Source organism: Paenibacillus senegalimassiliensis (assembly GCF_001486585.1).
In the GTDB taxonomy this organism is placed as follows: Bacteria; Bacillota; Bacilli; order Paenibacillales; family Paenibacillaceae; genus Fontibacillus; species Fontibacillus senegalimassiliensis.
Genome location: NZ_LN909045.1, coordinates 692,058 through 749,728 on the forward strand (window position 1 = coordinate 692,058; position 57,671 = coordinate 749,728).

Below are 57,671 nucleotides of genomic sequence, written 5' to 3' on the forward strand. Positions count from 1 at the left end.
TCCTCAATGACCAATGAACTGAAGTTGTCTGCTGCTAATTGGGTTGGGGGAGTGAGCACAGAACGTAATGTCTCAATTCGCAGTCAGCTTGTTGAGAAGTCACACACGATCCCACAAGCAGGCACACTTCATTGGACTGTGGATTACAATCCGTATAAACTCCAGGATATTGGCGAGACCATTGAGGATACGTTGCCAACAGGCCTGGATTTGCGTACAGATGCTCAAGGGAACTTGCTGGTTGATGGGAATATTACAGCCAAGGAAATGACCTTAAAGCCAGATGGTACGCTGGAGGAAGGTGCGGTCATCCCGCTAATCGTGGGAACGAACGTAACGTACGATAATCAGAGCCGCGTATTAAGCTTTATTCTGGAAGATACCAGTAAGGCGTATCGCTTCACCTATCTGACTGACATCACGGGTGAATCAGGTACAGTAACTAACCATGTTCGCTTGTCGAACGGTAATGTAGATACGGCTGTAAATGCGGTGAATTATGCCATCAGCAGTGCAGATGCGGCAGCCACGCTGCAAAGAAACGGCTGGCTTGAAATCACCAAGACAGATGGGACTACAGGGCTGTCAGGAGCAGAATTCACATTGTTCTCCGAAGATGGGAACACGGTCATTCGCCAAGGAATCACGACAGCGAACGGTACGCTTAGACTAAAGGTCATTCCGGATGGGAAATATGTACTCCGGGAAACGGTTGCCCCTGTTGGATATACTTTAGACAGCACAGAGCATGAGGTTATCGTTTCAACTTCTGGAAGTCAAATCACCACCTCCATTGATGGCAAGACAGGAACAGGTTCGAACCTGTTGACTGTGGCCAACTTTGTGACAGGTACGGCCGGTAATCTGGCCATCGTCAAGACCGTCGCTGGAAATGACGGGGATTTAAACAAGAAGTTTGATTTTACCGTTACCTTTAATGGAGCGAACGGGACTTATTCCTACACGGGTTCAGGTGGGGCAGGGAACGGAATCCTGCAAAGTGGAGATACAGTTTCTCTAGCCCATGGTGAAGGTATCGAGATTAAGGGCTTACCTAAGGATGCAACGTATACCGTAACTGAAGCTGACTATTCAATTGAGGGTTATGCTACGGTCAGCAGCGGTGCTACTGGACAAATCGTTGCAGATGATACACAGACCGTCTCGTATACCAATACCAAAGATAAACCAGGCAGCTTGATTATTAGCAAAACGGTTGCTGGCAATGCCGGAGATCAAAGTAAGAAATTTGATTTCACAGTTACGTTTGCGGGTGCTTCCGGAACGTATGCTTATACGGGAATTGGGGGAGCAGCAGACGGAACACTTGAGAGCGGAGATACGGTATCGCTGGCTCACGGGGAGAGCATTGCGATTCAAGGTCTGCCTAAAGACACCACGTATACGGTGACTGAGGAAGACTATGCCAAGGAAGGTTATAGAATGACCAGTACAGGAGACTCCGGTGTGATTAGAACGGATGAAGTGCAGACGGCTGCCTTTACCAATACTAAGAACATTTACACCTCACCGTCGAATCCTGGTGGGTCCACACCTTCCGAGCCTGGGGAGCCTTCTATCCCTCAGGAGCCAGGACAGCCTAATGAGGGGCCTGAGGAGAATCCAGGTATTCCAACGATTCCGGGAACGGTAGTACCCGGTAGTCCAAATGATGATCCAGACGAGAATTCTGGTGAGACTGGTGGGGAGCAGGGTAATTCAGGCGGCAACGTATCTACTCCTGATACGGGGAACGATGGACAGGGAACAGAGGATGACGAGCTTGGAGCAGGCAGTGGCGATGAACCGGAAAAGCTAGCTTCTCCGGGTAACCAAGCAGGTCACTCCGGGAATGGAACACCTAAAACGGGCGATTCCTTGTACCGAGGCCTTGCACAGGCTGGATTGTGGATCTCGCTGCTATCCTTGCTGGTATGGTCTGGGGCATATTACTTACTCCGGTCAAGAAATAGAAAGAGCGTCATGAAATAACAGAATTTGAGAGGGCTTGTGCTGCGAGAGAGATTGAGCGGGCGCAAGCCCTCTTTTAGATGAAGAGGGACGAACAATGGTAGACAAAGAGACGAAGCAAAGAAATGCCAATATCGGTATCCGCAGACTATTACGTGTTTTGATGGCGTTAAGCCTGCTTGGGGTTCTGGTCTCCGGCTATCTATTGATCTCTGCCAACCGGGAGTATGCAGCCGGAGACGAATCCTACGAGCAGCTTCGTCTTGACATGAAGCTGGATTCCGCAGTAAATGTATCGCCGACGCTTGCGGAAGCTTCGGGTAGTTCAGACGAGGGGGCGGTGAAATTCATCGACTTTGAACAATTACAGCAGGTGAACCCGGATGTCACAGCCTGGATTACAGCAGAGGAGGATGTCATTGACTATCCGGTCGTACAGGGAACCGATAATGAATACTACTTGACTCACCTGTTCACCCGAGCACCGAACAAGTTAGGGAGCCTATTTGTAGATTATCGGACGCCCGGTGACTTTACAGCCAGGAACACCATTATTTATGGACATAACATGAAGGATGGCTCGATGTTCTCCTCCTTGACCAAATATAAAGACCAAGACTATTACGAAGCTCATCCGGAGATGACTCTATACACTCCGGATGGAGCATACAGGATTGAATTTTTTGCCGGTATTGTAGCGGATGGCGATTATGAATTCATCCGTTACCAGTTCACGGACGATGAGGATTTTATGGCCTATGCTCAGACATTGAGAGAAGAATCTACCTTTCAGGCGGAGGTGGATATTACAGCGACCGACCGAATTGTTGCCTTATGCACTTGCTCTTACGAATTCAATAATGCGAGGTATGCTTTGTTTGGCAAGTTGGTTCCGATTAAATAGGTTAATATGGACGAAAAAACAGCAAGCAAGGGGCGCATATCATATCCCCAAGCTTGCTGTTAATCATGCTTGAATAACACCTTTTATCGTCCTTAGTCGCCGATTTTTTGGCCAATCCAGCCTTCATACAGCTTTACCACGGAGGAGAGGTCTTCCTCACCGTAGCCTTGTGTCTGTCCAGCCTGGAACAGGCTGCGGGCCAGACTGAGCATGGGAGAAGGAATATCAGAGCCGTCTGTCAGTGCCGAAGCAAGCTTCAAGTCCTTAAGCATCAATGCCAGAGAGAATTGATTGGTAAAATCATGCTCAATAATTTTGCGACCCTTCAGCTCAGCGGCTTTACTCCCTGCGGAGCCAAGCTGGACAAGCTCAAGGAACAGATCGGGCGGAAGCCCCGATTTGGCAGCAATGGCGAAGCCCTCAGCCAACGCCAGATTGTTGATGCCAACAATGGTATTATGTGCCAGCTTGGCTACAGATCCGCTGCCGTTTTCGCCCATATGCAGCACCTTTTTCCCCATAGTTTCGAACAGATCCATCACACTTGCGAGTACCTCTGCTGAGCCACCTACCATGAACAACAGTGTGCCATCAATTGCTGCTGGCGAGCTTCCGGTCACAGGAGCATCAAGGAAGGCACCGTCAAGCGCTGTTACGTCTGCTGCCAGCTTCTTGACCAATGCCGGGGATATTGTAGAGCAGTCGATCACCGTGGTTCCCGGGCGCATGCCGGCCAGTACTCCATCCGGCCCTTCATATACGGCGGCGATGGAGGCATCATTACTTACCATGGTAATAATTACATCGGCGCCTGCAGCCGCCTCACGGGGAGTAGCGGCAAGGGAAGCGCCTTGCGAGGCAAGAGCAGCGGCTTTGGACGCTGTCCGATTATATACGGTTACCGGGTAACCTTGCTTCAGGAGATTTGCAGCCATAGGGGCACCCATCGTACCCAGACCGATAAATCCGATCTTTTTCAAGTCTAGTCACCTTCTTCTTAAGAATTGAACATCACTTAATTATTTTACCATGCTTGGCCAAAAGGTGTATATTGTACCCTTGTCTTCATGCCTATTTTACAGTATCCTAGGTTTAAGTTGTTTGAGAGGTTGTTCAAATCGGGCTTAATTCTTCCAGTTATTGGCGTTTGGATGTGACCTCTTCAAGGATGGGTCAGTGAGATATTAAATAGACGGAGGAGAGTTTCAGCAATGTCCAAAAAAGTGACGTTTGACTACAGCAAAGCTTTGCAATTTGTCGGACAGCATGAGATTGATTATTTGGCTGAGCCGATTCGCACAGCTCACGAGCAGTTACATAAAGGTACGGGTGCAGGTTCCGATTATTTAGGTTGGATTAACCTGCCGACCGAATACGATAAAGAAGAGTTCGCTCGCATTCAGAAGGCGGCGGCCAAGATTCAGAGTGATTCCGAAGTGCTGATCGTGATTGGCATCGGCGGCTCTTATCTGGGCGCTCGCGCGGCGATTGAGTCCTTGTCCCACTCGTTCTACAATTTGTTGCCCAAGGACAAGCGCAAGACACCGGAAATTTATTTCGCAGGTAACAACATCAGTTCTACCTATGTCAATCATTTGCTAGACTTAATTGAAGGCAAGGACTTCTCCGTGAACGTCATCTCCAAATCGGGGACCACCACAGAGCCAGCGATTGCATTCCGTATTTTCCGCGCAGAACTTGAGAAGAAATATGGCAAGGAAGAAGCACGCAAGCGTATTTATGCGACAACGGACCGCGCCAAGGGAGCACTCAAGAAGTTGTCTGATGAAGAAGGTTATGAGACCTTTGTGATTCCTGATGATGTTGGCGGTCGTTATTCCGTGCTTACTGCCGTAGGCTTGTTGCCAATCGCTACAGCAGGAATCAGCATCGAGGAAATGATGAAGGGCGCTGCCGATGCGGCGCAGGAATTCAGCAATCCTAACTTGGCGGAGAACGTCAGCTATCAATACGCTGCTGTACGGAACGCTTTGTATCGTAAAGGCAAAGCTACGGAAATTCTCGTGAACTATGAACCATCCCTGCACTATGTCTCCGAATGGTGGAAGCAACTCTTCGGCGAAAGTGAAGGCAAGGATTACAAAGGGATTTATCCGGCATCGGTGGACTTCTCCACAGACTTGCACTCCATGGGGCAGTTCATTCAAGAGGGGAACCGGAATATTTTCGAAACCGTTATTCAAGTAAGCGAAGTACCAAGCCATATTACGATTGAATCTGATCCTGCCGATCTGGACGGACTTAATTTCTTGGCCGGCGAAACGATGGATTTCGTTAATAAGAAGGCATTCCAAGGTACGTTACTCGCGCATACGGACGGACAGGTTCCTAACCTGATCGTTAATGTGCCGGATATGACGCCATATTCCTTTGGTTATCTCGTTTATTTCTTTGAGAAGGCCTGTGGTATCAGCGGCTATCTGATGGGTGTCAATCCATTTGATCAACCGGGCGTTGAAGCTTACAAGAAGAATATGTTTGCCTTGCTGGGCAAACCGGGTTATGAGAAGGAAAAGGCTGAATTAGAAGCCAGACTTTCCGAATAAATTCGCTCATTGTAAGTCGCATAATGGCTTTAGATGACTAGGACATCAGCGCCAGGAAGCAGTTCGCCGGAGATTTTGCGGAGGGGCTGCTTCTTGGCACATTCATAAGGATGGGTTTTTATATGCTGGAGAAGTACAAGACGGTTCGACAGGCCGGCGAGAAGGAAATTGTAATTAAAAAGTCGAGGTTTATCGGATACGTCAAACCGGTAGAAAACGAAGCTGATGCCATCCTCTTCATTGAGGAGATCAAGAAGAAGCATTGGAATGCGACGCATAACTGTTCAGCCTATATGATCGGCGAGCGGGATGAGATTCAGAAGCAGTCCGATGATGGGGAGCCTAGCGGTACCGCAGGCAAGCCTATTCTGGAAGTCATCAAGAATCAAGGATTAAAGAATGTAGCTATCGTGGTCACCCGTTATTTTGGTGGAATCATGCTGGGTGCAGGAGGATTGATTCGTGCTTACACGGACGGAGCCGTCGCGGCAATTGAGGCGGGCGAGGCCGTTACGAAGGTGCTTCATCAGGAAGTATATGTAGAGCTGGATTATACTTGGCTGGGCAAGGTGGAGAATGAATTGCGAAGCCGGAGCATCCGTACTGGAGAGACGATGTTCACGGAGAAGGTAACATTGTGCTGTCTGCCTTTCCATCAAGAAACGAAGGCCTTTATCGATTGGATGACTGATCTGACCGGAGGGCAGGCTGTGATGACGGAAGGTGACAAGGTTTACTTTATTGAAGGGGAATAATGCCTATGGCAAGAAGAGCAGTAGATCAGGAGTTGTCGAGAGAAAGAATCATGGAAGCAGCAAGGCACCTGTTTATTACCAAGGGCTATCGTGGCATTTCCATGAGAAGCATCGGTCAGCATTTGGGATACAGTCACGGCTCGCTTTATTATCACTTCAAGGAAAAGGCCGAATTATTTTACGCCATCGTGGTAAAAGACTTTGAGTCGTTGACCCACCTGTGTCAGCAGGTAACCAAACGTACGCCAGCCGAAGGTCTCACCAAGGCTGAGCAACTGATGTTGGAATTCATTAAGTATGGCTTGGAGCATCCGCACCAATACGAAATCATGTTTATGCTGAGAGACGAGGAAATTCTAGCTTATTGTCGCAACGAGCAGACGAAGTGCTTCAACATGTTTGAGTCGATTGTCCGCAGCTTTTTGCAAGAGGAGCGGCATCCGCTGGAGAGTAATCCTTCTCTGCCATTAAGTATGTTTTTAGGGATGCACGGATTTATCTCCTATTACATTCAAGATCGGCTTACTTTTGAAGAGATTAAGCCGGCTGCTGTTGCTCATGTGAAAATGTTAAGCCACAGCACTTACCGTTTAACGTCATAAGGCGTTTTTGTTTTAGCTTCGCACTTTATTGGATTACATTAGCATAGCAGTAGCACTGTGTTACATTAATTGACAAAACCATCTGACACGGCAGGATAGATCCCGTGCTCACCTGGTTTTATTTTTTTATGAGCGTTGACGGGATGGCAGCGGTTTGATAATCTATCTGTAACATAAAATATAGTAAATTCATCGGAATATTGTTAGTTAATGATCTGAAATGAATCTATTTGTCGAAGGGATGTGTTGCCCGCATGCATGTAGAGGTGCAGAATCTGGACAAACATTTTGGTAGCTTCCACGCGGTGAAGAACGTGAGCTTTGCTATTGAGAAGGGGAAGCTGATCGGGCTGCTTGGTCCAAGCGGCGGCGGGAAAACCTCGATTCTACGCATGTTGGCTGGCTTGGAGCAGCCGGATGACGGAGAAATTGTATTCCATGGACAGCGGGTGAATGATCTGGCTCCGCAGGCGCGGGGCATCGGCTTTGTCTTCCAGAGCTATGCCTTGTTCAAGCATATGACTGTGTTCGATAATATTGCCTTTGGCCTCCAAGTGAAGAAGGTAGGCAAGGCACAAATTCGAGAGCGTGTGACGGAACTGGTGGAGTTAACCGGACTTAGCGGATTTGAAGGTCGATACCCGCACCAATTGTCTGGTGGACAACGGCAACGGGTTGCTTTTGCCCGCGCCTTGGCTCCAGAACCACAGTTGCTCCTGCTGGATGAACCCTTTGCTGCAGTAGACGCGAAGATCCGTCAAGAGCTACGATCCTGGTTGCGAAATCTTATCGAACGGGTGGGCATTACTTCCATCTTTGTGACCCACGATCAGGATGAGGCCATCGAGGTGGCTGATGAAATTATGATTATTAACCAAGGACGTTTGGAGCAAAAGGGTACGCCTTGGGATATCTACAAGGAACCGGCTACTCCGTTCGTAGCTTCGTTTATTGGCCAATCAACACTGGTGGAGCGAGCGGTAACTCTCAAGGGCTTCGAGGAAGAAGGCGGGGGAGTGGAGACCAAGGCATTGATTCGCCCTGAATACATTGAAGTTGGCCCTGAGCATGAATTTACCTTGTTGTCTGCTACCTCACCGGGCATAGTCAAGCATTTGCACTTTCGCGGCAGTGAATGGCTGGTAGAGGTTGAGGTGGACGGACAGACATTGACTACCTTCCGATCTCTGGAAAAGGAGAATTTGAAGCCGGGTCAAGAGGTTCGGGTGCTGGTGCACCGTGCCTATCTGTATAATGAAGAACGAAATTGGGTGCTGGAGAATCCGTTGAAGCGTGATCCACTGAGTGTTATCATCTAAAGTGATAACTTGAGGGAGGACTCCTGAATGGATCAGCTTGTTTTTATAGGCACCGGGGACGCGATGGGAGTTCCGAGAGTGTATTGCGATTGCAAGGTATGTATGGAAGCTCGAAGCACCGGCTTAAACCGGCGATATCGCTCCTCCGTAGCGGTTGAAGGAGAGGACGGGGCTTTCCTCATCGATTGCGGCCCGGACTGGCGAAGTGGCATGGAGCTTCGAGGTCAGCGATTTGCCGAGCATATTCTCGTTACCCATGCCCACTTTGACCATATTGGTGGATTGCCCGAATGGGCAGATGCTTGCCGCTGGCTGGGCCGACGAGGACAGCTATATGCGCCGGCTGAAGTGATGGATACGATCATCAGGCAGTATCCATGGCTGCCCGGCAATTTGGATATGCATTCACTGAATGAGCAGGGCTGTCAGTTGGCAGGCTGGGACATTCGTGGATGGAAGGTATTTCATGGCAAGAATGGCTACTCCTATGCTTATCGGTTGGAGAAACGGGGATATGTCTGGGCATATTGCTCCGATTCCATTGCATTGCCTGAGGAACAAAGGAAGCCGCTCCATCATCTCGATTTATTAGTGCTGGGAACGAGCTTTTATCACGAGCAAGCGGAATTTGCGACTCGTTCCGTTTATGATGTAATAGAAGCGCTGAAATTACTGCATGAGGTTCGTCCGGCACGAGCCTTGTTTACGCATATGTCTCATGATATCGACCTCCGCCACAATTACGGACTGCCGGATGGTTCGGGATTTGCTGTGAACGGGCTAACCATCCCGCTGCACGATTAATTTTCCGCTGTGCAGTTATTGAAGAGGATCAAACCTATCCAGAGTCATCAGTGAACTGATGGCTCTGGATAGGTTTGAAGGCAGCTAGAAGAGCGTATCCTTTGCCACAAGTTCTTCGTTTACATAATGTAAGACCAAAAATGCATATATGCAGGAGCAATAAGGAACCAGCAAAGGGGGGCCCCAATATGGCCTTTGTGAAGTCCGGTAATCAGGCTAACTATACGCTGGAACAAAATATTGAAGGCGTGTTGCCGAGCCTGCTGGGTTCTCTGTACGCTTATTGCCTGTCCATGACGGGTTCAACTTGGGAGGCGGAGGATCTGGTTCAGGATACCTGCGTAAAGGCTTTAGCTTCTTCGGCAATGCGGACACCCGGTACGAAGCAGGAAATGAACTGGGAGGCATATATGATCCGGATTGCACGCAATACGTGGATTGACACGCTGCGGAAGCAAGAGAGGCTGGCTTCCAAGTTAGATAGCATGAAGCCGTTGATGCAGGAGTTTACAGAGGAAGAGAGCCTTGAGGAGATGGAGTCTGCTGTTCAAATCCTCATCGATGAGCTGCCGCCATGGCAGCGAGCAATATATGTATTACGTGATTTAATGGGTTATTCGACGGCAGAGACTGCGGAGATGCTGGATACATCGCAAGGAGCGGTCAAAGCCGCCTTGAATCGTGCCCGTTCTGCCCTGAGTCGCGTCAGACGCAGTCAGCAGGAACCGGGGGTTGAAGAGGCGAGCGTTGCAGGTGGAGATTCACAAGATACGGAGCAGTTGCGAAACTATTTAATGGCTTTTCGCAGCGGAGACACTGCGCGTCTGATTGAACTGTGCCTGAACTGCACCGATGATCCAATGGCCGTGGCAGGAACCATCATCCAGCAGTCTTTGCCGTCCCAATCGATGCAGCCAATGATGTATGGGTATTCCTCCTACTCAAGCATGTCCTATGGAGGAGGAAATTCGGTCATCATGGTTGCCTAATTAAGGGAGGCAAAATGAATGAACCACGTACCTTATGTCGTTGAACAAACAGCTCGCGGCGAGCGGAGCTATGATATTTATTCACGTTTGCTGAAAGATCGAATCATCATGGTGTCGGGGGAAATTGAGGATCAGATGGCAAATGCCATCGTGGCGCAACTATTGTTTCTGACTGCCGAGGACCCGGAGAAGGATATCCAGATGTATATTAACAGTCCTGGTGGTTCCGTAACCGCCGGGTTCTCCATCTATGACACGATGCAATTTGTGCAACCGGACATTTCAACGATTTGCACAGGCATGGCGGCGAGTTTCGGCACGATCCTGCTGGTTGGTGGAAGCAAAGGGAAACGGCTCGCTTTGCCAAACAGTGAAATTATGATTCATCAACCTCATGGGGGGACGCGGGGGCAGGCATCGGATATGCTGATTCACGCCAATCGTATTATTCAGCATCGCCAGCGGCTCAATAAGTTGCTAGCTGACCATACGGGACAGCCGCTAGAGCGAATCGAGAGGGATTCGGATCGAGACTATTTCCTCACCGCAGAGGAAGCGGTAGAGTATGGCCTGGTGGATAAAGTTATATCTGCTGCTAAATGAACAGTTGCATGAGGGAGAGTGATTCAGCAAATCCTGCATGAGTTCCCCCCACAAACGATGCTCAGTAGGGCGGGGGAGGTTCCTCAAATCAGAAACAGCCTTGGCAGCGAGTTAACTCACTGCTCAAGGCTGTTTCTTGCTCTTGGACAATATAAGTCGTTACCTATTACTCCGCATTCAGTACGAACTTGTCAATTACATGCTTCACGCCATCCTCGTTGTTGCTCAGAGTGACATAATCGGCGATGTCCTTGAGTGCGGGAATTGCATTGGCCATAGCAACGCCTAGACCGGCGGCTTCCAGCATTTCATGGTCATTCCACGAATCACCGATCGCAATGGTTTGTGAGAGATCGCAGCCAAAGTGGCCAGCCAGGAATTTCAGCGCATGGCCCTTGGTGCCTTCATGGTGCATAATCTCCAGGAAGTTTGGCTTGGATTTGGTCACATGTACGCCGTCTCCCAGTATCTCACGAATTTCTGGAGCAATCTGGTCCAGATAATCCGGCTCGTCGATGATGAGCATCTTAGGCGTTGGCTGGGCAACCAGCTTGGAGAAATCCGGCTCCACATAATAAGCCGTCCCGTTAAGGGTGGTGTAGTCGATCAGCTTCTGATTCTCCTCGCGGGCATATAGCTTGTCATCAATATAGGTTTGCAGATGAAGATTTTTCTGAATACAGTATTCAAACAACTTGTGGGCGGCATCCTGCGGCATATAGCGTTCATACAGCACTTTCTCATCCAGCAAATTCTTGACCAGGGCTCCCTGGTAGGTAATAATCGGCACGTTAAGGCCAGTTTGGCGAGCGATGGCCTGTGCTGAAGCATAGGCGCGGCCCGTCGCCAGGGTAACGACGACGCCTTGGGCAACTGCTTGCTCAAGAGCCTGCTGCGTGGCAGGAGTCACCTCTCGGTTGTCGTTAATCAGCGTGTCGTCGATATCGATGGCAATCAGTTTGTACAATGTTCTCTCTCCCTTTTTATCTAGCTTGTGAGCCAATATGATTATTCTTCAAGAAACACCAGGCCGATGAAATCATCGAACTCCAGGTTCCCGAAGTAGTGTTTGATGTCGAGGCCATCCAGTGCTTCCTTGACCGCAGTATCTTCGTATTTAATGCCTCTAAGCTTGTCCTCAATATCGGTAACGTCGCCCACGCCAAAGAAATCGCCATAAATCTTAATTTCCTGGATATATCCATCCTTGATATTCATCCGCAAGTCGATGATGCCTACCGGGAATTTCTTGGCATGCTTCACGTTGCTTTCCGGAGACAATCCATAGTTCCAATCCCAATTCTTGTAGCGCTCTTGAGATATTTCATGAATTTTGCTCCAGTCCGCTTCGGTTAGCTTATACTGCGGAACGGCCTGCGGCTCCATGCCGAAGATGTGGCGCAGCAATTCGCTGCGGAACTCTTCAATGGTCATGCCTTGATCCAGAAAATCAACGATGTTAGCTACCCGGCTGCGGACCGATTTGGTGCTTTTGGATTTGAATTTTTCTGGATTCGCATGAAGCGAGGCTTGTACATCCTCCAGATTCAGATTAAACATCAATGTGCCATGGCTGAACATCCGTCCACGGGTCGCAAATTGAGCGTTGCCGGAAATCTTCTGTTCGCCCACTTGAAGGTCGTTGCGTCCAGTCATTTCGGCATTCACGCCCAGAGATTTAAGCGCTTGAACAACGGGCTCGGTAAATTTGCGAAAATTATGAAAGGATTGTCCATCATCCTTGGTGATGAAGCTGAAATTCAGGTTGCCCAGGTCATGATACACAGCTCCCCCTCCGGACAGCCGACGCACAACCTGGATGCCATGCTCCTTGACATACTCCTGGTTAATCTCTTCAATCGTGTTCTGGTGCTTGCCAATAATGATGGATGGCGCATTAATGTAGAACAACAGATAGCTGTCATCTTCCAGCGGTAAATGTCGCAGGGCGTACTCCTCAATGGCCAAATTGACGGACGCATCCGTAATTCCTTCGTTATCAATGAACAACATGGTTCTCATCCTCCTATTTGCACTTTCAAACCTGATAGGAAAGCTCCGATATGTAGATGTACTTGCTCACTCTTTATTGTAAACCAAATGTCCCGGAAACCAAAGGGAAAAGGTCTGTTCAATTCCGGTTATTGACGTGGGGGGACCGAAAACTCCATAATGAGGGCATTGAAGCTTGCTGTGCGGCGCATGGCTGTATTTATAAATGGAAGAGGGATTCGTGATGGATTTGGAAGTATACGGGCATGGGGGAGACTTGCTGACGGCTTCGGCTCGTTACGGGGTAGATGCGCGGCAGGTGACGGATTTCAGTGCAAATATTAATCCGCTGGGTCCACCTCCAGGGCTGCTGAAGAGGTTGGGGGAGGCGCTTACGGGCATTGTGCACTACCCGGACCCCGGTCATCGCAGATTTGTGGCTCTGTTAGCGGAGTGCCACCGGACGGAAGCGACCGGCATCGTTGTTGGCAATGGTGCAGCGGAGAATATGGCGCTGGCGTTACTAGGCCTGGCACCCGGCAAGGTAGGGATTGTGGAGCCTTGCTTCTCGGAATACCGTACCCTGGCTGAGCAGTTCGGTTGCCTCGTAATCTCGGTATATGGGGAAGCGGAGCGTCAATTCCGGGCCGAACCGGATGATATAGAGCGGCTGATTCGAGAGACGGATTTGATCTTCATCGGCCAGCCCAACAATCCGAACGGTGTGCAATATACGCTGGACGAGCTGCGGCAATTTGCTGCGGCCGGGGAGCAATATGGTACTTATGTGGTTATTGATGAGGCCTTTATTGATTTTATTCCTGCGGAGCAGCGTTGCACCTTGCTGGCAGAATTAACGACTTACCCACATCTGATTTTGATACGGTCGATGACCAAGTTTTATGCGATTCCAGGCTTAAGATTGGGTTATGCGTTGGCGAGTCCCGAGGTAGCAGGCAAAATGCGGGCGGTCCAGGTCACCTGGAGCGTTAATTCATTGGCCTTGGTCGCCGGAGAATTTTGTCTGGGAGTCAGTCGGGACTATGAGCGAGCTACGCTGGCTCTCGTAGAGCAGCAGCGGGATTGGCTGCGCCGGGAGCTTACAGAGTTAGACTGCTTGACTTGGCCAAGTCAAGCCAATTTCCTGCTGGTCCGATTGCCGGAGACCTGGACTGCCTCAAGGATGCAAGAAGCCTTGGGGCGGCGGTCGGTGCTGGTGCGTAGCTGTGCAATGTACGCTGGCTTGACGGAGCGGGATATGCGGATAGCGGTGAAGGAGGAAGCGGCTTGCCGCCGATTGATTGAGGAAATGAAGGAAGTCATGGGGGGAGCGGGATTATGACGATACCATTTTTGGAAGCAGAGCCTGGGGCGGTGTATCACTCCCAGGTATGGCCGGGGCTGCGGCTGAGCTATGGTGAGCGGCATTTGCTGCTGGAGACTCCCGAGAAATTGGACGGGCTGGGTAGCGCCGTATTCGGCGGAGGGAGTGGAACGGTCAAACGGATGACCAACATCTATGTGGACCGCTTCTACCGCTGCGATGATCCGGTACGGGATATTGCGGAGCTGCTGCGGGAATGGGGGTATCCCGCCGAGGGCACGGCCGGACTATTGACGGCCGTTCAGCTTCGCCATGGGGCGGTAGCGGAGGAGCGCAGCGAGGACTTCGCCGTCTTCTGCTGCGCGACGGCGGGGGTGTCGAACGCTGCGCGCGCAGGCGTTCGGCGGACGACGTTCCCGGCCTCCTGGACGCCGGGAACGATTAATGTGCTGCTGGCCGTGGATGGACGGCTGACGCCGTCCGCGATGGTCAACGCCGTGATTACGGCGACCGAGGCCAAGACGGCCGCGTTGGGCGACCTCGGCGTGTGCGACGCCGAGAATGGGCTCCCGGCCACCGGCACCACGACCGATGCGGTCATGCTTGGCGTGAGTCAGCGGCCGGACTGGCCGCTCTTGCACGCCTATGCAGGCACCGCAACGGACCTGGGCGGCATGGTGGGCCGCCTGGTCTACGCCGCCGTGAGCGAATCGCTGCGCGTGGGCGCAGCGGGAGCGCACGGGTGATGGCTCGGGTCATCCCAGCCCGAACAGCGGCTTCCCGGAGGCAGCGGTGGCCGGGGCACTTGGAGTGCGGCTTGGCGGGGAGAACAGCTATCATGGCGTAACCTCGTTCCGGGCTTACATGGGCGACCAAACAAGAGAGCTTGAGCCGGAAGATGTGGAAAGAACGGCGAAGCTGATGTTTTGGGTAGCCAATGCACTAGTCATTCTGGGAACGCTGGCGCTGCTGGGCATGGAAATTCGCTAGCACCCTCCAAACGGAGCTGAACAGAACACAATGATCTTAACGAGATAAACTGAGATAAAACGACCTAAACGACCTAAACGATCTAAACCGACCTAAAACCAGCTAGTTAAGCTAAATGTGGTGAACTAGTTATCGGAGCTACTTTGAAGTTCTTCATCATCGAAGAAATTTTAAATTAACAGGAAAAAGTCCCGCTAATCAACGGATGATCTGGCATGGGACTCACTTTATAGAGGTTGTTCAAAAAGTCGTCTTCCCAGAACGAAGTTATTCGAGAAGTGGGTTCGACATCGAATCTTGAATTCACCCGGGCCTTCCGGTGCTCACGTACCCACTACGTACGCTCCACTCCTCAGTCCCTAGCTTCATCCAACCTTCTCGGTCCTAGAAATTCGACTTTTTGAACACGCACTTATAGGGAATATGTCATGCTAATATCCGTGAAATGAGGGGTTTGGAGCGAAAATAGGGGAAATAGCGGGAGAATTTCCTGCTAATCATCAATTTTAAGATTATCCCCTCACGCACAATGTAAAAAAGAAGGAGGTGGAAAGATGGTGGCAACGGTAGAATGGTGGCTGGTACGGCATGGCGTGACTGCTTGGAACCACGAACGCCGATATCAGGGGCATAGCGATATTCCGTTATTAGCTGGAGCGGAAGCGGGGCTAGAGGGGCTCAAGCAGGAGTTGGGTGGAGTCGATTTTGCGGCAGTCTACGCCAGTGATCTGCGGCGTTGCCGGGAAACGCTGGCAACATCCCGGCCCGATTTAATTGATATCATGCAGCCGGACGTCCGCTTGCGGGAACTGAATTTCGGTCAATGGGAAGGCTGCACGTATGAGCAACTGAAAGATAACGACAATTACCGTTCCTGGATTGATCATCCTCAGACAGTGACCCCGCCTGGGGGAGAATCCTGGCAAGCCTTCGAGTCTAGGGTGATGGACCTGTACGCTGAACTTCTGACCATCTCTCAGACGTTGGTGTGGGCCGCGACAGGACGAGAGGCGGCAAAACCTGATTTAATGCCTGCCAGTCCTTTGCATTTGCCGCCAGACAGCCGGCGTCTCCATGAGTCTAATCCCGGCCCTTGGGCCCTCCCGGCTATCAAAGAAGACAAGTCTAAGGAGCCATTAATGAATCCTTCCGTGCGTCTATTAATAGTCACCCATGGCGGGGTAATTGCAAAGCTTAGCTCACTTGTCCATCCAGAGCTGGATTTTTGGGATACCCGGGTGGCACCCGGAGGCATCCAGCGACTTAGCCTTACACTATAGAAAAGTAGTGAATAAGTGGGCGGAGTACCGAAGCGTGATGAACAAGTTACCACCAAGCTCCGACACTTTGACTTGCATAGGTATACGGCTAGGGTACAATCCGAATATCTATGAAAGTGTAAAGCAACAGAATAACGAGATATGTTCTTGACGGCTTCGGCCTGAGCCAGTTTGCGTTCAGCGTGATTGCCGGACAACTCTCCGGCCATGGCTTGTAGCTCAACTTGGCATTCCCCACAATCGGCTCGATGTTCCTCGATCAGAGCCTTGCTATCCCCGCTGCATATCCCATCTTGATACAAGGGTAGCAAGTCTCGGATGACCTCACATGATACTTTCATTTCATCGCCTTCTGGCCCAGTTATTGTTCTTTCCCACAACTCACCCATTTGCAAGAAGAGCCATTCGCCAAACACTCTTAAGGTAAATACTTCCTTCTATTGCGTGCTCAATTGCTTTGACAAGAACATACGTTCGCAATATAATTACAGACATAAGGGAGGATAACGGGAATGGACGTATATGACAAGCTGACGATACTAGCCGATTCGGCCAAATATGATGCCTCTTGCTCTTCCAGCGGGGTGGAACGGGGTGGAGGAAATGGAGGTTCCGCAGGCAATACGGTGGCTTCGGGAATTTGCCACAGCTTCGCGGCGGACGGACGATGTATTTCCTTGTTGAAGGTATTGCTGACTAACGGCTGCATTTATGATTGCAAATATTGCGTTAACCGCAGGTCTAATGATACACAGCGGGCCATGTTTACCCCTGAGGAGTTGGCGGAACTGACGATGAACTTCTATCGTCGCAACTATATCGAAGGGTTGTTTTTAAGCTCAGGCATTATGCGAAATCCGGATTATACCACAGAGCAGTTAATTCGGGTGCTGGAGCTGTTGCGGAGGACTTACCATTTTCGTGGATATATACATGTTAAGGCGATTCCAGGGGCTGATCCGGCGTTGATCTCCCGGCTTGGCCTGCTCGCAGACCGGATGAGTGTGAATATTGAGTTACCCTCTCAGGATAGCTTGCTCCGGCTCGCACCTGATAAGAATAAGACGGATATCCTGGGGCCGATGACAGCTATACGCCAGGGAATTCGTGAGAATAGTACGGATGTGGTCAAATACCGTCATGCCCCTCGTTTTGTGCCCGGCGGGCAAAGCACGCAGATGATTGTTGGAGCGACCCCGGATAGCGATTTGAGCATTCTGAAGCTGACCGAGGCGTTATATAGGAACTATGAGTTGAAGCGGGTTTATTATTCTGCTTATACCCCGGTAGCCGAGCATGTCCTGTTGCCGTCCATCGACAGCAAGCCCCCGTTGCTCCGTGAGCACCGCTTGTATCAGGCAGATTGGCTGCTGCGTTTCTACGGCTTTGAAGCCAAGGAACTGCTTGACGAGAGCACGCCGAACTTCAACCTGATGATGGACCCCAAGTGTCATTGGGCGATTCGGCATATCGAGCATTTTCCGGTGGAGGTGAACAGGGCGACTTACGACACCTTGCTGCGGGTACCTGGCATTGGCGTACGAAGCGCCAAGCGAATTATGGCCGCGCGCCGAACGGGCAGCCTGGATTTTCACGGGTTGAAGAAGCTGGGTGTGGTGTTGAAGCGGGCCCAATATTTCATTACGTGCTCAGGTCGGCGACTGGAAGGACTCAAGGTGAACGAGAGCACCATCCTAAGATCGCTGCTGTCCGGTAAGGAAATTGACATGTATCTGCCCCGGCAGAAGGTAGAGCAACTCACTCTATTTAATGAAACAGATCTGGCAAATACAAGCTCGGCGGGAAGGGAACCAACACCATGGCTGCTTGGCTGACGGAAGCGGCGTACGGCTATGATGGTAGCTTTGACGGCTTGCTTAGCTGCGTGTTTGATAGCTTTGAACGGAAGGAGGAGTTAGTTGATCTCCGTTCGGATGCTGATCCGCAGTATACGTTGTTTCAAACCCGGTTTGTCGAGACCTCTGAGGAGAAGGCGGCAAGAGTCTACAAGGGAATTGGCCAGAAGATATCCCCGGCGGCTCAGGAACTGGTACGGCGAGGCTTCTTGACTTGTGACCCACAGAAGGACTTGTTGATTTACCGCTTCTTGCGATTAGGCTTTGCCAAGGGGAGCGCAGTGATGGGCATGCTGACTGATCATACGGTGTATCGACTGAACAAAGCGGTGCGCCATTTAAATACGGAGACCCATGCTTTGACGGGATTTGTCCGCTTTTCGGTGTATGATGAGGTGCTTGTCTCCGTGATTGAACCCAAAAATTACGTTCTCCCGCTGTTAGCCCCTCATTTCTGTGACCGTTACAGTCAGGAAATGTTTCTGATTCACGATAAGACGCATGGACAAGCGCTGGTGCATCGTCCAATGCAGGGAGGAACTTGGCTTACCGAGCTTATGGAGCTTGATGAGCTGACCTTGCCCGCTGCCGGGGAAGAGGAACAGCTATACCGCCGTTTGTGGAAGCAGTTCTACAATACAGTCGCGATTCAGGAACGCTTGAATCCTCGCGGACAAATGTCGCATATGCCCAAGAGATACTGGCGACAATTAACGGAAATGCAGGAATTAGAGCAGACTGCTGGTCAGGAGAGCAATCTCTTGTTTCAGCCTAGTAAATCAAAGCAGTTGCCCGGTGATTCGAACAAGATAAGTAAAGTTGCTGATTGAGTTGCAATTTGAAATCAATGCGTTACGAAGTAACCTTCTGCTTAGAGACGAAAGCAGCGAGACAAGGCAGTCTGTTAGGTGCAACAGTGAAAGTGAAATCTGATACAATGGAGGTGATCCGGTGATCAGATAGGGAATTCCGGAAGCCAAGCCATTGTTGCAGAGGGGAAGTCGTACAGCTTGAATTTGATTCAACAACAGGAGCCAGCTTATATCTATCCGTATGTCAGCCATGAGAACGAGCGTGAGCTATGCCATATGGAACTTCGGGCACTCTTTGGTGATTTTAATGCAGAGATGCCTTATATCGTAAGTACGCGGCGGCTTGCGCCCAATCGTAGTCCATTCATCTCCTTGCGGCTGGATGTGCTGTTGGTCAGGGACAGCCTGGAGGGCCTCTTGGAACAGGTGGGGGAATTGTGCCTTGAGGGTTCAACGTTCAAGGTTGTATATCTGAAATGTGGGCTAAGCTGCACTTATGAGGAGCAGCGAGAGGCAGAGCGTCAGGTAGGTGGCCGCATACGGGGGAAAGCTGATATGAAAAATCCTGATGTGACCTTCGGCTTGCTCGCCAGGGAGGAAGGTTGGACGCTTGGCATTTGCCATGCAGCCGATCCGGTATGGCTCGCTCATAAGCATAAACCCCATAATTACTCCACAGGGCTCACTACGGTTACCGCCAGGGCATTGGTAAATATCGCATTACCTGATCCAGAAGGTCTGAAGGTTATTGATCCTTGTTGCGGCATGGGCAATGTGCTGATTGAAGCCTTATCCATGGGCGTGGATATCGTCGGTCGCGATATTAACCCGGTTGCGATACGTGGAGCCAGAAGTAATCTTCGCCATTTTGGTTACGATGATGCGGGTGTGGTTGCTATCCAGGATTTGAAGGAGCTTCAAGGAGAATACGCGGCGGCCATCGTCGATCTTCCGTATAATCTCTGTTCGGTGCTTCCACCAGAGGAGCGAAGACAGATGTTAGACAGTATCCGCCGAATTAGCCAGCGCGCTGTTATCGTCTCGACCGAGCCGTTGGAGGAAGAACTCATCGCTGCCGGGTTTGGCATAATAGATCGATGCGTGGCCATGAAGGGCAGGTTTGCGCGCCGTATCTGGCTGGTTCATCAATAGGATGCAGGTTGTCAGCATCGTGCTTTTCCCCTATAATCCAATAGAGAAGAAAGCCTTAAGACAAGCGTACAATCGTACCCGTAGGTCCCGATGCTGCCATGCGTAACGCCAGGTGAGCTTTGGGTTAAAAGGGAAGCCGGTGCAACTCCGGCACGGTCCCGCCACTGTAAACAGGGACGAGCTCACAATAGCCACTGTCTACCGCCAGACGGGAGATGGGAAGGCGAGCATCGTCGGCACCTGTAAGTCAGGAGACCTGCCACGGGAACTCAATGACGGTCCTTCGAGGAAAGGATAACGTTCTGCCAAGACACCCATGCCTATAGCGATTGTTGTGGCTTAAGCCACCGTTTGCTGGCATGACTTTGTAGACGTAGCCCATCCGACCTGGAGTGGGTTTTTCTTTTTGAGCGCTTTCTTTGACGCCTATAAGTGCGTGATCCAAAAGTTGGGTTTTCAGGACTATAAGGCGAAATTCAGACACAGAGGAGAGGTCAAAACATGAAAAAATGGCAAAAAATTTGGGGTAGTCTATTGCTGGCTACGCTGTTGGTATTGGCAGGTTGCGGCAGCAACAATGCGGCTGTAGAGCAGAATCAGGGTTCGAACACGAACACGCCTGCGGCTCAGGAGCAAAATGCAGGTACAAATGCAGGGAGCGAGCAAGCCGCAGCTCAAACGGAATATCCGCTAACCGTACAGGATTCAAGTGGTCAGGAATTTACCTTTGAATCGGCTCCACAAAAAATCGTATCCCTGGCTCCTTCGGACACCGAAGTATTGTTTGCACTCGGGCTGGACGAGCAAATCGTTGGTGTATCCGATCTGGACGATTACCCGGAAGCCGTGAAGGACAAGCCACGCATGGGGACCTCCAAGGTCAATGTAGAGGCCGTCGTTGCTGCGCAGCCTGACCTGGTTGTTACCGCCAGCTTCATTAACGAAGCTACGGTCAAGAGCTTGGGTGATTTAGGCATCAAGGTATTCCAGTCCGAACCTAAGACGATTCAGGATGCTATAGACCATATCAAACTGATTGGCACCATTACCGATCACCAGGCCCAAGCAGAAGAAGTTGTAGCCAAGATGGAGCAGGAACTGCAAATGGTGACGGAGGCTGTCAAATCCGTGAGCGATGATCAGAAGAAAAAGGTATACATTGAGTTCTCCCCGGGATGGACGGTGGGGAAAGGCGAGTTTATGGATGAAATGATTACGCTCGCTGGCGGACTTAACGTAGCATCTGACATTGAAGGCTGGTCGGAGATTAACGAAGAGAACATTATTCAGGCTGATCCAGACGTCATCTTGTACGCAAAGAGCCTGGTTTATGAGAACAATCAAACTTTGGCTGATATTATTAAAGCCCGCGGTGGTTGGGATCAAATCAAGGCCATCAAGGAAGATCAAGTCTTTGGTCTGGAAGATAACCTGCTGAGCCGTCCTGGACCACGGATTACGCAAGGACTTATTGAGGTGGCGAAGGCGATCTATCCGGACTTGGTACAACCATGATTCGTGGCAAACTGGCCGGATACGGAACGATAGGGCTGTTGCTGCTCGCAGTGACGCTGCTGCTTTGTATCGGAATCGGCTCGGTCTATTTGCCTGCTGGGGAGATTGCGGCCATTCTGCTACACCGGATTCCGGGGCTTGGCCGCTTGATAACCCCTGATTGGGAGGTTGCATCGGAGCAGATCGTCGTTCTGGTCCGCCTTCCGCGCGTATTACTCGGCATGCTTGTGGGCGCTTCGCTGGCGGTGGCCGGGGCTGGGTTTCAGGGCGTACTGCGTAATCCCCTGGCTGATCCCTATACGCTGGGCGTATCGTCGGGCTCGGCCATCGGGGCAGCCGTCCTGATATTTTTCGGCTGGCAGTTCTCCTTACTGGGGGTGTTCACGCTCCCGGTTGTTGCCTTTATCACCGGCTCAATTACGTTGTGGATTGTCCTGTGGCTGGCGCGGGAGAACGGCAAGATTCCCATCGAAAGCCTGATTCTTTCCGGGGTTGTCATGCAGGCCTTTCTTGGAGCGGTCGTCTCCTTCCTGACGGCGATGTCCAAGAAAACGGTCAACGAAATTTTATACTGGACAATGGGCAGCTTAAGCTTGCGTGGATGGTCGTATACGGCCATCCTTTTCCCATATCTGCTGCTGGGAGCGTTATACTTATGGAGTAGGGCCAAGCATTTGAATTTGCTCTCTCTGGGAGAGCGTCAAGCCGCTCATTCCGGTATGGCTGTGGAGCGGACCAAGCTACTGGTGCTGCTGGTGGCTACACTGATGACAGCGGCAGCCGTATCTGTATCAGGAGTTATTGGCTTCGTTGGACTGGTAGTTCCGCATATGATTCGTTTGATTACAGGGCCGGATTACCGCTTGATTATTCCGTTATCGGCGATTGGTGGAGGGATTTTCATGATGTGGAGCGATCTGGCCGCCCGGTCCCTGCTTGCTCCTACCGAGATACCGCTTGGTATTGTTACGGCCTTTGTGGGGGCCCCCTTCTTCGGTTATTTGCTATACCTCAAGAAGAAGCAAAGGGAGGCGGAGATGCGTTGATTGAGATTAAGAGCATATCCAAATCCTTTGGTCGCTACAACATACTGGATAAGCTGAGTTGGAAGGTGCAGTCAGGCGAGTTTTGGGGCCTGATTGGTCCAAACGGCAGCGGCAAGACCACCCTCATGAACTTGATCTCCGGCGTGGAGAAGCCGAATGGCGGGGAGATTCAACTGGGTGGAAAGCGGTTGGAAGCATATTCGCGAAAGGCGTTATCGCATAAAATCGCTGTGCTACAGCAGGATGGTCTGCCGCCTGTGGGTTATTCGGTTCGCGAAGTGGTGGAAATGGGTAGGTTTGCATACCAGGACTGGCGGGGCCGTGAGCCAGGTGATTCGTTAGCAGGTGCCCAGTTAATCGACGGTATTATGGAGCGTTTGGATTTGATGGAACTGCAACACCGCCCGCTCAGCGTACTTAGCGGAGGACAGCGGCAACGGGCAGCTTTGGGGAAAGTCATGGCGCAGCAGCCGGAATTGGTATTGCTGGACGAGCCAACCACTTATCTGGATTTGCGTTACCAGCTTCAATTCATGGAATTGGTGGCCGACTGGCAGCGGACAGAAGGGCTGACAGTCATTTCAGTGATGCATGATTTGAATTTGGCAGCGATGTATTGTAATCGCCTGCTCGTTATGAGTGGAGGAAGTATCGTGGCACAGGGCGCTCCCCAGGATATTCTGTCGCCAGAGCTGGTAGCTAAGGTATTTGGCGTTCATGCCCACCAGGTTGTCCACCCGGATCTGGGCATTCCCCAATTATTGCTGCGGCGAGGGGACGCTACTCCGTAAGCCAAGGCAGGAATGGCTGAGAAAAGGAGAATGAATATGGAATTTAAATCATTAGCACAGTTAACAGAGGAGATCACCCCTCTGAACTCGGCAGCGATGAAGGCAGCCGGGGAACATTTGGACCGTCTGACGAAGCCGCCCGGCAGTCTTGGCAAGCTGGAGGCGCTGGCGGTGAAGCTATCCGGTATTTCCGGGGAAATGCAGCCTTCATTCTCAAAACGTACCGTTGTCGTTATGGCGGCGGATCACGGGGTTTGCGAGGAGGGAGTTAGCGCCTTTCCGGCAGAAGTGACTCCGCAGATGGTGCTTAACTTTCTGGCTGGTGGTGCGGCTGTGAATGTCTTGGCTCGCCAAGCGTCAGCCGAGGTTATCTGCGTAGATATCGGAGTTAATGCGGAGCTTACACATCCGAATCTACTTCAGCGCAAGCTTCGTTACGGCACTGCGAATATGGCTAAAGGTCCGGCCATGAGCCGGGAGGAAGCGGCAGCGGCTATACTGGTTGGCGCAAATGTAGTTGCTACCGAGACCGAGCGGGGAGCCGGACTGTTCGTAACCGGAGAGATGGGTATTGGAAATACGACAGCCAGTGCCGCCCTAATGAGCAGTCTTACGGGTTATTCTCCGCTGGAAAGTGTCGGCCGGGGCACAGGAATTACGGATGAGCGTCTGGAGCACAAGAGAAAAGTGGTGGCGCGAGCGCTGGAGGTTAACTCTCCTGATGCAGAAGACCCGCTTGATGTATTGTCCAAGGTGGGTGGATTGGAGATTGCCGGGATGACCGGGATTATTCTCGGGGCCGCTGCTTTGCGCTCCCCGGTTGTCATAGATGGCTTCATTTCTACAGTAGCTGCATTAGTAGCTGTACGTCTGGCACCAGCGGCGGCTAATTACATGATTGCTTCCCATGTGTCTCATGAACAGGGGCATCGCCAATTACTTGAATCCATGAAGCTTACGCCGATGCTGGACCTGGACATGCGCCTTGGTGAAGGCACCGGAGGCGTGCTTGCATTGCATCTCGTGGATGCTGCTTGCCAGATCATGAGCGAAATGGCTACCTTTGAAAGCGCAGGAGTATCGGATAGCGCAGCTTCCGAAGAACTAAGCCGATGAAGGTATTGGTGACCGGGGGAGCACGTAGTGGAAAAAGCACGTTTGCCGAACGCTTTGTAATGAAGCAAGCGGACTCGGCCACTTATATTGCCACGGCACAAGCCTTTGATCTAGAGATGAAGGAACGCATTGCCCTTCACCGGCGGCAGCGTGAGCAGCAAGAGTATGGCTGGACTACGCTGGAAGAGCCCTGTAGACTCCCTGCCTTATTGATGGAACTAGGTGCAGACCCGAGCAGAGAACGGTCTCCCGTTGTATTGGTCGATTGCCTGACCTTATGGTTATCCAATATTCTGCTGGGTGCCGGAGAGGACCCCAATCGGGCAACCGAAATAGTCACGGGGCAAATTGGAGAACTGGCTACGGCCGTGGCTGAATTCCCTGGTACGCTCGTGATGGTCACGAATGAGGTAGGATATGGAATTGTACCGGAGTATCCGCTGGGTCGGCAATATCGGGATTTGGCCGGTACCCTGAATCGGACAATCGCAACGATATCAGACCAGGTGTTTCTAGTAACAGCAGGCATCCCGATAGAATTAAAAAGCAGGGAGTATCGCTTATGAGCGAACCTAAATCTCAACAACCGCAGGATCATGTCGTTTATCCCTTATCTCACCAAATCGTTGCGGCGTTCCAATTCTTGTCCCGTATTCCGATTCGGAAGGAACTGGATTTTACGCCCGAGCTCCTGCGACGCAGCGCAGTGTACTATCCTCTGGTTGGAGCCACGATTGGTGTCTGCGTCTGGGCTGCTGGTCTTTTATTCGCCTGGCTGCTGCCTTCCTGGCCTGCGGCTGTGCTTGCTCTGATCGTTTGGGTGTGGCTAACGGGCGGCTTGCATCTAGATGGCTGGATGGATACGGCTGACGGACTGCTGAGCTACCGCTCCAGGGAGCGAATGCTGGAGATTATGAAGGACAGCCGGGTTGGTGCCATGGGCGTGCTCGCTTGTATGCTGCTAATATTGCTCAAGCTGTCCTTAATCTTATCCTTGCTCCAAAATAGTCCTGTTCAATCGGGCTTAGCCATTGTGACAGCAACGATATGGAGTCGCTGGTTCATGACCCGGGCCATGCAGCGCTGGCCAAAGGCCAGACAAGGGGAAGGGCTGGCCGGCCAATTTCGTGCTGTGGGGGGACGCGAGACTCAAGAGTCTACCGTGCTTGCTCTGTTGCTCACGATCGGAGTCATGCTATTCTTCCTGCTGCTGGCTCTTCAAGGGATTGAGCAATCTGCTCTGATGAAGACCATGCTGTATATCATCCTTCATCCTGTTGTGGCATGGGGAGTTGGCACCTGGGCAGCGGGACGAATCAGCCACAAGTTAGGAGGCTTGACGGGGGATACCTACGGAGCGCTGAATGAAGGGCTGGAAGCTGTGCTGTTAATGCTGGCTGTCCTGATTTTACCATGAGAACGGGCTGGCGAGAGAGGAGCACGAAGTGTAATGGAGCGTAGCAACGAGACAACTGCAAACACTGGTGCAGTTCTGATGGTGCAAGGCACGGCATCGGATGTAGGGAAAAGCGTAATCGTGACGGCATTGTGCCGTATTTTTGTACAGGATGGCCTGCGCCCTGCCCCGTTCAAGTCCCAGAACATGGCCTTGAATTCATATGTTACGCCAGACGGCAAGGAAATCGGCCGTGCACAAGGAACGCAGGCGGAGGCCTGCGGAATCGCAGCGACAACCGATATGAATCCGGTGCTGCTCAAGCCGACGGGGGACATGCACTCGCAGATCGTAGTTCATGGTCGTCCGCATCAGCATCTCAGTGCGGTTAGATACCGGGAAGAGTTCTTGCCCAAAGCCCAGCCGCTTGTGATGGATGCCTTGAATCGGCTGCGCGGGCAATACGATATTGTGGTAATGGAAGGTGCGGGGAGTCCGGCCGAAATCAACCTCAAGCATCGTGATATTGTAAACATGAATCTGGCAGGCTGGGCAGAAGCTCCGGTTATACTGATCGGAGATATCGACCGGGGTGGTGTATTTGCCTTCCTGGTCGGGACGTTGGAACTGTTAGAGCCGCATGAACGGGAACGCGTAAAGGGCTTCATTATTAACAAATTTCGTGGTGATGTATCTCTCCTTAAGCCGGGTCTCGATTGGCTGGAGCAGCGTACCGGCATCCCTGTATTGGGCGTCATTCCCTTCATGCCGGATATGGATATTGAAGCAGAGGATTCTGTCGTGCTGGATACTTATGCTTCGGCTCCGTCAGCCTCCGGGCAGACGGAACTGGACATCGCCGTAATCCGCTACCCTCGGATTTCAAATTTCACCGACTTTGATCCATTAACGGTAGAGCCTGATGTTTCGGTCCGCTATGTAGATAAGGCCGCAGATCTGGGGAACCCGGATGTGATTATATTGCCGGGGACGAAGGATACGCTAGGGGATTTGGATTATTTGCGCCGTCAAGGGCTGGAGCAGGAAATATCCAGCCATTTGCAGCGTGGTACGCACACGCAGTTAGTTGGAATTTGCGGTGGGTATCAAATGCTTGGGGAGCAGCTCCATGATCCTGAGGGAGTGGAAGCCACGGCTTCAAGGTCGGCTTTAGGCTTGGCCTGGTTACCGTTGTCGACCACCTTTCTTCCTGGGAAGAAGACCGTCCGCGTACAAGGAACGACACTTAGGGATTCGCCACTGCACTTGAATACGATGGATGATAAATTCTTCATAGAGGGCTATGAAATTCATGCGGGGGTGACCACACCGTTGTCCTCTCCAACGGGCCAAGAGATGATCGCTTCGCTGTTTGCGGTCCGACCTGTTCAAGGTGCTAGCGGGGAGAGTCACCTTGAAGGGGCAGCACGCAGCGATGGTAGAGTGTTCGGAACTTACTTGCATGGACTGTTTCATAATGATGACTGGAGGCGTGCTTGGCTCAACGGAATTCGCGTGAGCAAGGGGTTAGCTCCTTTGAAAGCGACCATCTCCATGGCAGTACGCAAGGAGGAGGCCTTCGATCGGCTGGCGAATCATGTTCGCGCACATTTGCAGATGGAGAAGCTATATGACATTGCTGGCGTTCAGCCCGATCATGATGGTTAAGCCTGGTTACCAGTGCAGCTATACTACATAACCAAAAACCGTCTCCTTCACCGTTCAATGAATCATGGTGAAGGAGACGGTTTTTTGCTGAACATCCTCTTATATTTAAATCTGGAACTTCTCAACAGACTCACGTAATAATACCGCTTGCTTGTGCAAGGAATGAACGGTTTGAGCATGACCTTCCATTTCGGCAAGCTGCTGCTGGGAATAGTCAGAGATTTGCACCATATTTTCCAGTGACTTGGCCGTAATGTTGGCTGATTCCTCGACAGAGGCCGTAACTTCCTCGGTGCCAGCGGATACCTGCTGGGTTGAGGCCGAGACGGACTGAATGGTCAGGTTTACGTTGTGAATTAATTCAGTCAACTGTTCAAAAGCTTGACCGGCTTGCTTCACGCGTTCTGTACCGGAAACAATCTCCTCGCTGGCATTCTGCATAGCGTTGACGGAATTCTCCGACTCTTCACGAATGCTGAGCAGGTTCTCGCTAATCTCTTCCATAGCCAGCCGGGATTGCTCTGCCAGCTTGCGTACTTCCTCGGCAACAACGGCGAAGCCCTTGCCATGTTCACCCGCCCGGGCAGCTTCAATCGCTGCATTCAAGGCCAGGATATTGATTTGCTTGGTGATATCAGTGATAGTCCCTACGACAGTTGCGATTGATTCTGAGCGATCATTGAGATTACGAATGTACGCCAGTGTACGATTAGCTGCATCTTCTACATGGCGCATTTGCTGTACAGCAGTTTGAGCCAGCTCATTCCCGGTTCCTGCCTGGGCTGTAGCTTGTCCAATCCGGTCGCTTACCTCAGCGGAGGAAGAGGCGATATGCTGCACGCCTTGGGATATTTCTTCCATGGCCCGGGCATTTTCAGCGGCTGCTGAAGCAATTGTCATGCTCCCTGATTCGATTTCCTGAGTAGCCATATTGGAGCGGGCAATCAAGTCTTCAAAGGTCGTTACCGAAGTTGATAGATGGTCAGAGGCGCCCACAACGGAGTGAGAGGTTTGCATTACAGTCGCAAACATTTCTTTGAGTTGGGTCGTCATCGTCCGGAAGCTGCTGGCCAATTGCCCAATTTCATCCTGACTCTTGACTTCGATCGTTTGCCGAAAATCGCCAACCGCCATTTTATCAGTAGCGGCAACCAGCTTCTTGATAGGCTTCGTAATGCGTGTGCTGATTAAGTAAGCGGTAGCCATACCCAGCACGATAACAAGAGCGGTGATTCCAATACAGATATTTAATATTTCTGCGCGCTTCTCATCAATAAAGGTAGCATCGAGACCCACAGCAAGCAAAGCTTTGCTGCCGGGGATGGCAATGAATGCCGTCTTGTGTGATCCAAAGCTGTCGGAGTAGAGATCACTAATCTTGACACCGCCGCCAGCTGCCTCTGTCATGGCCGTTTGAATCTCCAGCTTATCGCCGGGAGCCATGCCTGAATTCTCATTGGCGGCGAGCACGGTAGCGCCTTCTTCCTGAAGATGAATCAGGTAAGCGGTGTTAAGCTGGAACTCGGAGGCACTGGAGGTCAAATACTTCTCTACGGTAAACCGCGAGTTTTCATTACCACTTAATAGTTGCAATGATTGAGTAGTATCCAGGCGTTTGAAAATATCCTGCGTACTGGTCAGTAGAACCTTGTCAAATTGAGGTAACACGTTTTGATTGATGATACCCATCGAAATGTAATAAAAGCTGACACTAAACAATAATGAAGAAATGATGATGACCGCCGCAAATGCAGTCATCAGCTTGCGGCTTATGGACCGTTTAATGCCCTTAAACAAAGAAAATCCTCTCCAATCTCCCTTAGAATATTTGTTATTTATATTGGTTTTCATAGGAACTGCGGTGTCTATTTTTCTACCACTGGTTCATAAGCATTATTCTATAGGAAAATATGCCCTTTGAAAATGAGTTTGTCATATTTTTTTTGGTTTTTAGGCTACTATTTATGTAAAAATGCCTAGAAATGCAGGAAAAGAAAAAAATAAAAAGGAGCCTTGAGCCCTGAGAAGGGCAACAAAGCTCCTTGTAGTTACATCAGGTGTCAGATATAGGTTAGGTTTTTGGGGTAGCTGGTTAATACTTCCACTCCGGTTGCCGTCACCAATACATCATCTTCAATACGGACACCACCTACTCCAGGGACGTAGATGCCCGGCTCTACGGTAAATACATGTCCTTCTGCCAGCCGATATTCATTTTCCCCATGGACGGAAGGGAATTCATGGACATCAATGCCCAGTCCATGGCCAAGCCGATGAAGGAAATACTTGCCATACCCAGCCGTTTCGATGACTTGCCGTGCAGCATGGTCAATGGAGGCGAAGGTCACGCCGGGTTTGATGGCTGCGATCGCTGCCTCGTTAGCGGCAAGTACGGTTTCATAGATTTTAATCAATTCCGGAGACAGTTCCCCAACGCCGAAGGTTCGGGTAATGTCTGAGGCATAGCCGTCGGCATAAACACCAATGTCGAACATCAACAGGTCGCCCTTGCGGATTTGTCTGGTGCCAGGCACGCCGTGTGGCAGCGCTGTTTTCTCTCCCGACAGAACCATGGAATCAAACGAGGGGCCGTCTGCACCTAATTTACGAATTTGATATTCAACCTGTGCCACGAGTTCACTTTCGGTTACGCCTTCCTGAACCTGAAGCAACGTCTCACTAAGCACCTGCTCAATCAGGCGGACAGCATGCTTGATTTTACCTACTTCCACCGCGCTCTTGCTAACTCGCAAATCACGAAGCCATGTGCCAACGTCCGTATACCCGGCAAAAGCTAACGTATCTTTCATTTGCTCAAATTTAGCAACGGATACTTGCTCCTTCTCGAACCCAAATGTTCCCTTTAAATCACCGAGTCTCGATTTGAGCACTTCATACGGATTGTCGGTATCTCCATGGGTGAGAATTTCGGTCACATCTGCGGCAGCGCGGGCGGCTTCTTCATCCAGTGCAGGCACGAGCAGAAAGGGCTCGCTTCCAGCTTGCAGAATCGCTCCAAGAAATCGCTCGTGAGGGTTACTTAGGAAACCGGTGAGATAATATACATGTTTGGGGTCGGTAATCAGTACGGTATCTACGCCTGACTCCTGCATCTTGCGTTCAAGTTCCAACCATTTGGCATTCATTCTAAAAACCATCGTCCTTTCCTTACAAAACCTCTGGTTCTATTATAGGTCAAACCAGTTAAGAACGGTAGCTTGCAGAAAAAAGGTTTACTTTTGATGGAAATTCAATAAAATGAGAGGAGCTTGTCTCATGTAGAATGACTAATGTGATGCATATAAAGGAGAGAGCTCTATTGATAGCGGAAAATAAAAAGCAAACCAGATATATTTTGCTGGGCTTGATGTTAGCCATCTTAATGGCTGCAATGGATAATACCATTGTGACGACCGCCATGGGGACGATTGTGGGCGATCTTGGAGGTATGGAGCAGTTCGTATGGGTGACTTCGGCTTATATGGTAACTGTGATGGCAGGAACCCCGATTTTCGGCAAGTTGTCGGATATGTATGGGCGCAAGCGATTTTTCCTGTTCGGCATTATCATGTTCCTGCTTGGGTCTGTGTTGTGCGGATTTGCTGGCAGCATGGTGGAGCTTAGCTTGTTCCGGGCCATTCAAGGCATCGGTGGCGGGGCGTTAATGCCAATTGCCTTTACGATTATCTATGATATCTTTCCAGTAGAGCAACGCGGGAAGATGACGGGACTTATGGGCGCTGTATTTGGCACGTCCAGTATCTTCGGCCCATTACTCGGTGCCTTGATTACGGATGCCCTCAGTTGGCACTTTGTCTTCTATATTAATATCCCGATTGGTCTTGTCTCTCTGCTGCTGATTATCACTTATTATAAGGAGTCCGTGACGCATGAGCGGCAGCGAATTGACTGGGGGGGTGCCTTCACGCTGGTTGGTGCAGTGGTATGCTTGATGTTCGCTTTGGAACTGGGCGGGGACAAATATGCCTGGAATTCCGCAGCGATTCTCGGATTGCTTGGTGGATTTCTTGTTTTGTTTATCATTTTTCTGTTCGTGGAGGCTAGGGCTGGCGAGCCGATTATTTCCTTTGCCATGTTCAAGAACCGACTGTTTGCCACAAGCTGTTTGCTTGCCTTGCTTTATGGCAGTGTATTTATAGTAGCTACCGTCTATATTCCGATTTTTGTGCAGGGCGTTTTCGGAGGTTCGGCAACGAATTCCGGTGTTGTGCTGATGCCGATGATGATTGGCTCGGTGGCCTCTAGTATGCTGGGAGGGTTACTGGCTTCACGGATGTCCTATCGGGCAGTCATGTTGTTATCGGCTATTTGCTTTGTAAGTGGAATCTTTGCCCTGGGAACACTCAGCATCGATATTTCACGACTCATGTTGACGGCGTACAGCATTCTCACCGGGTTTGGCGTCGGTTTCTCCTTCTCGGTGCTGAGCATGGCGGCCATACATCATTTCGATATGCGTCACCGGGGAGCGGCCACCTCTACGAACTCTTTCTTGCGTTCACTCGGGATGACGCTGGGAATCACCATCTTTGGCATCGCGCAGCGAAATCTGCTGTCGGGCCGTATGGCTGAAGCTTTTGTGGGGAGTGATTTGGCTGGAGCTGCCTTCGGGAACGCGCAGGAGGCGTTAAGCCCGGAGAGAAGGGCACAGATTCCACCAGAGGTGCTAAAAAACATAACGGAGGCCTTGGCGGCCTCCATTGCGCATACTTTTATGTGGGCATTAATTCCCGCAGCTTGTGCGGTGCTGGTCGTGTTCTTCATGCCTAAGGACCGGATGCTGGGCAAGGCTACGGACGTAATTCCTTCACAAGATTAGGAGGCGTGCGGCCCTCCAGCGCGGCTACCAGATTGTGAGCGGCTACCATAGCCATCTTGCGGCGGGTCTGATCGGTAGCAGAGCCGATATGAGGTAAGGTGACGACATTACGGAGCTTGAGCAGAGGGTGATCCGTAGCAATCGGCTCATGCTCGTATACGTCCAGGCCAGCCCCATAGATCTGCCCGTCCTGCAAGGCAGCGACCATGGCTGCCTCATCTACTGTCGCACCACGCGAGGCGTTGACAAAGATGGCGGTTGGCTTCATCAGCGCAAATTCCCGGGCGCCAATCAAATGGCGGGTCTCCGGTGTGAGTGGCGTCATGAGCACAATGAAGTCAGCTTCCTTAAGCAACTCATCCATGGGCAAATACCGAGCTTCCAGGGTGGCCTCGGTGTCCGGCCTACGGCTGCGATTGTAATAGAGCACTTCCATGCCAAAACCAAATTTGCCGCGCTGTGCTACAGCTTCGCCAATTTCACCCATACCTATAATGCCGAGCTTCTTGTGGTGTACATCCAGTCCGAAGAAGCCCGGGCCATCGCCGCGTTTCCACTGTCCTGCCTTAACATATTGATCTAATTCGGAGACACGACGGGCGACATCCAGCATTAAGGCAAAGATCAGATCGGCCACCGTGTCGTTCAGCGAACCGGCTGTATTTGTCCCCATGACTCCACGTTCTTTCAGAGCTGCGAGATCAAAATTGTTATAGCCGACGCTAACATTGCTGACTACCTTCAATTTGGGAGCGTGGTCAAGCAACTCCCGGTTAATGCTGCGATCTGCGGTCAGCAGCCCCTCGGCCTCGGCAAGGCTTGCCAGCAACTGCTCTCGGGTGATCGGCTCGGGCCGATCCCACAAGCTTACATCACAATGCTCTTCCAGATAGGCTTTGACCTCTGGGGGAAGATTCCTCGACACAAACACTTTTGGCTTCATCCGCATTTCTCCTCTCCGGTATCTCTTTCGCGCACAGGGCGCTTTTTTCAGATAGCCCTATTATACCGTAACCTACAGGTGGTAGGGGCCTAGCGGTTATCTACTTTTTCCGGATACATATCATGGTTCATCAGGCGGTGCTCAGCCATGGCTTCATATTTGGTGCCGGGCAAGCCATAGTTGCAGTAAGGATCGATGGAGATGCCGCCTCGGGGAGTGAATTTACCCCATACTTCAATATATTTCGGTTCCATTAGCTTAATCAGATCATTCATGATGATGTTGACGCAATCTTCGTGGAAGTCTCCGTGATTGCGGAAGCTGAACAGATATAGCTTAAGCGATTTGCTCTCAACCATTTTAATGTTAGGGATGTAGCTAATATAAATGGTAGCAAAATCGGGTTGCCCGGTAATGGGACAGAGGCTGGTAAACTCAGGGCAATTAAATTTTACAAAATAATCGCGGTACGGATGCTTATTGTCAAAGCTTTCAAGCACCTCAGGCGCATAGTTAAACGGATATTTGACGCCCTGGTTGCCCAGCAGCGTGACATCCTGCATTTCCTCGGGTTTTCTTCCTGACATAAGAGGTCCTCCTTCATTCAATCTGAGAGTTAGACACCGCGCTTGTTGCCCCATACCAGGGCATGCAATTGCGGCAGAACACGGACCTGATTCAGGTCCGGCGTAGCAATGACTTTATCGATCAGCGCTTCATAGCGGTGGAGCAGATCAGAGGCATGTTCCGGGATATCCATGCGCTTCACGTCGGGATTGCCGACTTGCAGATACATCGCTATCTCGGGATAACGCTGATGCACCTGCTTGGCATAAGCCAGATCAAGGTCGTCAAATACGACGACCTTCAGGCTAACTGCAAAGGGGTCCGGGCGATGTTTCAGCTTGCCGACGATATCGTCCAGAGCGGCCCAATCGGTCTCCATACCCGAACTGGGCGGTTTGGGCGAGAGGGTTACCTGTTCTACCTCTGCCAGCCAATTCTGCCAACGTGAGCCTTGGGTCTCGACGGCTACGGCCAGTCCTTGGGCATGGAGCAGCTTGACGAGTTCGGCTAATTGCGGCAGCAGGGCGGGATTGCCCCCAGACAAGGTGACATGGGCAAATCGGTCATCGCCCACCTCGCGTAATTCCGTCAGAATTTGTTCCGCCGTCAACCGGCGGATGGATTCCTTGGCACTGCCATCCCAAGTGAAGGCCGAGTCACACCAGCTACAGCGGTAGTCGCAACCGGCAGTGCGGACAAACATCGTCTTCTGGCCAATCACCATGCCCTCGCCCTGGACGGTAGGTCCAAAAATCTCAAGTACAGGAATCAATGGCGCACTCATTCTTGCATCCACTCCCGCTTAACCTCGGCATAGCTGGTCGGCGTCTCATACAGACGGACAAACTCCGTCCGTCCCTCCAGAATGGTGGAGCGATAGGTTGCTGAACCCAAGGCAGTCTCCATCTGCTCATAAATCCATACCACCATATTTTCTGCAGTTGTATTCATTGGAGGCAAAGTTTCGTTCAGGTACCGGTGATCAAGATAACCTTCAATTTCCTGCTTCCAAATGGTTTTGAGGGTGCCAAAGTCTACGGTAATTCCCGTTTCATCCGGAAGGGCGCTAATGCCAAACACAACCTTGTAGGTATGTCCGTGCAAATTTTTGCACTTCCCTTCATAGGCGTGGAGATGATGCGCTGCGTCAAACGTAAATTCCTTGCTGACCAGCACTCGGCGGCGATGGTAGCGAAGCTGATCCTTGGCAATGTCCACCCCTAGCTTCTGCAAGGACTCTACAATACGAAATTCCCCAGGTGTCCGGCTCATGATTGATTCGCCCCCTCGCGCTCCTGCAAGTATTTGTCTAATCCGGCTTGTCTCAGCTTGCAGGCAGGGCATTCGCCACAGCCTTGGCCGATGATGCCGTTGTAACAGGTTAAGGTGCGCTCGCGGACAAAGTCGAAGGCACCCAGTTCGTCAGCCAGCTTCCAGGTATCTGCCTTGTCAATCCACATCAACGGTGTATGGATAACAAATTCATAGTCCATAGCCAGGTTCAGCGTCACGTTTAACGACTTGACGAAGACGTCCCGGCAGTCCGGATATCCGCTGAAATCCGTCTCACATACTCCGGTTACAATGTGCTTGGCCGAGATGCCCTTGGCCATAACCGCAGCAAAGCTGAGGAACAGATGGTTGCGTCCATCCACAAATGTGCTGGGCAACTCGCCTTCTTTTTGTTCAATTGCAATATCGCTACGGGTCAGGGCATTTTGTGTGAGTTGTCCTAACAGGCTCATATCCAGCACGGTGTGCTTAATGCCAAGCTCTCCGGCAATCTGCCTTGCACACTCAATCTCCAGACTGTGGCGTTGTCCGTAGTCGAACGTGACCGCCTCTACTTCACCAAATTGCTTCATGGCCCAGAACAGACAAGTGGTGCTGTCCTGACCTCCGCTAAATACTACGATGGCTTTCTCGTTTTTAAGCATAAAAAAACCCTCCGTCTTCATGGAATAATGGAAGAAAGAGAGTTCTTGAACTGGTCACAAAAAACAAGCCCGGCAGATGCATGAGCCTTTCCCAAGTTACCCTTGGGCGATAGTGAGAGCTGCCACAGAGATCATGGAAAAAGACCTCCGCATAAGGAAGGCGCTTATAGTTTTTTATAGAGGGAGTTCGCGAACCTCTCTCATACCCCTTTACCATTTGGGAAGGGTATGAGTTTCTTCAGTTGTCATAACTTTAATTATATCATATATTGTCCCGCCTGGAAGTGGAAAAGTAAAGTAAACAAGGTAGGCGTATAGTCCCAAATCCGGAGCAGCCCGTTCCCAAAAATGAATAATTATCGGATAATGGAAGTATTCAATTGAAGGAGGGGAACATATGAAGAAGATCAAGTGGATGTCCATTCCACTGGCGCTCATGCTGGTTGTGCTGGCCGGTTGTCAATCGGTTGGTGGTTTGGATATCAGCAAGGCACTTGCCAACAATGTCAAGCCGGTGACCAGTGAATCGAGACAAACTTTAAGTGTAGAAGTAGTACCGGCAGAGGGTACCTTGTCTGTTACGGATAAAGTTGCTATTGAACTGATTAATTCTTTTTCCTTGAACATCGAACAAGCGAAGGTAGAGGATGCCCGGACTGTGTCTATGAAGGGCGACGTGGAACTTGACGGTCAGAAAACGCCGTTCCTGGTGTCCATGGATGAGCAGGGGATTGGACTGGAAATTGAAGGTGCCAAGCAACCGTTGTACATATCGCAGCAACAGGGGATTCCAGGGTTCTTGGGGACGAGTGACCTGAATGCGATGAATGAAGAGTCACAGGAATTGACGATCAAAGTCGGGGAATTCATCTTTAAGCATTTCCCTAATCCGTCCGTGCTGTCTGTCAAACAAGGCCAGGCTGAAGTGAATGGTGAAAAACTAAACTTGACGCATCTGCATACGGAAGTTCGCGGTGACGAATTCTTTGGTTTAGTTAAGCCGTTTCTTGTTAATGCTGCCAAGGATGAGCAAGGCTTGAAGGCTTTGCTTGAAGGATATTATGACCTCTTTGCTCCATATATTTACATGTTTGATGAAGAATACGTTGAAGGATCTGATAGTAAACAGGCAGCGGTAGAGGAATTCTACATTGAACTGAAAGCAGCGCTTGATGAGATTCTTGCCACCTATGACGAGGATATAAAGAGCTTGCTAGAGGAAGATCCTGATGTAGCAACGATCTTCGGCAAAGACACTGTGCTGAAGTTAGACCTTTACTTTGACGGCAAGCTTAATTTGCGTAAGCAAACGATGGAACTGCATATAGCCTTGCCAAGTTCCGATGATCTTCCGATTACGGCTGTGAAGGTACACAGTGACAGCGAAGTTTGGAATATCGGGGGGGCCGTTAAGGCTGATAAAGTAGACACCAGCAATGGTGTATTGGACTTTACCGTAGCTGATCCGACACCAGGGCAAATTCTGCGCAACTTTGAAGATGTTCCAGCGCTATATCAATTCCTGGATGAACAAATGAGCATTGGATACAAGACAGCGTTCATTGATACAGAGAGCGACTATTACGGAGTGATTAAGAAGGAAGGTACGGCGTTCATTCCACTGCGCTTCTTCGCTGACGAATTGGATGCTGATATTAAATGGACAAAGGATTCTCCCAAGCGGTTTGTTGTGACCGATGATATTACCGGCAAGGAAATCGTGCTAGAGGTCGGTTCAAGCGAGGCCTTGGTAGACGGTGCTGCCGTAAAACTCAAGCACCCTATGTTCATACACACCAACGGTTCGGGTTACGTGCCGCTCCGCTTTATGGCGGAAGCTCTGGGCGCTGAGTTGGACACTGAAATTGAAGGCTGGATCATGCTGACAAGAGACTAGAATGAATAAGCCAGCGATTGCTGGCGAGAGATAGGTAGTCTATAACCTAAAGGGTCGTTCCCCGCATTTAATCATGCACCCGGGAACGGCCCTTTTTGAACTGGAATTATATGAGACCCGGTGTGTGAAAGTGAATTGACAAAATAAAAGAAGATTCCCTAAAATGAATAGGATATATTCGTAATTATTACGCTTGCATAGCGAGACAGGATGAAATCAATATGTTAAGACTAAAACGCGGCGATGTACTGTTAATGCTCGTCCTCGTACTGGTAGGTTCCATTTGGCTATGGTTCCGTCAAGAGTTTGAAAGCCGTCAGACCTATGATCCGGCTACGCTATATGCGGAGATTCAGGTCGATGGAGAGCTGTATCGGAGTGTTCCACTGGATGAAGGAGAGCAGACGATCGACATTGCTACGTCGCTTGGCCGTAATACCTTGAAGGTATTCGATGAAGGCATTCAGATGATATTTGCCGACTGTCCGAAGAAGATATCCATGCAGATGGGCTTCATTTCCCGGCCGAATGAGACAATTATCTGTGTCCCTAATCGGGTATATGTCCAAATCGTACAAAGTGGTGAGCCGTTGTCTGATGAGAACGCCGTGGATGCCTTTATCAGCGGTTAATATCATCCCATACCTGGATGGAATCGCCGTTCGGATATACATATGGGGTAGCAGGCCGTTCGATTGCTGATAGCCGCTGTGCTTTAATTGTAATCATGCTCTTGCCCTGTCTGGTTTGAGGTTCTATGATTCCTTCCACCTCAAGCCAGGCATCTTTGGCGAGCCCGGAAATAGGCTGATCCGATGTGATGATGACACCAAATGGAGAGGAATCGGCCGTGCAGCATAATACGAGAAAGCGTCCTAACACAAACTCTTTGGATTCCTTTATGAGGTCCTCATTCTGGTAGACAAACCCGCTTAGCCTGATTTTTTTGCCGCGGAATTTGTCCTGGAAGAGTTCAATGGCTCCAATCGTTTCAGAGAATATTTCGGGCTTAACCTCAATGATGGGCTCGGGATAAAGTCGCTGGGCCAAGGCGGCAAATTCCGTATTATACGGATCGGGTGCCTTGAAAATCTCCTCCAGTTGTTCCGAGGCGAGCAAGGGAGAGGACAAGCTCATGCCCTTCTTGGCGGCGGCAAAGCTGCCTAGCTCTTGATTGGGCAACAGGCTACCTAGTAGTAATGGAAGCAGAAATAAACCATAGACTGCCGTATTCTTCCAGCCGGATACCGAAAGAGGACGCTCACAGTCGCAAAGGGCGGCGGAGCGTTGGAACAAGGCTTGATAAGCCAAGCAAACTGCCATAACGACAAGCGGGATGGGGACATAACGAATCAATGGCTCCATACGGGGAGCGATGTAGAAATAAAGAGCTCCGGAGCGGGTTAAGTAGGCAATGAACAGGGCGAAGCCAAGTAAGATGAAGGCTCTGATTAAATAATGCCTGCGAATAATGAGCGGCTGATTCATACTTCGATAATCCTCCTTACAACCATAACGTACCCACCAGTACGGCTCCTGTAAATACGAGTGCAGAAATGAGGAAGGTGAGCAGCAAAACGAACTTGGTGCGGAATACGGAGAGCAGCATCAGCATGTTTTTGAAATCCAGCATAGGTCCGAAGACGAGAAATGCCAGCAGCGAGCCCCCGGAAAAAGTCTGCAAGAAGGTGGAGGCTACAAAGGCATCTGACGTGGAGCACAGGGATAACACGAAGGCAAAGCCCATCATGAACAGGTAGGCGCTGACGGGTCCGCTCCCAATGTCGGCCAGATGTTCTCTGGCGATAAACGCCTGAATGCCTGCGGTTAACAGACAGCCGATCAGCAGGTATTTACCCATCTCGAACACTTCATCGGCCGCATGTATGAACACCGCGGTCAGTTTGTTGCTGCCATGAGCAGGTGTGTGTCCCTGTCCATTGCTGTCTTGGGTAGCGCCACGTGCCAAGGAATGCTTGAGTGGATTGTCCTTCCAGTAGAGATACAGAATTGCGCCAATGGCTGCGGCAACGGCAAAGGCCAGTCCCATACGAGCGTAGACCATTTCAGGATATAGGCGAAAGGCCATATAGGTGGCGCTGAACACCACAGGGTTCAGAATGGGGCCGGATAAGATGAACACAACGGCCATATACACGGGCATTCCCTTCTGAATCATTCGGCGAATCAGGGGAATCATCCCGCATTCACATACGGGAAATACCAGTCCAAGCACACAAGCAAAGAGAATACCTGGTACGGGATGTTTTGGCATCCAGCGGCGTAGTGTTTCTTCAGATACAAATAGATGCATGAGTGACGACAGGATGGCTCCTACCAGTACAAAAGGCAAGGCTTCGAGCAGAATGCCAAGAAAGCTTGTCTTAAAGGTCTGCACTTCATCCATGGGCACTTGCCGAAGGAGAGCGGGAGAGACCACCGTCAAGCAGGCCAAGGCAAAGGCAGCCGGTAGTAGCATGGGCAACAGACGGGGAACAGGGATTTTGTTCATCTGAATCTCCTTATAAGCTTCATCATAATCATAATTATTACGATTCAAGGAAATTCAGAACCAGGATTGTCCTGGGCGGGACAAGTTTATTTTGAAGAGGAATGGGATTTGCCGAAGGGGAAGAGGCTTTTGCGATTAAGCTCCAGCTTCTGCGAGGTCAAATGGATGAGTAGCTCTTCGATACCGGAGAGGAGAGAAATGATGCAGACGAGGCGAAATACCATCGGTACGTACTGGGGCCAAAGGAGAACAAAAGGTGCAGCAAAGACTAGCAAGCCAGTACATTTGTTTCCCCAGGTATGAATCATCGCGAAGGTTCGAAAGCGCCAGCCGGCATAAAGTAGAGCCAGGATGCGGATTGCCAGAGTGGCGTAGAGGTAGGGCAGTAGCCCATAGACTTCGGGGCCTGACCAAACGATGAAAGCGGCGGTGACGACACCAAACATGATCATGTCAGCTATAGAGTCCAGCCGGGCCCCCAACTCATTAGCATAACCACTCTTACGTGCGATGGGGCCGTCCAGTACGTCGGTCAGTCCCGCTATGCTGTAGAAGATGATGAAATAGGCCGGCCGATTTATGAGGAAAATCAGCAGGCCAGAAAGGATCATTCGACTTATCGTCAGGCTATTGGCAGCGTGCTTCATGTCAGATCAGGAATTTGCCAATCAATTTCCGGAAGTCCCTGGGTACGCAAAAACTCGTTGGCTCTTGAGAAGGCTTTGCTCCCAAGAAACCCGCGGTGAGCCGACAGGGGACTTGGGTGTGGCGTTTTGATCAAGTAGTGATTTTTATTGGTAATCAAGGCCGCCTTCTTCTGAGCATGACTTCCCCATAACAAATAGACAACTGGATCACTTTTCTGGTTCAGCGTCTCGATTACCTTGTCGGTAAAGTTCTCCCAGCCTTTATCCTTATGGGAATTGGCCGTTTCGGCTTGCACGGTCAGGACGGTGTTTAGCAAAAGCACGCCTTGCTTGGCCCAAGGAACCAGATAGCCGTTGTTCGGAATGAAGCAGCCCAGATCGTCGCGCAGTTCCTTGAACATATTTTGCAGAGAGGGTGGTGCTTTCACCCCGGGCTTCACGGAGAAGCTAAGTCCATGGGCTTGCCCTGGGCCATGATAAGGGTCTTGACCCAAAATGACGACCTTCACGTCAGCAAAGGACGTATAATGAAGGGCGTTGAAGATATCGTACATATCGGGATAGATCGTTTTTGTACGATATTCCTGAGCCAGGAATGTACGCAGTTGCAAATAATACGGCTTGTTAAATTCGGCCTCCAGATAAGGAGCCCAATCATTTTTTAAAATGGTCAAGCGAATGTCACCTCGGTCTGACTTGTTTTCTGTTCAGTTGGGTTCAACCTAAATTTTAATTCGACAAGACGGCCCTATGCTCCTGCTTGCGACAAGTTCATATTCATCATAAAGCCCTTCCACCTTCCTGTGAAGGAGGCGAAAGGGCTGAGTTGTGATGTATTTTAGTTATCGCCAGTTATTGCTGCATCCATTGGAAGTGGAAGCTTCCTTCCTGATCCACCCGCTCAAAGGTATGCGCGCCGAAGTAATCACGTTGTGCTTGCAGCAGGTTGGCTGGAAGACGCTCGGACCGGTAGCTGTCGTAGTAAGCCAGGGCAGAGGAGAAGGCTGGCACCGGAATGCCACGGGTTACCGCCGTTGCAATAACTTCTCTCCAAGCTTCCTGATAATTCTCTACGACTTCCTTAAAGTAATCGTCCAGTAGCAGGTTGCGAAGCTCGGAATTACGGTCGTACGCATCCTTGATGTTCTGCAGGAAGCGGGCGCGGATAATGCAGCCGCCACGGAAAATCATGGCGATAGCGCCGTAATTCAAATCCCAGCCGTACTCATCGGAGGCCAGCCGCATTTGTGCAAAGCCTTGGGCATAGGAAGCAATCTTGCTGGCGTAGAGCGCCTTGCGGACGGCTTCGATAAATGCCTGCTTATCGCCTTGGAATGCAGTCGTGCTAGGCCCGCTCAGACGTTTGCTGGCGGCGACGCGCTCATCCTTCATGGCGGAGATGAACCGGGCGAATACGGATTCTGTAATAATAGAGAGCGGAACGCCCAGATCCAGCGCGCTTTGGCTGGTCCATTTGCCAGTGCCTTTCTGTCCGGCGGAATCCAGAATAACATCCACCATCGGCTCCCCTGTCTGAGGATCTTTCTTCCCGAAGATGTCAGCGGTAATCTCGATCAAATAGCTGTCCAGCTCGCCTTTGTTCCATTCGGTGAAAATATCGTGCAGCTCGTCGACGCTTAAGCCCAGTACATCCTTCAATAGCTGATAGGCCTCGCCAATAAGCTGCATATCGCCATATTCGATGCCGTTATGAACCATCTTGACGTAATGTCCAGCGCCATCTGGCCCGATATAGGTGGAGCAGGGGTCCCCATTTACCTTTGCGGAGATGGCCGTAAGAATTGGCTCTACTAATTCGTAAGCGTCCCGTTGTCCACCTGGCATAATGGCCGGTCCTTTCAGTGCGCCTTCTTCGCCGCCGGATACGCCTGCTCCGATATAGCGGAAGCCTTGCGCTTCCAGCAGCTTGTTTCTGCGCTGTGTATCGGGGAAGTGTGCGTTCCCTCCATCAATCAGGATATCGCCGGGAGACAGGAACGGAACAAGTTGGTCAATCGTGTCATCCGTTGGTTGTCCGGCTTTGACCATGATTAGTATTTTTCGCGGTGTTTCCAGTGCCTGCACGAATTTTTCAATGCTGTAGGTGCCGACAAAATTTTTGTCCGGGGCTTCTTCCAGCAATTCCTTCGTTTTGGCGGAGGAACGGTTGTACAAGGCCACAGAGAAGCCTTTGCTTTCTATATTAAGTGCGAGGTTCTTGCCCATGACAGCCAGGCCGACAACCCCGATTTGTTGTTTCTGCATCAGTAGCTACCTCCAGATTTATACGTTCTTCCAATCCGCTGCAAATTTCTCCAAGCCTTGGTCCGTGAGCGGATGCTTCACCAGTTGGGCAATGACGCCAAATGGAATAGTTGCGATATGCGCACCAGCCAGGGCTACGCGAGTGACGTGGTCCGGATGGCGCACCGAAGCGGCAATAATCTGCGTATCGAGATGATGCATCCGGAACAGCTCGGCAATTCTGGTGACAAGTTGCACGCCGTCCTCAGATATATCATCCAGCCGACCCAGAAAAGGCGACACATAGGTCGCCCCTGCCCGGGCTGCCAGCAAAGCCTGATTGACGGTGAAAATCAAGGTAACATTGGTCTTCACGCCTTGCTTGGCCAGTACACGGGTAGCTTCTAATCCCGCCAGGGTCATAGGCAGCTTGATCGTGATATGCGGATCGTGGTTATTGATCTGAATCAACTCGTTAGCTTGTGCAATCATCTCTTCCGCGGTTACGGCATCTGGCGTCACTTCGGCGGAGACGGACTCCACATCCGGCACGGCCTGTAAAATTTCCGCGATCCGGTCCTCAAATTTGACGCCTTCCTTCGCAACCAGGGAAGGGTTGGTCGTAACTCCAGACAATACACCGACCTTATAGGCTTTTTGAATATCCTCCAGATTGGCTGTATCAATAAAAAATTTCATCGTCAATCCCTCCAATTTAGAAAACCTATTTTTGAGATATCTGACTGAAAAAATGAGTTACTTGATTACTTTACAAGCGATGGCTCTTTGTCTTGACGGGAGACTTGCGCCGGGGCAGAGCTTGCTTCTGCATGTTCTTGGTCGAACCACCACTCGAAGCCGTCCTCGGCGAGCAAATCGTGAGCCGCTTGCGGTCCAAAACCTCCAGCTTCGTATTCGTACAATGGCACCTCGTTAGCAGCAAAGGCTTCCTGAATAGGTTGAACCCATTTCCAAGCGAGCTCCACTTCGTCCCAATGGGCAAAGAAGGAGGAATCTCCGCGCAAAGCATCATAGATGAGGTTCTCATAAGCTTCCGGAACCTCGCTACCGCTCTTGTGGGTGCCGATGAGCACTTTGGTCAGGTCCTGATTTTGGGCAGCATCTTCGGTGTTAAGACGCAGATAGATGCCTTCGTTCGGGCTGATCTCAAAGACCAGCAAATTCGGCGTATGCGCGCTTGCTGTGCTTCCAGTTTGTTTAATCGGCTCCTTGAACTCGATAACGATTCGGGTTGCTTTCTCCTTCATTCGTTTACCCGTCCGAATATAGAATGGAATGCCCCGCCAGAATTGATCATCAATTTGCAGCTTGGCAGCAATGAAAGTCTCGTTCTGCGAATCCTGCGGAATACCGGCTTCGTCCTTGTAACCGATGACAGGGTTTCCTTGAATGGCACCTTGCTTATATTGACCGCGGATCACCTGACTGCTGACATTTTGCGGCAACAGCGGCTCCAGGGATTGCATGACATGTCTTTTCTTCAAGCGAACTTGCTCGGAGTCATCGCTCTTTGGCAAATGACCGGCTAGCATCATCAGCAGTTGCAACATATGGTTCTGGAACATATCGCGAAGTGCGCCGGAATGATCGTAATAGCCGGCTCTTTCCTCCACGCCTACCGTTTCACTGGCGGTAATTTGCACATTAGCAATATAACGGTTGTTCCAGGAAGCTTGAATGACCGGGTTCGTCCGCTGGAGTACCTCCAGCTTCTGTACCATCGGCTTGCCCAGGTAATGGTCGATTCGGAAAATCTCTTCCTCGGCAAAAGACTTGGCAAGCTGCTCGTTAAAGTCGCGAGCGGACTGCAAATCACGGCCGAAGGGCTTCTCGATGACAAGGCGCTTCCACCCCGTGGTATCGCCAAGTCCGCTATTCTGAATATGCGAAGCGATGGTTTCAAATAGCTCCGGTCCTACGGATAAGTAGAACAAGCGGTTTGGTGTAAGGGACAGGCTTTGCTCACGCTGCTCGATGATTTGCAGCAGGCTTTGATAGTCCTCTGTACGGTCTACGTCCAGTACATGATAACGGAAGAAGCCGAGAAATTTCTTGACGGCCTCAGGATCTTTGACCTCACGTCTCGAAAAGCTGTGCAGAGATTGCTCGATGTTCGCCTTGAAGGTGTCATCGGACCATGCTCTTCTGCCCAAGCCAATCACGGAGAAAAGCTCCGGCAGTTTTCCATCAATAAATAAATTAAACAGGGCCGGGTAAATTTTGCGTTTTGCCAAATCGCCGGTTGCCCCAAACAATACGAATGTATTGGCATCCATCCAGGTTCTCTCCTCTCGGCATAGCTTTTCTGCCTATGCAACTATGTTTAGCTATAGATTCATTAGCTTGATACCACTATAATACGAATTAGCACTATACATGTAATTAATATATTTGACAGGAGCTATAGACCACGCTTATGACAAATAATTATGAGCTTTATAAAGTCTTCTATTGGGCGGCCAAGACAGGGAGCTTGACCCAGGCGGCCCATGCGTTGTTTCTAACTCAGCCGAGCGTTAGCCATGCCATCAAGCAACTGGAAGAGAGCTTTGGCCTCACCTTGTTCCAGCGCAACTCCAAGGGCGTGTCGCTGACTCAGGAGGGGGCTGTTCTGTATTCGTATATTGAACAGTCGCAGATTTTGATCTCGCTGGCTGAGAAGAAAATGGCAGAGCTGAAAAATCTGGATAGCGGCGTGCTGCGAATCGGGGGCAGTGATTCGTTATTCAAGCATTACCTACTGCCCTTCCTGGAGGAGTTTCATCTTCAGTACCCTGACATTGGCATTCAACTATTGCACGGGACCACCCCGGAAATCATGGGCTATCTGAAAGAAGGCAAAATCGATCTTGGCGTAGCCAGAATGCCAATCATGGACTCGCAAATCGAGGTTCAGGAAGGCATTCAGCTTCAGGATTGTTTCGTGGCGGGTTGCCGTTATGCCCCTGAGATTCAGAATAAGGTGATTTCCTTACAGGAGCTGTTGGAATATCCTCTTGTCTTATTCTCTCGCAATAGTCGGGCCCGGATGGCCATTACGGAGTTATTCCACGGCTATGGCTATGAGCTAAAACCGGAGATTGAGGTAGGCAGCGTGGATTTGTTGATTGAACTCGCTCGCAAGGGACTCGGCATATCGTATGTCGCTCGCGAATTTGTCAGCAAGGAATTGGAGGAGGGCTCTTTATTTGAGATCAAGCTGGATGTTGAGCTTCCACCTTCCCAGGTCGGGGTCATGAATATGCGTAATTTGCCGCTAACCAGTGCAGCGAAGAAGTTCATTGAAGGATTCAAATGACCAAGACAATGGAGGTTGAGAAATAAATAATAATTTGGGGCGTAGCTGGAAAATTCCGGATACGCTCTTTTTTTGTCCTTGAAATGACCAATTTAGAAGAAAAAATATAAAAATGAGCAATTTTTCCTATTAGAATATAGTTCTATAGTCGCTTTACTTAGAATTAACTTCATATTTTTCTTGGGCAAACTTTCCCTTGGTACACTGATTATCGTTGGTCTCCACCTATCCATTCAGCTAAAAGGTTGATTGTCATCATTAGGGCTACCAATTATAAAGAATCATGTGTGATAGAAGTTGAAGGGAGAGGTATGGATTGATTATTCAGACCAAACTAAAAGTTCCATCGATCAGCAATACGTTTATTTCGCGTCCCAAGCTCTACAAGATACTGGATCAGGGGTTAGACAAACGGGTTACCTTTGTAGTTGCCCCTTCGGGGTATGGGAAGACTTCGATGCTAAGCGATTGGGTCAAAAGGATGGAGACATATGTGGCATGGGTGACCTTGGACGAAAGGGACAATCATCCTCATAGCTTCTGGACACATGTGGCGGCGTCTATCCAGCCTAACAGCCTGTTTCGCAGAGGTCAGTTAAGCCGATTATTGGATAAGCACGGCAAACTGCCTTGGTCTGTCGCTGATTTGTTGAACGAGCTGAGCATGAAGCAGGAGCAGACGATATTAATATGGGATGACTTCAACCATATTACCGATGCGGATGTTCTCGCAGAGGTTAATCAGTTTATCCGATTGCTGCCTGAGCAGGTTCATGTCTATCTGGCAAGTCAGGCTTATCCATCGCTGCAAGTGGCCAAGATGAAGGCGGCGAATGAATTGATCGAAATGGACAAGAGCGACCTGCAATTCAGTCCTAGTGAAACAAAATTGTTTTTTAGCCTTTACCATGATCTCGATTTGCGTAATGAGCAGATATTTTACATACATGAACAATTACAAGGCTGGGCAGCAGGGCTGAGGCTGGCAGCAATGTCTATGCTGGAGCACGCCGGAAGCAGCGAGCCTTGGAGACATATCATGGGGCAAAACAAGGATTTTGCCGCTTACTTCTTCGATGAAATTCTCTCTTGCTTAAGTGAACGACAGCAGCAGCTTCTATATCGTTCATCCATTTTGGAGGAGATGAACGCAGAATTATGTGTATACGTTAGTGATTTGGGCGAGGGGGAAGATTTACGAACAGTTTTTGAGCAGGGCAGGTTGTTTACAGCATCTATTGAAGGGTCGGAGGGGTGGTTTCGATACCACCCGCTGTTTCGCCAATTTTTACAGTTCCAGTTGAAGCAGAGATCGCCAAGCTTATTTGTACAATTACATGCCAGGGCGGGGAAGTGGATGGAGCAAAGGGACAGACCACTGCAGGCACTCCATTACTATTTGCATGCCGAGGCCTACGAATCGATGGCCGAATTGCTTGCAGGCATCTTGTTCCACCCGGGAAGCTTGGAGAAGCCGGATATTCGCTATTGGTTCGAACGAATTCCGCTCAAATTTTTATTTAGCCAGCCTAGGCTTTATCTGCTCCATATTGTAATCAAGCTGGTAGATGGCAAGGTGGAGGAGAGTCGGCGGTGTTGTGACCGATTACGTCAAAGGCTGTTTGAAGATGCTTCGGAGCAGAACGAGGGCAACTTGAAGCTATGGCGAACCGGGCTGTTGCTGATTGAAACGTTGTATGCCTATAAGACCAAGGATTTTCTGAAGTCCATTGAGCATTGGAGCCAGTATATCCAGGCAGACCCTAAGGAAAAGCTGTTCGAGGGTGTGGTCATCCCTAGTGATTCCATCATCTCTCTACGGGATTTACATACTCATATTGGCAGTCTGAAAGGCGCGGAAGTGCTGTTGAAGCGTTTCTTGGAAGCAGGGGCTGAAGGCAGAAGCGGAGTTATCTCCACAGAAATCAATATTTCATACATATCTTTGCTATATGAATGGAATCAGTTGGAGCTAGCCGAACAGTATGCGCGCCAACTGCTGGATGATGCTCAAGTGTCGGGAAGCTTGCAGGTTGCTATTCGGGTCCGTCTCATATTGGCTGCTATTGAACTGGCCCGGAGCGGGGAGAAGGGGCCACAATGCCTTTCAGATATACAACAACTACAGAAGGATATGGAGCCACTTGAGAATCCCGAACTGGGAAAAAAAGCGGCCCTGTTAATGACGACGATCTGGTTGCGTATAGGTGAAGCCAACAAGGCGGAGGAATGGCTACTGGATAATAAGGTGAGTATTACCGATGATATTCCGGCCGAGCAATTTGCTGCCTATCGAATTCACACGCGGTTATTGTTGATTCAGGGCAAACAGGAGGAGGCGGAGGAATGGGCTTATATGATTTGTGAACATGCCCGGGCAACGGGCGACATCCTCTGTCTGATTCGAAGTCTTGCCTTGCTTGGGTTGATTTTATATCAAAACTCTCAATTGTCGATTGCTCTGGACTTTCTGGAAGAAGCCCTTCATCTCGGGGAAACGGAGGGCTGTGTTCGTTCATTTGCTGATTACGATGGTCCTATGGTTGAACTGCTTCGCGTGTACCTGAAGTCGCGGCAAAGTCATTATCGCACAATAATTCATAAGGTGTCGCTAATGTATGTGAAACGGCTGGTGCATCAAGCCAAGGTAAAACCGACGACGAGCAGGCCTCTGGAAGACTTGTCTGGTCCAGATGCGGAAGCATCATTATTAACGGTGAAGGAGCAAGAGGTCTTGCGCTTCCTCCATGAGGGCTTATCGAACAAGCTTATTGCGGAGAAGATGGGGATTTCGATGGCCACGATTAAAACCCATGTGAATAACATGTACAAGAAATTAGAAGTGTCTAATCGGGTATTGGCTATTGAGAAAGCAAGGCAAAAAGGGTTGTTGTGAAGATAAACGAGCAAATTTTACAAAAATTTTACAATTGTCGAATGGATAGGGATAAAGCCTTGATACTACAACTATTGTCCTAGGTACTCCAACCCTCTTCTCAACCCTTCTGTTGATTTACAACCTTTTTTGGCGCTCCCTATAATGGGGATGTGCTCGAAAGGAGTCGGGAAATGGAGAAGATTTATGTCATCGTTGCCATAGCGGATTCGCAGTACCAGAAAGCGTTGCACACCTATATTCGCGAATCGGACTATCACAGCAAGCTCATTGTTCGCTTTTGCTCAAGTAAAGCGCACGTGGAGGAATTGCTTGCCTCTGGTGAGCCTGCTCATATTGTCCTGGCCACGGAAGAGCTAATGCCAATGGTCCCGAATCAGCAAGAGGGAAAATGTGCCTATATTGCATTGGTGGAGGACGGAGCGCTTGAAGCAATGGAGCCAGCGCTGCAAATGTATCAGCCGCTTAACCAGTTAATTGAACAAGCGTTAAAGCATTATGCCAAGCTTAATCCCAATGCATCACAGAAGTTCCAACGGGATCGCAAGACCAAGATTGCAGCGTTCTATTCCAGTATCGGTGGTTCTGGTAAGACCGCAACCGCATTAGCTACTGCGCACCAATTAAGCCAGCGGAACTTAGCGACATTGTATTTGAATATGGAAGCGGTTTGCGGCAATCCGCTGCATACCGGACGTAAAGCAGAAGAGGGAATCTCCAATCTGCTCTATTATATGCGCAATAACGAGAAGCAGCTTTCTGTTCGCTTTGAGAGCTTGAGACAGCATCATGAAAGCCTGGGCATTGATTATTTGACAGGCCCTTCTAATGTGAGGGATTTGCTGGAACTGACCGAAGCAGATGCCAAGAGACTGCTGCAAGTGTTATGTCAAATGGGGAGATACGATTACATCATCGTGGATATGGATTACTCGGTTGACGAGCGTAACCTCGGAGTTTTGCAGGAGAGTGACTTCGTTTACTGGATGATGCAGCATAATGAGCAGTGCTTGGCCAAGACTCAGGTGGTGCTGAGGTATCTGCAACGGGCCAATTTAGGGGATACCCGGTTCTTCAGCCAATTGTTCTTCGTCCTGAATAAGCAATTGGATGAACAGATTCTTTATAATTCGGACTTCCAGATAACGTCATATCTACCTTATATTCCTGAATGGAAGAAGACGGGGGATGCGGCGGACTACTCCAGGAATCGGCATTTCAATCACTATGTCAGACAAATGCTGGCGGATTCAAGGGTATTTGCTACATGAGTATGCAGACCCTGACTGATGAAAAATTCGATACACTGCGGCTGATCGTCAAGAATTGGCTGGATCAGGAGGGGGCGCCTTCTGATGATGATGTACTCAGTCAAATTGAACAAGTTGTATTTGAACACACCGTTGAAGACAACCTGACCATTAGCGAAAAACAGCAGATGATTGAACGGATCATGAACTCGTTTCGTGGATTGGATGCCTTGCAGCCGTTGATCGAAGACAAGAGTATCACAGAAATTATGATTAACAGCTATGACGAGATATTCATCGAGCGAAATGGACAGGTGATGAAATCTCCGCAAAAGTTCGAGAATGAACGTCGGTTGGAGAATGTCATTCAGAAAATTGTGGGCTTTGTGAATCGGGTGGTGAATGAGTCCAGTCCCATCGTAGATGCCCGGCTGAAGGATGGCTCCCGCGTCAACGTTGTGTTGCCGCCTATCGCGCTTAACGGACCAACCATGACGATTCGGAAATTTCCTGAGAAGCCGATGGACATGCAGGAATTGGTCCGATTAGGTGCATTAACCGAGGATGTGGCGATTTTTCTACAGAAGCTGGTGGTCGCCAAATACAACATGTTTATCGGAGGCGGTACAGGTTCGGGTAAAACAACCTTCCTGAATGCCTTATCCAATTTCATCCCCCAGGATGAACGGATTATTACGATTGAGGATTCGGCCGAGCTGCAAATTTTGAATGTTCCGAATATCGTACGGTTGGAGACTCGTAATGCCAATACGGAGGGCCGAGGCGAAATCACGATTCGTCAATTGATTCGAAGCTCGCTGCGTATGCGTCCTAACCGGGTCATTGTTGGGGAGGTCAGAGGAGCTGAGGCGCTCGATATGCTACAGGCGATGAATACGGGGCATGATGGCTCGCTGTCTACAGGCCATGCGAACTCAACCTCTGATATGCTCAGCCGTCTTGAATCTATGGTGATCAGTGGTGCGGAGATGCCGATCAGCGTAGTCAGGAAACAGATTGCCTCGGCCATAGATGTAATGATTCACTTGATGCGGCTCAGAGACAGGACACGCAAGGTCGTGGAGATTTCCGAGATTATTGGAGTCGACGATCGAGGCGAAGTCATGCTCAATTCCTTGTTCCGGTTCCAGGAACGGGGGGAGACAGCAGATGGGAAGATCATCGGTTCGCTTGTGCCTACGGGCAATGTGATGCGGGAGTTGGACAAGCTACGCTTTGCCGGCATCAAGCTCGATGAAATTGGAAATATCGTGGCAATTGGAGAAGGAGAGTGAAGTGAAGTGGATACGGCGGAACTGGTGGAGCGACTGCCGGGGCGGTTCCAGCGAATGCTGCAATGGTCGGCAGTTCCTGTGAAGCGGCCGGCCCGCAACCAGCAGATCAACTATAATGAATACCATTTATCCTGGGTGCAGTATATCGGCGGAATATTGGTGGCTGCGGCGATTATTTTCGTGGTATGCATGATCTTTTACAAGAGTGTGCCTATGGCGATCATCCTGTCATTGCTTGCGTTGCTCTACCCGAGAATGATGAAGCAACACTTATTGAAGAAGCGGAAGCAGGAGCTCACACTACAGTTCCGCCAGGCTCTGTATTCTCTGGCTTCGTCACTTGCGGCTGGCCGCTCGGTCACCAATTCGTTCAGCGAAATCGTGAAGGACTTGGAACTGCTATATCCTGACCCGGATACCTACATTATTAAAGAACTGAATCAGATCAATCATCGTATCGATAACGGAGAATCGCTGGAGATGCCATTGCTCGATTTCAGCATTCGTGCAGACATAGAGGACATCACCAACTTTATTGATGTATTTATGATCTGCCGGACCCAGGGTGGAGATCTGGTGGAGGTCATTCGTCGAACCTCCAATATGATTGGAGAGAAGATTGAGATCAAACAGGAAATTGCTGTACTTGTAGCGGGCAAGAAGTTTGAATCTACGGCCATGATGTTTGCACCATTGGTTCTGATTGCCGGGCTGGCCTTCTTCTCCGGCGATTATATGGAGCCGCTCTACACGGGAATTAGTGGGCGGTTGGTCATGACGGGGGCGCTGGCTGTGCTGGGAGTTTGCTCCTACGCCTCCAAACGAATTATGGATATCAGGGTGTGAGCCGATGATTGGCGGATTATTTCTACTCATTTATATTGGACTGCTGGTTATGGTCGTGATCAGAGCAGACGTATTGGAGGGCTATAAGCAGGCGGTTCAAAGCAATAGACAATATACAAGGTTGGCGCTACTTGCCCCCTATAGCTTGGCCATTATTTATGTAATCAAGCTGGAGAAGCGAATTCCGAAAATAAGCGGGAGAATTTATCACAACATTCTGCTGCTGCATGGGCAACGGAAAGCGCTCATTACTAGCAAAATGTTCCTGGCTGATGCGGTGTCCATCTCAATTATCGTCACTGTATTTGGGTGCGTGTTGGGACTGTTGATGCCGGAGAACTGGTGTTTTGCCCCTGGGGGGTTCACCTTATCCTTACTTATTCCCTTGATTCAAATGCAAGAGTTGGAGAAGAAGGTAAAAAAGATGAAGCAAGAAATTACGATGGAGCTGCCGGAATTTCTGAACAAATTGATCTTGCTTGTGAATGCGGGGGAAACGGTACAGAAGGCGCTAATTCGCTGTGCCAAGCAGAAGCGAAGTGGAGACAAGCCCAATGCGCTGTATGATCAGCTTGCCATGGTGGCGGCAGAACTGGAGAACGGTTATTCCTTCCATCAATCGATTGAGGATTTCAGCAAGCGCTGTGGTGTACAGGAGGCAACCATCTTCTCTACCTCCATGCTTCTGAACTATAACCGCGGCGGGGAAGAATTTGTGGCTTCGCTAAGAGAAATATCCCGGGACTTATGGGAGAAGCGCAAGAGCATTACCAAAACCTTGGGTGAGCAAGCCAGCTCAAAGATGCTGTTCCCCATGGTATTCGTATTCCTGGTCATTATGGTGATCGTCGGTTTTCCGGCGCTCTCCTTAATGTAATAAAAAAACAATTTGTAAGGGAGAGAATGTTGTGTTGAAAAATTGGGCAATTGCATTTTGGAGAAATGAAAAAGGGCTAGGCACCTTGGAGATTTTGCTGATTGCTGGCGTACTGATCGTTATTGCTGTGGCATTCCGCAAGCAAATTACCGCATGGGTGCAAAAGGTGCTTGACCAGGCGGACGGAGACCTGCTTATGGACCAAAAAGTAGATGTAGCGGAATAAACAAGGGTGCTTAAAGGGGGTTGCTTGTGGAAGTAAGCACATTGATCTTGCTGTCCTTGTTAATTGTATGTGCGGCTTATCTGGATATCCGCTATCATCGCTTGCCAAATTGGTTAACTGTCAGCGGTATGGCTGTCGGCATAGGGCATGCATTGGTACTGAAAGGCTTGGCCGGTCTACTCTTCTCGCTAGCCGGTCTGGCCGCCGGCTTCGCCGCCATGCTCATTCTGCATCTGTTCAAAGCGGTCGAGGCAGGGGATGTAAAGCTGTTCGCCGCGCTAGGCGCACTTACCGGCATTGAATTTTCATTATATAGTGTGATGCATTCTATCGTATTTGCCTCCCTGTATGCGGTCATTATTCTGGCGGTGCGCAAGCTGTTATGGACGAAGCTGCTCGAAACGTTCAGAGCGTTTCTGCTTACCAATGCATCACATCATACCGGCTACGTCAGGAGCCTCCTTCAAACGGGCAAAATTCATATGCCATTTATGTATGCGGTGGTGCCCGGCGTGATCGTCACCGTTTTCTACTATTGATGCTTTTGGGGTGAACAGCTTGGGACAATTGTTTTTTGAATACATTGAGCAAAACGGCAGTTACCTGGTGTTCTACGATCAGGAAGGAATTCGGGGTGAAGAGCTAAATGCTGTCCAGGTGCGAATGCTGCAACAATACAGCATAGAGCGTCTACTCCCCATTGAATTTGAAGAAAAAGATTTGAAACTGAGGCTTCGCTATAATATCAGCGGTACAAAGATGCTGTCACAAGTATTGAAATATCGACGTATGAGTATGTCCGAGTATTATGACATCTTGCTCAGAACGGTGCTGATGTTATCAGACTGCAAGAAATATATGCTCGATGAGGACAAGCATGTGCTGCATGAAAATTTCATCTTTGTTGGCGAAGAGTTGGCAGATATTCACTTTGTTTATCTGCCGACTGAAAATGTAGGGCTCACCGGCTCTGTGCCGGAGCGGCTGAAGCAATTGGCGACCACTTTAATCGCTTTTGTGGATGGGATGAATGCCGCCGGCTTTCAGGCTATCTTGCAATATTTCTATACCGAGAGCTTCACCTTGGCTGGCATACAAGAACTGCTGCATCGTTTAGAGCTCCGAACGGACGATGTGCAAGCGCAGTCTCTGTTAACTCCAAGCTTTGAGCAGGTGGCTTCCAATGTGGGGAAACTGCCAAAGGCAGTGGATCGCGAAGCGATGCTATCGCCAGGAAGGACAAAGGAGCAGTATGAGACAGCAACCCAGAACGCTTCCCATGAACCGGAAGATCCTTTGCTGCGGGCCTTGGATATCAAGCCCAAGAAGGCCAATAAGAAGGGCAACAAATCAAGTAAGGGGCAGAAGCAGGCGGGGGGCAAGTGGCTTAAGCCAGGTGATCCCAAGCGGGAGCTACAGCTTCGCAATATCGCGTTGGCAGCCTTGTCCATAGGGGCAGCGCTGGTGATAAGGGATGTGCTGGAGAAGGGCAACGAAGGCTGGCTTAGTCTTTACTGGTTGCTTGTGCTATTGGCGGCGGTTTTGTTAGCTCGCTATCTATGGGTCAAGGGCAGGAAGGCACCAGCCCTGGTATCGGAATCTGAATCAGGGCCGGCGGCTCCTTCTTCTGGAGGGGCACATGACGGAGATGAACTTCTTAAAGATCAATCACCGAGGGAGCGAAGCGCCCCGCAGGCGCCACACCTACCCGAGCCGGTTCGTATCGTCGGGCCGGAAGTGCCGACGGAGAACTATTATGAAGCACTGCCTTTGTTCACGAGCATGCTGGGGGAAGGCGACTCTCATAGCACCGGGCTACTCGGGTTCGACAACAGCGACTCCGGGGAAGAGAAGCAGGCCTTATCTTATTTGGTGGTACGCCGCGAGGGGATGGTAGAGCGGATTGCCGTACATAAGGATGTGTTTCGCATCGGCAGTCAGGACGACGTGGTCCATTATTGCGAAGATGTGGAGGGGGTATCCCGCACTCATCTGGAGATTATCAAGAAATCCGGCAAGAACATTGTCAGGGATTTGGGATCGCGCAATGGGACTTTTCTCAATGGAACCCGTCTCGCGCCCTATCGTGAGTATTTGCTGAATAATGATGACAAGTTACTGATTGCACAAACAGAGTTTCAGTTTTTCTACTCTCTGAAGGGGGAGCAGCCTTTTGTCTTCAATGAGCATCTACTGGCTGCCTTGACAGATGGAGCAGGAGGATTCGATGAAACGATTATTTAAATTCACGTTGCTGGTTGCGATGGTGATGTGGCTCCCTACCTTAATAAATTATGGCGGGCAGGGATTGCGGGTATTGGCCTTTGAAGAGTTGTCAGTACAGTCATCTTCACAGGCAATCCCCTCTTCGACAGAGGCATTGTCCCTCTCGGAGAAAGTCAGTCTGGAGAATGATGCCATGCTGCAATGGGCCAAGCAACTAGATGAGCTAGTCATTCAAGCGGGCAATGTGTTTTCGCTGGATCAATGGTTCAAGGAACTGCCGGACAATGGGCAGGCCAAGCCAGCGGATACTGATCTGGAGCAGATCGGTTCCATCTTGTTGCAGACGGGGCTTCAAGCAGGACTGGAGGTTGGCGAGCGAGCCACACATTCAGTTCTGCCAGCAACGGCAGAGCCGGGTTATGATCTGGAATTTCGCCAAGGGGAACAGGACTTTACGCTGCGCAATCCCCATAACTATGAGGTTAGCGGCAAGGTCGAGGTTCATGGAGGACAGGCATCCTTCCAATGGATGGGGTATGGTCCTTCCTTGTGGAAGAAGAAAGAAATCACGGTAGAAGTAGAAGAGTTTGCACAAGGAGATCTGAAAGTGGAGGATCATGCCTTGGTGACGAAGGGCAGGACGATTCCAGGTTATCCAGGCCGGCTGATCCATGTATACGCCGTTTCTGATGGAGGCAAGGAACTCTTGTATCAAAATTACTACGCGCCACAAGCAAATCTGGTTTATGAGCCGAAGCGGTCAAGTGAGGCTACACGGATTGGCGAGAGCGGAGGCAACCCTTGATGCAACTGGGGGAGCTGTTGGTAACCAGCGGGATTATTTCTCAGACACAGCTTGAGGAAGCATTGCAGCAGCAACGGGACACCAAGCAGCGTCTGGGCGAAATATTTCTGGAGAAGAGCTTCATTACCGAGAAAGTGCTGGCTGAGGTTCTGGAGTTTCAATTGGGTTTTCCGCTGATTCATCTCTACAACGTCGATATTGATCCACAAGCGGTGAAGCTTCTTCCAGAAGAGGCGGCCCGTGAATATGAAGCCATTCCGATTGCGTTGGTTAAGAATAAGCTGCAAATTGCTCTGATTGATCCACTGAATTTCTCGGTCATTGAGCAGCTTCAATTGATTACAGGCAAGGAAATTCAACCCTTGCTTGGCTTACGCTCCGAGGTAGAGCAGGCGCTTAACAAATTTTACGGGATGCAGGGTGAGTTTGACGAATGGGTGGAGGAAACGGCGGCTGAAGCTGCCCAAGAGCAAGAAGAACCGGATGCACTGAGTAGCGATGCACCTATTATCAAGCTGGTCAACCAGATGATTCATGCAGCGGTCAACCTTAAGGCCAGTGATATTCATATTGAGCCGGATGAGACCAGCGTCAAGATCAGGTACCGGATTGATGGGCAATTGCGACTGGAGCGTGAGTTACCCAAGAATATGCAAGCCCTGCTGACGACAAGAGTGAAAATTATTGCCAAGCTAAATATCGCGGAGCGCCGCTTGCCGCAGGATGGTAATATCCAACTGCAAATTATGGGCAGACGAATCGATATACGGGTATCTACACTGCCCGCTGTGAATGGGGAGAGCATCGTATTGCGTTTGCTGGATCAGTCGGCAGGTATTAAAGGGTTGGATGAACTGGGCTTCAGCCCACGCAATTTGCAGATTTTTCAGAA

The 57,671-nt window shown here is 50.2% G+C and carries 53 protein-coding genes, 2 pseudogenes and 2 riboswitches (2 of these 57 cut by a window edge); of the genes and pseudogenes, 37 read left to right on the plus strand and 18 right to left on the minus strand.

The features are described 5' to 3' along the window. Positions 1–1,992, plus strand: the final stretch of a protein-coding gene (locus tag BN3279_RS13070) for a DUF7601 domain-containing protein (RefSeq protein WP_059051477.1). It extends 2,367 nt beyond the left edge of the window; 1,992 of the gene's 4,359 nt are visible here — the last part of the coding sequence; the start codon falls outside the window, past its left edge; it ends in the stop codon at positions 1,990–1,992. A 76-nt stretch (positions 1,993–2,068) separates the two neighbouring features. Then, entirely contained in the window at positions 2,069–2,875 is an 807-nt protein-coding gene (gene srtB, locus BN3279_RS13075; RefSeq protein WP_059051479.1) for a class B sortase, read from the plus strand. 92 nt (positions 2,876–2,967) lie between these two features. On the opposite strand, the gene BN3279_RS13080 is transcribed toward srtB, so the two are convergent. Then, on the minus strand, positions 2,968–3,855 hold the full coding sequence (locus tag BN3279_RS13080) for an NAD(P)-dependent oxidoreductase (RefSeq protein ID WP_059051481.1): 888 nt from the start codon (positions 3,853–3,855) through the stop codon (positions 2,968–2,970). A 231-nt stretch (positions 3,856–4,086) separates the two neighbouring features. Here BN3279_RS13080 and BN3279_RS13085 point away from each other — a divergent pair, with 231 nt between their 5' ends. The 7 genes from BN3279_RS13085 to clpP all read left to right on the plus strand — a co-directional run bounded on the left by BN3279_RS13085 (position 4,087) and on the right by clpP (position 10,514). Further along, positions 4,087–5,442, plus strand: coding sequence for a glucose-6-phosphate isomerase (locus BN3279_RS13085; protein ID WP_059051483.1), 1,356 nt, complete (start codon positions 4,087–4,089; stop codon positions 5,440–5,442). A 122-nt stretch (positions 5,443–5,564) separates the two neighbouring features. Beyond that, on the plus strand, positions 5,565–6,197 hold the full coding sequence (locus tag BN3279_RS13090) for a YigZ family protein (RefSeq protein ID WP_059051485.1): 633 nt from the start codon (positions 5,565–5,567) through the stop codon (positions 6,195–6,197). Between the two features lie 5 nt (positions 6,198–6,202). Further along, entirely contained in the window at positions 6,203–6,799 is a 597-nt protein-coding gene (locus BN3279_RS13095) for a TetR/AcrR family transcriptional regulator (protein ID WP_059051486.1), read from the plus strand. Between the two features lie 254 nt (positions 6,800–7,053). Continuing rightward, the gene (locus BN3279_RS13100; RefSeq protein WP_059051488.1) at positions 7,054–8,118 is read left to right on the plus strand and encodes a sulfate/molybdate ABC transporter ATP-binding protein; all 1,065 of its coding nucleotides are present in this window, start codon (positions 7,054–7,056) and stop codon (positions 8,116–8,118) included. 27 nt (positions 8,119–8,145) lie between these two features. Next, positions 8,146–8,922, plus strand: coding sequence for an MBL fold metallo-hydrolase (locus BN3279_RS13105; protein ID WP_059051490.1), 777 nt, complete (start codon positions 8,146–8,148; stop codon positions 8,920–8,922). A 188-nt stretch (positions 8,923–9,110) separates the two neighbouring features. Continuing rightward, positions 9,111–9,911, plus strand: coding sequence for an RNA polymerase sigma factor (locus tag BN3279_RS13110; RefSeq protein ID WP_059051492.1), 801 nt, complete (start codon positions 9,111–9,113; stop codon positions 9,909–9,911). Positions 9,912–9,929: 18 nt separating this feature from the next. Next, positions 9,930–10,514, plus strand: coding sequence for an ATP-dependent Clp endopeptidase proteolytic subunit ClpP (clpP, locus tag BN3279_RS13115; RefSeq protein ID WP_059051493.1), 585 nt, complete (start codon positions 9,930–9,932; stop codon positions 10,512–10,514). A gap of 166 nt (positions 10,515–10,680) precedes the next feature. On the opposite strand, the gene BN3279_RS13120 is transcribed toward clpP, so the two are convergent. Beyond that, positions 10,681–11,481 carry a Cof-type HAD-IIB family hydrolase gene (locus tag BN3279_RS13120; RefSeq protein ID WP_059051495.1) on the minus strand — a complete coding sequence of 267 codons (801 nt, stop codon included), beginning with the start codon at positions 11,479–11,481 and terminating at the stop codon, positions 10,681–10,683. A gap of 41 nt (positions 11,482–11,522) precedes the next feature. Then, on the minus strand, positions 11,523–12,527 hold the full coding sequence (locus BN3279_RS13125; protein WP_059051497.1) for a lipoate--protein ligase: 1,005 nt from the start codon (positions 12,525–12,527) through the stop codon (positions 11,523–11,525). Between the two features lie 223 nt (positions 12,528–12,750). Here BN3279_RS13125 and BN3279_RS13130 point away from each other — a divergent pair, with 223 nt between their 5' ends. The 4 genes and pseudogenes from BN3279_RS13130 to BN3279_RS13145 all read left to right on the plus strand — a co-directional run bounded on the left by BN3279_RS13130 (position 12,751) and on the right by BN3279_RS13145 (position 16,100). Further along, a complete protein-coding gene (locus BN3279_RS13130; RefSeq protein WP_089153468.1) occupies positions 12,751–13,848 on the plus strand; it encodes a pyridoxal phosphate-dependent aminotransferase in 1,098 nt (365 codons plus the stop codon). Then, positions 13,845–14,576, plus strand: coding sequence for an adenosylcobinamide amidohydrolase (locus tag BN3279_RS13135; RefSeq protein ID WP_059051501.1), 732 nt, complete (start codon positions 13,845–13,847; stop codon positions 14,574–14,576). Before BN3279_RS13130 ends, BN3279_RS13135 begins: the two co-directional genes overlap by 4 nt. Further along, a pseudogene (locus tag BN3279_RS13140) lies at positions 14,575–14,820 on the plus strand (cobalamin biosynthesis protein); the annotation flags it as partial. The gene BN3279_RS13135 and the pseudogene BN3279_RS13140, both read left to right, overlap by 2 nt. A 554-nt stretch (positions 14,821–15,374) precedes the next feature. Beyond that, positions 15,375–16,100 carry a histidine phosphatase family protein gene (locus BN3279_RS13145; protein ID WP_059051506.1) on the plus strand — a complete coding sequence of 242 codons (726 nt, stop codon included), beginning with the start codon at positions 15,375–15,377 and terminating at the stop codon, positions 16,098–16,100. A gap of 236 nt (positions 16,101–16,336) precedes the next feature. Here the strand turns inward: BN3279_RS13145 and BN3279_RS24355 are convergent. Then, a pseudogene (locus tag BN3279_RS24355) lies at positions 16,337–16,489 on the minus strand (zf-HC2 domain-containing protein); the annotation flags it as partial. 123 nt (positions 16,490–16,612) lie between these two features. On the opposite strand from BN3279_RS24355, the gene BN3279_RS13150 reads away from it, so the two are divergent. The 10 genes from BN3279_RS13150 to BN3279_RS13195 all read left to right on the plus strand — a co-directional run bounded on the left by BN3279_RS13150 (position 16,613) and on the right by BN3279_RS13195 (position 27,452). Next, positions 16,613–17,935: a putative DNA modification/repair radical SAM protein gene (locus BN3279_RS13150; protein WP_059051511.1), complete on the plus strand. Its 1,323-nt coding sequence runs from the start codon at positions 16,613–16,615 to the stop codon at positions 17,933–17,935. Beyond that, positions 17,920–18,786, plus strand: a complete 867-nt coding sequence (locus tag BN3279_RS13155) for a TIGR03915 family putative DNA repair protein (protein ID WP_059051512.1) — start codon at positions 17,920–17,922, stop codon at positions 18,784–18,786. Before BN3279_RS13150 ends, BN3279_RS13155 begins: the two co-directional genes overlap by 16 nt. A 180-nt stretch (positions 18,787–18,966) precedes the next feature. After that, positions 18,967–19,920: a methyltransferase domain-containing protein gene (locus BN3279_RS13160; RefSeq protein ID WP_059051513.1), complete on the plus strand. Its 954-nt coding sequence runs from the start codon at positions 18,967–18,969 to the stop codon at positions 19,918–19,920. Between the two features lie 64 nt (positions 19,921–19,984). Next, positions 19,985–20,198: riboswitch (cobalamin riboswitch) on the plus strand. A gap of 223 nt (positions 20,199–20,421) precedes the next feature. Further along, positions 20,422–21,435 carry an ABC transporter substrate-binding protein gene (locus BN3279_RS13165; protein WP_059051514.1) on the plus strand — a complete coding sequence of 338 codons (1,014 nt, stop codon included), beginning with the start codon at positions 20,422–20,424 and terminating at the stop codon, positions 21,433–21,435. Then, entirely contained in the window at positions 21,432–22,481 is a 1,050-nt protein-coding gene (locus BN3279_RS13170; RefSeq protein ID WP_059051515.1) for a FecCD family ABC transporter permease, read from the plus strand. Before BN3279_RS13165 ends, BN3279_RS13170 begins: the two co-directional genes overlap by 4 nt. Continuing rightward, positions 22,478–23,272: an ABC transporter ATP-binding protein gene (locus tag BN3279_RS13175; protein WP_082673065.1), complete on the plus strand. Its 795-nt coding sequence runs from the start codon at positions 22,478–22,480 to the stop codon at positions 23,270–23,272. The genes BN3279_RS13170 and BN3279_RS13175 overlap by 4 nt, the downstream gene beginning before the upstream one ends. A gap of 36 nt (positions 23,273–23,308) precedes the next feature. After that, positions 23,309–24,388 carry a nicotinate-nucleotide--dimethylbenzimidazole phosphoribosyltransferase gene (gene cobT, locus BN3279_RS13180; RefSeq protein WP_059051516.1) on the plus strand — a complete coding sequence of 360 codons (1,080 nt, stop codon included), beginning with the start codon at positions 23,309–23,311 and terminating at the stop codon, positions 24,386–24,388. Then, positions 24,385–24,954, plus strand: a complete 570-nt coding sequence (cobU, locus tag BN3279_RS13185; protein ID WP_059051517.1) for a bifunctional adenosylcobinamide kinase/adenosylcobinamide-phosphate guanylyltransferase — start codon at positions 24,385–24,387, stop codon at positions 24,952–24,954. Before cobT ends, cobU begins: the two co-directional genes overlap by 4 nt. Then, complete coding sequence (gene cobS, locus BN3279_RS13190) at positions 24,951–25,805, plus strand: adenosylcobinamide-GDP ribazoletransferase (RefSeq protein ID WP_059051518.1); 855 nt, start codon at positions 24,951–24,953, stop codon at positions 25,803–25,805. The genes cobU and cobS overlap by 4 nt, the downstream gene beginning before the upstream one ends. Before the next feature lie 33 nt (positions 25,806–25,838). After that, the gene (locus BN3279_RS13195; protein WP_059051519.1) at positions 25,839–27,452 is read left to right on the plus strand and encodes a cobyric acid synthase; all 1,614 of its coding nucleotides are present in this window, start codon (positions 25,839–25,841) and stop codon (positions 27,450–27,452) included. A gap of 105 nt (positions 27,453–27,557) precedes the next feature. On the opposite strand, the gene BN3279_RS13200 is transcribed toward BN3279_RS13195, so the two are convergent. Continuing rightward, positions 27,558–29,249 carry a methyl-accepting chemotaxis protein gene (locus BN3279_RS13200; RefSeq protein WP_059051520.1) on the minus strand — a complete coding sequence of 564 codons (1,692 nt, stop codon included), beginning with the start codon at positions 29,247–29,249 and terminating at the stop codon, positions 27,558–27,560. Between the two features lie 263 nt (positions 29,250–29,512). Next, positions 29,513–30,598 carry a M24 family metallopeptidase gene (locus tag BN3279_RS13205; protein ID WP_059051828.1) on the minus strand — a complete coding sequence of 362 codons (1,086 nt, stop codon included), beginning with the start codon at positions 30,596–30,598 and terminating at the stop codon, positions 29,513–29,515. 149 nt (positions 30,599–30,747) lie between these two features. On the opposite strand from BN3279_RS13205, the gene BN3279_RS13210 reads away from it, so the two are divergent. Then, entirely contained in the window at positions 30,748–32,292 is a 1,545-nt protein-coding gene (locus tag BN3279_RS13210) for an MDR family MFS transporter (RefSeq protein ID WP_059051829.1), read from the plus strand. On the opposite strand, the gene BN3279_RS13215 is transcribed toward BN3279_RS13210, so the two are convergent. From BN3279_RS13215 to queC, 5 genes are all read right to left on the minus strand, one after another. Beyond that, the gene (locus tag BN3279_RS13215; protein ID WP_059051521.1) at positions 32,264–33,235 is read right to left on the minus strand and encodes a 2-hydroxyacid dehydrogenase; all 972 of its coding nucleotides are present in this window, start codon (positions 33,233–33,235) and stop codon (positions 32,264–32,266) included. The genes BN3279_RS13210 and BN3279_RS13215 overlap by 29 nt on opposite strands. Before the next feature lie 89 nt (positions 33,236–33,324). Continuing rightward, complete coding sequence (gene queF / locus BN3279_RS13220) at positions 33,325–33,822, minus strand: preQ(1) synthase (protein WP_059051522.1); 498 nt, start codon at positions 33,820–33,822, stop codon at positions 33,325–33,327. Positions 33,823–33,851: 29 nt separating this feature from the next. After that, a complete protein-coding gene (gene queE, locus BN3279_RS13225) occupies positions 33,852–34,586 on the minus strand; it encodes a 7-carboxy-7-deazaguanine synthase QueE (protein ID WP_059051523.1) in 735 nt (244 codons plus the stop codon). Then, positions 34,583–35,074, minus strand: coding sequence for a 6-carboxytetrahydropterin synthase QueD (gene queD, locus BN3279_RS13230; protein WP_059051524.1), 492 nt, complete (start codon positions 35,072–35,074; stop codon positions 34,583–34,585). The genes queE and queD overlap by 4 nt, the downstream gene beginning before the upstream one ends. Next, a complete protein-coding gene (queC, locus tag BN3279_RS13235) occupies positions 35,071–35,739 on the minus strand; it encodes a 7-cyano-7-deazaguanine synthase QueC (RefSeq protein ID WP_059051525.1) in 669 nt (222 codons plus the stop codon). The genes queD and queC overlap by 4 nt, the downstream gene beginning before the upstream one ends. Positions 35,740–35,899: 160 nt before the next feature. After that, positions 35,900–35,943, minus strand: a riboswitch (PreQ1 riboswitch). A gap of 193 nt (positions 35,944–36,136) precedes the next feature. Here queC and BN3279_RS13240 point away from each other — a divergent pair. Then, positions 36,137–37,636 (plus strand): copper amine oxidase N-terminal domain-containing protein, encoded by a 1,500-nt coding sequence (locus BN3279_RS13240; RefSeq protein ID WP_059051526.1) that lies wholly within the window; start codon positions 36,137–36,139, stop codon positions 37,634–37,636. Positions 37,637–37,857: 221 nt separating this feature from the next. Next, on the plus strand, positions 37,858–38,268 hold the full coding sequence (locus BN3279_RS13245; RefSeq protein ID WP_059051527.1) for a NusG domain II-containing protein: 411 nt from the start codon (positions 37,858–37,860) through the stop codon (positions 38,266–38,268). On the opposite strand, the gene BN3279_RS13250 is transcribed toward BN3279_RS13245, so the two are convergent. From BN3279_RS13250 to zwf, 7 genes are all read right to left on the minus strand, one after another. Further along, on the minus strand, positions 38,258–39,124 hold the full coding sequence (locus BN3279_RS13250) for a TIGR03943 family putative permease subunit (protein ID WP_059051528.1): 867 nt from the start codon (positions 39,122–39,124) through the stop codon (positions 38,258–38,260). The genes BN3279_RS13245 and BN3279_RS13250 overlap by 11 nt on opposite strands. Positions 39,125–39,140: 16 nt before the next feature. Continuing rightward, positions 39,141–40,148 carry a permease gene (locus tag BN3279_RS13255; RefSeq protein ID WP_059051529.1) on the minus strand — a complete coding sequence of 336 codons (1,008 nt, stop codon included), beginning with the start codon at positions 40,146–40,148 and terminating at the stop codon, positions 39,141–39,143. Positions 40,149–40,234: 86 nt separating this feature from the next. Further along, positions 40,235–40,795, minus strand: a complete 561-nt coding sequence (locus BN3279_RS13260; protein WP_059051530.1) for a CDP-alcohol phosphatidyltransferase family protein — start codon at positions 40,793–40,795, stop codon at positions 40,235–40,237. Continuing rightward, the gene (locus BN3279_RS13265) at positions 40,792–41,469 is read right to left on the minus strand and encodes a uracil-DNA glycosylase (RefSeq protein WP_059051532.1); all 678 of its coding nucleotides are present in this window, start codon (positions 41,467–41,469) and stop codon (positions 40,792–40,794) included. Before BN3279_RS13265 ends, BN3279_RS13260 begins: the two co-directional genes overlap by 4 nt. Positions 41,470–41,647: 178 nt before the next feature. Beyond that, positions 41,648–43,060: an NADP-dependent phosphogluconate dehydrogenase gene (gene gndA, locus BN3279_RS13270; RefSeq protein ID WP_059051533.1), complete on the minus strand. Its 1,413-nt coding sequence runs from the start codon at positions 43,058–43,060 to the stop codon at positions 41,648–41,650. 18 nt (positions 43,061–43,078) lie between these two features. Next, a complete protein-coding gene (gene fsa, locus BN3279_RS13275) occupies positions 43,079–43,738 on the minus strand; it encodes a fructose-6-phosphate aldolase (protein WP_059051535.1) in 660 nt (219 codons plus the stop codon). Between the two features lie 65 nt (positions 43,739–43,803). Further along, on the minus strand, positions 43,804–45,336 hold the full coding sequence (gene zwf / locus BN3279_RS13280) for a glucose-6-phosphate dehydrogenase (protein ID WP_059051537.1): 1,533 nt from the start codon (positions 45,334–45,336) through the stop codon (positions 43,804–43,806). 140 nt (positions 45,337–45,476) lie between these two features. Here zwf and BN3279_RS13285 point away from each other — a divergent pair, with 140 nt between their 5' ends. From BN3279_RS13285 to BN3279_RS13335, 11 genes are all read left to right on the plus strand, one after another. Next, entirely contained in the window at positions 45,477–46,358 is an 882-nt protein-coding gene (locus tag BN3279_RS13285) for a LysR family transcriptional regulator (RefSeq protein WP_059051538.1), read from the plus strand. Between the two features lie 316 nt (positions 46,359–46,674). Further along, on the plus strand, positions 46,675–49,254 hold the full coding sequence (locus tag BN3279_RS13290) for a winged helix-turn-helix domain-containing protein (protein WP_059051539.1): 2,580 nt from the start codon (positions 46,675–46,677) through the stop codon (positions 49,252–49,254). Positions 49,255–49,427: 173 nt separating this feature from the next. After that, positions 49,428–50,525 carry a P-loop NTPase family protein gene (locus tag BN3279_RS13295; RefSeq protein ID WP_059051540.1) on the plus strand — a complete coding sequence of 366 codons (1,098 nt, stop codon included), beginning with the start codon at positions 49,428–49,430 and terminating at the stop codon, positions 50,523–50,525. A 2-nt stretch (positions 50,526–50,527) separates the two neighbouring features. Beyond that, on the plus strand, positions 50,528–51,799 hold the full coding sequence (locus tag BN3279_RS13300; protein ID WP_082673081.1) for a TadA family conjugal transfer-associated ATPase: 1,272 nt from the start codon (positions 50,528–50,530) through the stop codon (positions 51,797–51,799). A 6-nt stretch (positions 51,800–51,805) separates the two neighbouring features. Continuing rightward, positions 51,806–52,645, plus strand: a complete 840-nt coding sequence (locus tag BN3279_RS13305) for a type II secretion system F family protein (protein ID WP_232436843.1) — start codon at positions 51,806–51,808, stop codon at positions 52,643–52,645. Positions 52,646–52,649: 4 nt separating this feature from the next. After that, the gene (locus BN3279_RS13310; protein ID WP_059051543.1) at positions 52,650–53,522 is read left to right on the plus strand and encodes a type II secretion system F family protein; all 873 of its coding nucleotides are present in this window, start codon (positions 52,650–52,652) and stop codon (positions 53,520–53,522) included. 31 nt (positions 53,523–53,553) lie between these two features. Continuing rightward, entirely contained in the window at positions 53,554–53,748 is a 195-nt protein-coding gene (locus BN3279_RS13315) for a Flp1 family type IVb pilin (protein WP_059051545.1), read from the plus strand. 26 nt (positions 53,749–53,774) lie between these two features. Then, on the plus strand, positions 53,775–54,287 hold the full coding sequence (locus tag BN3279_RS13320; RefSeq protein WP_059051547.1) for an A24 family peptidase: 513 nt from the start codon (positions 53,775–53,777) through the stop codon (positions 54,285–54,287). 19 nt (positions 54,288–54,306) lie between these two features. Further along, positions 54,307–55,992, plus strand: a complete 1,686-nt coding sequence (locus tag BN3279_RS13325) for a DUF6382 domain-containing protein (protein WP_059051549.1) — start codon at positions 54,307–54,309, stop codon at positions 55,990–55,992. Then, positions 55,976–56,779: a VanW family protein gene (locus BN3279_RS13330; RefSeq protein WP_059051551.1), complete on the plus strand. Its 804-nt coding sequence runs from the start codon at positions 55,976–55,978 to the stop codon at positions 56,777–56,779. The genes BN3279_RS13325 and BN3279_RS13330 overlap by 17 nt, the downstream gene beginning before the upstream one ends. Next, positions 56,779–57,671, plus strand: partial view of a GspE/PulE family protein gene (locus BN3279_RS13335; RefSeq protein ID WP_059051553.1) — the 5' portion only. The gene runs 781 nt beyond the window's last position; the window shows 893 of its 1,674 coding nt (coding positions 1–893); the start codon lies at positions 56,779–56,781; the stop codon falls past the right edge of the window. Before BN3279_RS13330 ends, BN3279_RS13335 begins: the two co-directional genes overlap by 1 nt.

Coding starts and splice junctions, on each gene's coding strand:
- BN3279_RS13095 (WP_059051486.1), top strand. CDS start 6,203: ATGGCAAGAAGAGCAGTAGATCAGGAGTTGTCGAGAGAAAGAATCATG.
- BN3279_RS13085 (WP_059051483.1), top strand. CDS start 4,087: ATGTCCAAAAAAGTGACGTTTGACTACAGCAAAGCTTTGCAATTTGTC.
- zwf (WP_059051537.1), bottom strand. CDS start 45,336: ATGGATGCCAATACATTCGTATTGTTTGGGGCAACCGGCGATTTGGCA.
- gndA (WP_059051533.1), bottom strand. CDS start 43,060: ATGCAGAAACAACAAATCGGGGTTGTCGGCCTGGCTGTCATGGGCAAG.
- BN3279_RS13090 (WP_059051485.1), top strand. CDS start 5,565: ATGCTGGAGAAGTACAAGACGGTTCGACAGGCCGGCGAGAAGGAAATT.
- BN3279_RS13155 (WP_059051512.1), top strand. CDS start 17,920: ATGGCTGCTTGGCTGACGGAAGCGGCGTACGGCTATGATGGTAGCTTT.
- BN3279_RS13105 (WP_059051490.1), top strand. CDS start 8,146: ATGGATCAGCTTGTTTTTATAGGCACCGGGGACGCGATGGGAGTTCCG.
- fsa (WP_059051535.1), bottom strand. CDS start 43,738: ATGAAATTTTTTATTGATACAGCCAATCTGGAGGATATTCAAAAAGCC.
- BN3279_RS13260 (WP_059051530.1), bottom strand. CDS start 40,795: ATGAAGCACGCTGCCAATAGCCTGACGATAAGTCGAATGATCCTTTCT.
- BN3279_RS13330 (WP_059051551.1), top strand. CDS start 55,976: ATGAAACGATTATTTAAATTCACGTTGCTGGTTGCGATGGTGATGTGG.
- BN3279_RS13285 (WP_059051538.1), top strand. CDS start 45,477: ATGACAAATAATTATGAGCTTTATAAAGTCTTCTATTGGGCGGCCAAG.
- BN3279_RS13135 (WP_059051501.1), top strand. CDS start 13,845: ATGACGATACCATTTTTGGAAGCAGAGCCTGGGGCGGTGTATCACTCC.
- queE (WP_059051523.1), bottom strand. CDS start 34,586: ATGAGTGCGCCATTGATTCCTGTACTTGAGATTTTTGGACCTACCGTC.
- queC (WP_059051525.1), bottom strand. CDS start 35,739: ATGCTTAAAAACGAGAAAGCCATCGTAGTATTTAGCGGAGGTCAGGAC.
- clpP (WP_059051493.1), top strand. CDS start 9,930: ATGAACCACGTACCTTATGTCGTTGAACAAACAGCTCGCGGCGAGCGG.
- BN3279_RS13145 (WP_059051506.1), top strand. CDS start 15,375: ATGGTGGCAACGGTAGAATGGTGGCTGGTACGGCATGGCGTGACTGCT.
- BN3279_RS13205 (WP_059051828.1), bottom strand. CDS start 30,598: ATGAATGCCAAATGGTTGGAACTTGAACGCAAGATGCAGGAGTCAGGC.
- BN3279_RS13295 (WP_059051540.1), top strand. CDS start 49,428: ATGGAGAAGATTTATGTCATCGTTGCCATAGCGGATTCGCAGTACCAG.
- BN3279_RS13250 (WP_059051528.1), bottom strand. CDS start 39,124: ATGAATCAGCCGCTCATTATTCGCAGGCATTATTTAATCAGAGCCTTC.
- BN3279_RS13110 (WP_059051492.1), top strand. CDS start 9,111: ATGGCCTTTGTGAAGTCCGGTAATCAGGCTAACTATACGCTGGAACAA.
- queF (WP_059051522.1), bottom strand. CDS start 33,822: ATGTCAGGAAGAAAACCCGAGGAAATGCAGGATGTCACGCTGCTGGGC.
- BN3279_RS13130 (WP_089153468.1), top strand. CDS start 12,751: ATGGATTTGGAAGTATACGGGCATGGGGGAGACTTGCTGACGGCTTCG.
- BN3279_RS13150 (WP_059051511.1), top strand. CDS start 16,613: ATGGACGTATATGACAAGCTGACGATACTAGCCGATTCGGCCAAATAT.
- BN3279_RS13300 (WP_082673081.1), top strand. CDS start 50,528: ATGCAGACCCTGACTGATGAAAAATTCGATACACTGCGGCTGATCGTC.
- BN3279_RS13310 (WP_059051543.1), top strand. CDS start 52,650: ATGATTGGCGGATTATTTCTACTCATTTATATTGGACTGCTGGTTATG.
- BN3279_RS13195 (WP_059051519.1), top strand. CDS start 25,839: ATGGAGCGTAGCAACGAGACAACTGCAAACACTGGTGCAGTTCTGATG.
- BN3279_RS13255 (WP_059051529.1), bottom strand. CDS start 40,148: ATGAACAAAATCCCTGTTCCCCGTCTGTTGCCCATGCTACTACCGGCT.
- BN3279_RS13210 (WP_059051829.1), top strand. CDS start 30,748: ATGCATATAAAGGAGAGAGCTCTATTGATAGCGGAAAATAAAAAGCAA.
- srtB (WP_059051479.1), top strand. CDS start 2,069: ATGGTAGACAAAGAGACGAAGCAAAGAAATGCCAATATCGGTATCCGC.
- BN3279_RS13100 (WP_059051488.1), top strand. CDS start 7,054: ATGCATGTAGAGGTGCAGAATCTGGACAAACATTTTGGTAGCTTCCAC.
- cobT (WP_059051516.1), top strand. CDS start 23,309: ATGGAATTTAAATCATTAGCACAGTTAACAGAGGAGATCACCCCTCTG.
- BN3279_RS13240 (WP_059051526.1), top strand. CDS start 36,137: ATGAAGAAGATCAAGTGGATGTCCATTCCACTGGCGCTCATGCTGGTT.
- BN3279_RS13215 (WP_059051521.1), bottom strand. CDS start 33,235: ATGAAGCCAAAAGTGTTTGTGTCGAGGAATCTTCCCCCAGAGGTCAAA.
- cobU (WP_059051517.1), top strand. CDS start 24,385: ATGAAGGTATTGGTGACCGGGGGAGCACGTAGTGGAAAAAGCACGTTT.
- cobS (WP_059051518.1), top strand. CDS start 24,951: ATGAGCGAACCTAAATCTCAACAACCGCAGGATCATGTCGTTTATCCC.
- BN3279_RS13245 (WP_059051527.1), top strand. CDS start 37,858: ATGTTAAGACTAAAACGCGGCGATGTACTGTTAATGCTCGTCCTCGTA.
- BN3279_RS13165 (WP_059051514.1), top strand. CDS start 20,422: ATGAAAAAATGGCAAAAAATTTGGGGTAGTCTATTGCTGGCTACGCTG.
- BN3279_RS13125 (WP_059051497.1), bottom strand. CDS start 12,527: ATGTTGTTCATTGATAACGAAGGAATTACGGATGCGTCCGTCAATTTG.
- BN3279_RS13170 (WP_059051515.1), top strand. CDS start 21,432: ATGATTCGTGGCAAACTGGCCGGATACGGAACGATAGGGCTGTTGCTG.
- queD (WP_059051524.1), bottom strand. CDS start 35,074: ATGAGCCGGACACCTGGGGAATTTCGTATTGTAGAGTCCTTGCAGAAG.